This window comes from Bacillus sp. PAMC28571 (assembly GCF_014250435.1).
GTDB lineage: Bacteria > Bacillota > Bacilli > Bacillales > Bacillaceae > Bacillus > Bacillus safensis.
Window position 1 is genome coordinate 3104132 of record NZ_CP060191.1, and the last position, 57671, is coordinate 3161802.

60 protein-coding genes (1 of these 60 cut by a window edge) are annotated in these 57671 nt (G+C 42.7%); 9 read left to right on the plus strand and 51 right to left on the minus strand.

Annotated features, from left to right (window positions below):
• Nucleotides 1-28: 28 nt before the first annotated feature.
• From spoIIR to prfA, 4 genes are all read right to left on the minus strand, one after another.
• On the minus strand, nt 29-682 hold the full coding sequence (gene spoIIR / locus H7F25_RS15750) for a stage II sporulation protein R (protein ID WP_225315514.1): 654 nt from the start codon (nt 680-682) through the stop codon (nt 29-31).
• 122 nt (nt 683-804) lie between these two features.
• Entirely contained in the window at nt 805-1284 is a 480-nt protein-coding gene (locus H7F25_RS15755) for a hypothetical protein (RefSeq protein WP_024423739.1), read from the minus strand.
• A 141-nt stretch (nt 1285-1425) separates the two neighbouring features.
• Entirely contained in the window at nt 1426-2310 is an 885-nt protein-coding gene (prmC, locus tag H7F25_RS15760) for a peptide chain release factor N(5)-glutamine methyltransferase (RefSeq protein WP_185853907.1), read from the minus strand.
• A complete protein-coding gene (gene prfA, locus H7F25_RS15765) occupies nt 2300-3367 on the minus strand; it encodes a peptide chain release factor 1 (RefSeq protein ID WP_024423741.1) in 1068 nt (355 codons plus the stop codon). The genes prmC and prfA overlap by 11 nt, the downstream gene beginning before the upstream one ends.
• A gap of 210 nt (nt 3368-3577) precedes the next feature.
• Here prfA and racA point away from each other — a divergent pair, with 210 nt between their 5' ends.
• The gene (gene racA, locus H7F25_RS15770; protein WP_171464756.1) at nt 3578-4126 is read left to right on the plus strand and encodes a chromosome-anchoring protein RacA; all 549 of its coding nucleotides are present in this window, start codon (nt 3578-3580) and stop codon (nt 4124-4126) included.
• Between the two features lie 35 nt (nt 4127-4161).
• Here racA and H7F25_RS15775 read toward each other — a convergent pair whose 3' ends face one another.
• The 10 genes from H7F25_RS15775 to H7F25_RS15820 form a co-directional block, all read right to left on the minus strand.
• Nucleotides 4162-5118, minus strand: coding sequence for an AEC family transporter (locus H7F25_RS15775; protein ID WP_024423743.1), 957 nt, complete (start codon nt 5116-5118; stop codon nt 4162-4164).
• 90 nt (nt 5119-5208) lie between these two features.
• Nucleotides 5209-6909 carry an oxaloacetate-decarboxylating malate dehydrogenase gene (gene malS, locus H7F25_RS15780; RefSeq protein WP_024423744.1) on the minus strand — a complete coding sequence of 567 codons (1701 nt, stop codon included), beginning with the start codon at nt 6907-6909 and terminating at the stop codon, nt 5209-5211.
• 279 nt (nt 6910-7188) lie between these two features.
• Nucleotides 7189-7791, minus strand: a complete 603-nt coding sequence (locus tag H7F25_RS15785; RefSeq protein WP_024423745.1) for a thymidine kinase — start codon at nt 7789-7791, stop codon at nt 7189-7191.
• Between the two features lie 87 nt (nt 7792-7878).
• Entirely contained in the window at nt 7879-8079 is a 201-nt protein-coding gene (rpmE, locus tag H7F25_RS15790; RefSeq protein WP_003215407.1) for a 50S ribosomal protein L31, read from the minus strand.
• 132 nt (nt 8080-8211) lie between these two features.
• Complete coding sequence (rho, locus tag H7F25_RS15795) at nt 8212-9495, minus strand: transcription termination factor Rho (RefSeq protein ID WP_008354975.1); 1284 nt, start codon at nt 9493-9495, stop codon at nt 8212-8214.
• Nucleotides 9496-9860: 365 nt separating this feature from the next.
• Nucleotides 9861-10826: a class II fructose-bisphosphatase gene (gene glpX, locus H7F25_RS15800; protein ID WP_012011567.1), complete on the minus strand. Its 966-nt coding sequence runs from the start codon at nt 10824-10826 to the stop codon at nt 9861-9863.
• A gap of 32 nt (nt 10827-10858) precedes the next feature.
• A complete protein-coding gene (locus H7F25_RS15805; RefSeq protein ID WP_103131722.1) occupies nt 10859-12148 on the minus strand; it encodes a UDP-N-acetylglucosamine 1-carboxyvinyltransferase in 1290 nt (429 codons plus the stop codon).
• A 246-nt stretch (nt 12149-12394) separates the two neighbouring features.
• Nucleotides 12395-13033: a fructose-6-phosphate aldolase gene (gene fsa / locus H7F25_RS15810; RefSeq protein ID WP_024426351.1), complete on the minus strand. Its 639-nt coding sequence runs from the start codon at nt 13031-13033 to the stop codon at nt 12395-12397.
• A 111-nt stretch (nt 13034-13144) separates the two neighbouring features.
• Nucleotides 13145-14002 carry a class II fructose-bisphosphate aldolase gene (locus H7F25_RS15815; protein ID WP_024423748.1) on the minus strand — a complete coding sequence of 286 codons (858 nt, stop codon included), beginning with the start codon at nt 14000-14002 and terminating at the stop codon, nt 13145-13147.
• A 178-nt stretch (nt 14003-14180) separates the two neighbouring features.
• Nucleotides 14181-14555 (minus strand): response regulator, encoded by a 375-nt coding sequence (locus tag H7F25_RS15820; protein WP_003214681.1) that lies wholly within the window; start codon nt 14553-14555, stop codon nt 14181-14183.
• 180 nt (nt 14556-14735) lie between these two features.
• On the opposite strand from H7F25_RS15820, the gene H7F25_RS15825 reads away from it, so the two are divergent.
• Nucleotides 14736-15266 (plus strand): DUF2529 domain-containing protein, encoded by a 531-nt coding sequence (locus H7F25_RS15825; RefSeq protein WP_024423749.1) that lies wholly within the window; start codon nt 14736-14738, stop codon nt 15264-15266.
• Between the two features lie 40 nt (nt 15267-15306).
• On the opposite strand, the gene pyrG is transcribed toward H7F25_RS15825, so the two are convergent.
• The 8 genes from pyrG to H7F25_RS15865 form a co-directional block, all read right to left on the minus strand.
• Nucleotides 15307-16914 (minus strand): glutamine hydrolyzing CTP synthase, encoded by a 1608-nt coding sequence (gene pyrG, locus H7F25_RS15830; RefSeq protein ID WP_024423750.1) that lies wholly within the window; start codon nt 16912-16914, stop codon nt 15307-15309.
• A gap of 239 nt (nt 16915-17153) precedes the next feature.
• Nucleotides 17154-17693 (minus strand): DNA-directed RNA polymerase subunit delta, encoded by a 540-nt coding sequence (rpoE, locus tag H7F25_RS15835; protein ID WP_044330927.1) that lies wholly within the window; start codon nt 17691-17693, stop codon nt 17154-17156.
• Between the two features lie 216 nt (nt 17694-17909).
• Nucleotides 17910-18107 (minus strand): hypothetical protein, encoded by a 198-nt coding sequence (locus H7F25_RS15840; RefSeq protein WP_103131723.1) that lies wholly within the window; start codon nt 18105-18107, stop codon nt 17910-17912.
• Between the two features lie 139 nt (nt 18108-18246).
• On the minus strand, nt 18247-19389 hold the full coding sequence (locus H7F25_RS15845; RefSeq protein ID WP_185853908.1) for an acyl-CoA dehydrogenase: 1143 nt from the start codon (nt 19387-19389) through the stop codon (nt 18247-18249).
• A 16-nt stretch (nt 19390-19405) separates the two neighbouring features.
• A complete protein-coding gene (locus H7F25_RS15850) occupies nt 19406-20518 on the minus strand; it encodes an acyl-CoA dehydrogenase family protein (protein ID WP_185853909.1) in 1113 nt (370 codons plus the stop codon).
• Nucleotides 20519-20529: 11 nt separating this feature from the next.
• Nucleotides 20530-21393, minus strand: coding sequence for a 3-hydroxybutyryl-CoA dehydrogenase (locus H7F25_RS15855; protein ID WP_024423755.1), 864 nt, complete (start codon nt 21391-21393; stop codon nt 20530-20532).
• Nucleotides 21393-22586 (minus strand): acetyl-CoA C-acetyltransferase, encoded by a 1194-nt coding sequence (locus tag H7F25_RS15860; RefSeq protein ID WP_122631631.1) that lies wholly within the window; start codon nt 22584-22586, stop codon nt 21393-21395. The genes H7F25_RS15855 and H7F25_RS15860 overlap by 1 nt, the downstream gene beginning before the upstream one ends.
• A gap of 103 nt (nt 22587-22689) precedes the next feature.
• Nucleotides 22690-24801, minus strand: coding sequence for a heterodisulfide reductase-related iron-sulfur binding cluster (locus H7F25_RS15865; protein WP_185853910.1), 2112 nt, complete (start codon nt 24799-24801; stop codon nt 22690-22692).
• Nucleotides 24802-24943: 142 nt separating this feature from the next.
• Between H7F25_RS15865 and cls (H7F25_RS15870) the strand changes: the two genes are divergently transcribed.
• The 3 genes from cls (H7F25_RS15870) (at nt 24944) to H7F25_RS15880 (ending at nt 27443) form a co-directional block, all read left to right on the plus strand.
• Entirely contained in the window at nt 24944-26140 is a 1197-nt protein-coding gene (gene cls, locus H7F25_RS15870; RefSeq protein WP_044330945.1) for a cardiolipin synthase, read from the plus strand.
• Between the two features lie 12 nt (nt 26141-26152).
• On the plus strand, nt 26153-27115 hold the full coding sequence (gene uvsE / locus H7F25_RS15875; protein ID WP_044330948.1) for a UV DNA damage repair endonuclease UvsE: 963 nt from the start codon (nt 26153-26155) through the stop codon (nt 27113-27115).
• 73 nt (nt 27116-27188) lie between these two features.
• Nucleotides 27189-27443: a hypothetical protein gene (locus H7F25_RS15880; protein ID WP_024423759.1), complete on the plus strand. Its 255-nt coding sequence runs from the start codon at nt 27189-27191 to the stop codon at nt 27441-27443.
• Nucleotides 27444-27672: 229 nt separating this feature from the next.
• On the opposite strand, the gene H7F25_RS15885 is transcribed toward H7F25_RS15880, so the two are convergent.
• The 3 genes from H7F25_RS15885 to cls (H7F25_RS15895) all read right to left on the minus strand — a co-directional run bounded on the left by H7F25_RS15885 (nt 27673) and on the right by cls (H7F25_RS15895) (nt 32211).
• Complete coding sequence (locus H7F25_RS15885; protein WP_044330951.1) at nt 27673-28671, minus strand: S66 family peptidase; 999 nt, start codon at nt 28669-28671, stop codon at nt 27673-27675.
• A 201-nt stretch (nt 28672-28872) separates the two neighbouring features.
• On the minus strand, nt 28873-30588 hold the full coding sequence (locus tag H7F25_RS15890) for an ABC transporter ATP-binding protein (RefSeq protein WP_185853911.1): 1716 nt from the start codon (nt 30586-30588) through the stop codon (nt 28873-28875).
• 105 nt (nt 30589-30693) lie between these two features.
• Entirely contained in the window at nt 30694-32211 is a 1518-nt protein-coding gene (gene cls / locus H7F25_RS15895) for a cardiolipin synthase (protein ID WP_373393823.1), read from the minus strand.
• A 137-nt stretch (nt 32212-32348) separates the two neighbouring features.
• Here cls (H7F25_RS15895) and H7F25_RS15900 point away from each other — a divergent pair, with 137 nt between their 5' ends.
• Nucleotides 32349-33320, plus strand: coding sequence for a S66 family peptidase (locus H7F25_RS15900; protein ID WP_185853912.1), 972 nt, complete (start codon nt 32349-32351; stop codon nt 33318-33320).
• Between the two features lie 295 nt (nt 33321-33615).
• Here the strand turns inward: H7F25_RS15900 and argS are convergent, their stop codons facing one another.
• The 5 genes from argS to speE form a co-directional block, all read right to left on the minus strand.
• Nucleotides 33616-35289, minus strand: a complete 1674-nt coding sequence (gene argS / locus H7F25_RS15905; protein ID WP_024423765.1) for an arginine--tRNA ligase — start codon at nt 35287-35289, stop codon at nt 33616-33618.
• Nucleotides 35286-35708 (minus strand): YwiB family protein, encoded by a 423-nt coding sequence (locus tag H7F25_RS15910; protein WP_003215400.1) that lies wholly within the window; start codon nt 35706-35708, stop codon nt 35286-35288. The genes argS and H7F25_RS15910 overlap by 4 nt, the downstream gene beginning before the upstream one ends.
• A gap of 124 nt (nt 35709-35832) precedes the next feature.
• Complete coding sequence (locus tag H7F25_RS15915) at nt 35833-36177, minus strand: hypothetical protein (RefSeq protein ID WP_025093864.1); 345 nt, start codon at nt 36175-36177, stop codon at nt 35833-35835.
• A 79-nt stretch (nt 36178-36256) separates the two neighbouring features.
• Nucleotides 36257-37129, minus strand: coding sequence for an agmatinase (speB, locus tag H7F25_RS15920; protein ID WP_024423766.1), 873 nt, complete (start codon nt 37127-37129; stop codon nt 36257-36259).
• A gap of 69 nt (nt 37130-37198) precedes the next feature.
• Nucleotides 37199-38029, minus strand: coding sequence for a spermidine synthase (gene speE, locus H7F25_RS15925; protein WP_024423767.1), 831 nt, complete (start codon nt 38027-38029; stop codon nt 37199-37201).
• Nucleotides 38030-38253: 224 nt separating this feature from the next.
• On the opposite strand from speE, the gene H7F25_RS15930 reads away from it, so the two are divergent.
• A complete protein-coding gene (locus H7F25_RS15930) occupies nt 38254-40323 on the plus strand; it encodes a transglycosylase domain-containing protein (protein WP_024423768.1) in 2070 nt (689 codons plus the stop codon).
• Nucleotides 40324-40447: 124 nt separating this feature from the next.
• On the opposite strand, the gene H7F25_RS15935 is transcribed toward H7F25_RS15930, so the two are convergent.
• The gene (locus H7F25_RS15935) at nt 40448-40966 is read right to left on the minus strand and encodes a YwhD family protein (RefSeq protein WP_024423769.1); all 519 of its coding nucleotides are present in this window, start codon (nt 40964-40966) and stop codon (nt 40448-40450) included.
• A gap of 12 nt (nt 40967-40978) precedes the next feature.
• Nucleotides 40979-41635: a site-2 protease family protein gene (locus tag H7F25_RS15940; RefSeq protein WP_024423770.1), complete on the minus strand. Its 657-nt coding sequence runs from the start codon at nt 41633-41635 to the stop codon at nt 40979-40981.
• Between the two features lie 113 nt (nt 41636-41748).
• On the opposite strand from H7F25_RS15940, the gene H7F25_RS15945 reads away from it, so the two are divergent.
• Nucleotides 41749-41934 (plus strand): 2-hydroxymuconate tautomerase, encoded by a 186-nt coding sequence (locus H7F25_RS15945; protein ID WP_012011601.1) that lies wholly within the window; start codon nt 41749-41751, stop codon nt 41932-41934.
• Nucleotides 41935-41987: 53 nt separating this feature from the next.
• On the opposite strand, the gene H7F25_RS15950 is transcribed toward H7F25_RS15945, so the two are convergent.
• The 4 genes from H7F25_RS15950 to H7F25_RS15965 all read right to left on the minus strand — a co-directional run bounded on the left by H7F25_RS15950 (nt 41988) and on the right by H7F25_RS15965 (nt 45249).
• Entirely contained in the window at nt 41988-42800 is an 813-nt protein-coding gene (locus H7F25_RS15950) for a zinc-dependent metalloprotease (RefSeq protein ID WP_044330968.1), read from the minus strand.
• A 224-nt stretch (nt 42801-43024) separates the two neighbouring features.
• Nucleotides 43025-43525, minus strand: a complete 501-nt coding sequence (locus H7F25_RS15955) for a YwgA family protein (RefSeq protein WP_024426378.1) — start codon at nt 43523-43525, stop codon at nt 43025-43027.
• 30 nt (nt 43526-43555) lie between these two features.
• A complete protein-coding gene (locus H7F25_RS15960) occupies nt 43556-44857 on the minus strand; it encodes an HD domain-containing protein (RefSeq protein WP_007497716.1) in 1302 nt (433 codons plus the stop codon).
• A gap of 170 nt (nt 44858-45027) precedes the next feature.
• Nucleotides 45028-45249: a YuzB family protein gene (locus H7F25_RS15965; protein ID WP_003215259.1), complete on the minus strand. Its 222-nt coding sequence runs from the start codon at nt 45247-45249 to the stop codon at nt 45028-45030.
• A gap of 242 nt (nt 45250-45491) precedes the next feature.
• Between H7F25_RS15965 and H7F25_RS15970 the strand changes: the two genes are divergently transcribed.
• The gene (locus H7F25_RS15970; RefSeq protein ID WP_025093853.1) at nt 45492-46301 is read left to right on the plus strand and encodes an RsfA family transcriptional regulator; all 810 of its coding nucleotides are present in this window, start codon (nt 45492-45494) and stop codon (nt 46299-46301) included.
• 33 nt (nt 46302-46334) lie between these two features.
• Here H7F25_RS15970 and H7F25_RS15975 read toward each other — a convergent pair whose 3' ends face one another.
• The 15 genes from H7F25_RS15975 to H7F25_RS16045 form a co-directional block, all read right to left on the minus strand.
• Complete coding sequence (locus H7F25_RS15975; RefSeq protein ID WP_024426379.1) at nt 46335-46568, minus strand: DUF5970 family protein; 234 nt, start codon at nt 46566-46568, stop codon at nt 46335-46337.
• Nucleotides 46565-48841, minus strand: a complete 2277-nt coding sequence (locus H7F25_RS15980; RefSeq protein WP_172881233.1) for a glycosyltransferase — start codon at nt 48839-48841, stop codon at nt 46565-46567. The genes H7F25_RS15975 and H7F25_RS15980 overlap by 4 nt, the downstream gene beginning before the upstream one ends.
• A gap of 118 nt (nt 48842-48959) precedes the next feature.
• Nucleotides 48960-49445, minus strand: coding sequence for a tetratricopeptide repeat protein (locus tag H7F25_RS15985; RefSeq protein ID WP_185853913.1), 486 nt, complete (start codon nt 49443-49445; stop codon nt 48960-48962).
• Nucleotides 49446-49485: 40 nt separating this feature from the next.
• A complete protein-coding gene (locus H7F25_RS15990) occupies nt 49486-50331 on the minus strand; it encodes an octanoyl-[GcvH]:protein N-octanoyltransferase (RefSeq protein WP_185853914.1) in 846 nt (281 codons plus the stop codon).
• A 239-nt stretch (nt 50332-50570) separates the two neighbouring features.
• Nucleotides 50571-50966, minus strand: coding sequence for an SMI1/KNR4 family protein (locus H7F25_RS15995; RefSeq protein WP_185853915.1), 396 nt, complete (start codon nt 50964-50966; stop codon nt 50571-50573).
• A gap of 19 nt (nt 50967-50985) precedes the next feature.
• Entirely contained in the window at nt 50986-51249 is a 264-nt protein-coding gene (locus H7F25_RS16000; protein WP_185853916.1) for a hypothetical protein, read from the minus strand.
• A gap of 69 nt (nt 51250-51318) precedes the next feature.
• Entirely contained in the window at nt 51319-51591 is a 273-nt protein-coding gene (locus tag H7F25_RS16005; protein WP_185853917.1) for a hypothetical protein, read from the minus strand.
• 221 nt (nt 51592-51812) lie between these two features.
• Entirely contained in the window at nt 51813-52145 is a 333-nt protein-coding gene (locus H7F25_RS16010) for a hypothetical protein (RefSeq protein WP_185853918.1), read from the minus strand.
• Between the two features lie 22 nt (nt 52146-52167).
• Entirely contained in the window at nt 52168-53862 is a 1695-nt protein-coding gene (locus tag H7F25_RS16015) for a T7SS effector LXG polymorphic toxin (protein WP_185853919.1), read from the minus strand.
• Nucleotides 53863-53873: 11 nt separating this feature from the next.
• On the minus strand, nt 53874-54152 hold the full coding sequence (locus H7F25_RS16020; RefSeq protein WP_024423785.1) for a YwqI/YxiC family protein: 279 nt from the start codon (nt 54150-54152) through the stop codon (nt 53874-53876).
• A 4-nt stretch (nt 54153-54156) separates the two neighbouring features.
• A complete protein-coding gene (locus H7F25_RS16025) occupies nt 54157-54555 on the minus strand; it encodes a YwqH-like family protein (protein ID WP_172881240.1) in 399 nt (132 codons plus the stop codon).
• A 175-nt stretch (nt 54556-54730) separates the two neighbouring features.
• The gene (locus H7F25_RS16030; protein WP_024423787.1) at nt 54731-54997 is read right to left on the minus strand and encodes a hypothetical protein; all 267 of its coding nucleotides are present in this window, start codon (nt 54995-54997) and stop codon (nt 54731-54733) included.
• Between the two features lie 13 nt (nt 54998-55010).
• Nucleotides 55011-56345, minus strand: a complete 1335-nt coding sequence (locus tag H7F25_RS16035) for a TRAP transporter large permease subunit (protein WP_185853920.1) — start codon at nt 56343-56345, stop codon at nt 55011-55013.
• A 43-nt stretch (nt 56346-56388) separates the two neighbouring features.
• Nucleotides 56389-57267 carry a prephenate dehydrogenase/arogenate dehydrogenase family protein gene (locus tag H7F25_RS16040; protein WP_185853921.1) on the minus strand — a complete coding sequence of 293 codons (879 nt, stop codon included), beginning with the start codon at nt 57265-57267 and terminating at the stop codon, nt 56389-56391.
• Between the two features lie 13 nt (nt 57268-57280).
• A protein-coding gene (locus H7F25_RS16045; RefSeq protein ID WP_185853922.1) for an RraA family protein crosses the window boundary here: on the minus strand, nt 57281-57671 show its 3' portion. Its footprint extends 281 nt past the window's final position; only the last 391 of its 672 coding nucleotides appear in the window; its start codon lies beyond the right edge, outside the window; its stop codon occupies nt 57281-57283.

The window sequence follows — 57671 nt, forward strand, 5'->3', positions numbered from 1 at the left end:
ATGAGGCAAAAACCGATTTATACCTTTTTTAAGAGAAAAGACTAGAGACCCATTCGAACAAAAAGAACTTTACTTCACCTGTCTCTTCTTCCTCTTCTTTCACCACTTCATTAACAGACTCTTTCGTTTGCTTCGCTGTCACTTGTTTATCATCATCCCCTTCTGGTGAGGCGATGGCTTCTCCGTTTGAAAAATCGATAAAGCAGAGCGGTGGAAATAACACACACCACCAGTTGGCACCGTCTCCTTCTCCAAGCGTAATTAAAATGGCTTCATATTTCCCAGCAGGGTAGACGAAATTTCCATAGAGCTTTGTTGGAAATGAAGCTTTTTGAAAACTGACCGATACGGATTGATCAATGTGCTGTTCCTTCAATTTCGCTTTAGCAATACGATTGATTTCTGGCAGCTTTGATCGAATGACACGTCTTGCTTCTTCAATGGATGTGAGGTCTTTCACCCACTCCGTCATATTCGCATTGACCTCGTCACGAATACTTCTTTTCACATCCTGATCCGCTGAACGATCACTATTTGCTAAAATGCGTAATCGAATCGCCTCATCTGGTATGACAACAGGCTGATTTGCAGAAGCAGCGGCTGTCTCCTCCTTGCCAAGGTTTGCAAAAGCACCGCATAATAATAGAAACATATAAAGACAAATCATCGTTTTATTTTTCAACATTGTGTGTTCCCCCCACTTTTTCTCTTCGCTACAAACATTGTGTCCAGGAAACTCATTTCATAAACAGTCAATATGAATTTTTTAATAGATTATGAGTCAAAACAAAAAAGCCGTTCTCATTAAGAACGACTTTTGAGTGAGGATTGGTAGTCAGAAGGATATAGTCTCCCATCCCAATCTCGACTGATTTTTAAACCAGATTCTGTTTTGATGACAGTCATGGCTCCTTTTTTCTCGATTTCTTTTTTGACTTTTCCTTTTTGATCGATAAATTGGATCACCATTTCATAGTTAAATTCAATTCTGTCATCGCTTTCATCTGAAGGCGTAAACATAATTTTCTTCAGCTTAATTTGACAATCTTGATCCTTCGCCGCTTCTAATATGCTCGGGAACATGCTGTCTTGTGTATATTCTTGATATTCATGTTCGGTTAAATAAACCTTCAGCTTCTCTTTCATGTCAGATAGGTCATCCGTTCGATTCACTGTGTATTGTGCTTTTTTATAGCTTTCTCCAAATGCTGCTGCCTCTTTTTTAAAGCTCGGTTTACCACAAGCACTCACAATCAATAGTACACTGACGATGACCAACACCATCGCATACCTTTTGTTCACACCATTCGCTCCTTCAAAACAAATTTATGTAAAAAATCATGATCAGAATGTTCATTCTTCTATATATACGTTTCTCTTTTACCATAAGTTTCATCTTTACATAATAAAATAGTCCGGCTTTCTTCAGCCGGACTTTCCGTTTTGAATGTGTGCGCAAACAGCTCGATCTTTTCCGTTAATATCTTTGACGATACAGACATCCGCTTTAGGAAATGCCTGCTCAAGTAGCGCTGTGACATCTTGACCTTGCGTATGTCCAATTTCAAAGACAACAACTGCTTGATCACTCAGCACGCTGGGAAGATCATGAACGAGACGCTGATAAAACCACAAGCCATCGCGTCCGTCCGTCAGCGCATTCACCGGCTCATGCTTCGTCACAACCTCAGACAGACTGTCCATTTCTTCCGCCGCAATATAAGGTGGATTGGAAATAAATACATCTACTTTAATGCCTTGAGCTATAACCGGTTCAAGCAAATCTCCATGTAAAAAATGAACGTCTGCACCGAGCGCTTGTTGATTGCGTTTTGCTACCGCAAGCGCTTCTTGTGAGATATCAGTTGCTGTGACAGATAGTGATTTTTTTTCAAGAGCCAGCGTAATCGCAATGGCTCCGCTTCCTGTGCCAACGTCAACTGCTTTGAGCGGCTGATCGGGCGGGAAAACGTCACCTACCAAATTGAGCGCCGCCAGAACAACTTCTTCCGTTTCAGGACGAGGAATAAGAACATGCTTGTTCACCTCGAAAGGACGTCCGTAAAAGAATTCAATACCCGTTAAATGCTGAACAGGAACACCCGACTTATGCTGTGTCACAAATTTGCTGAACAGTTGATCTTGCTCCTCAGGCAGCGCATCATGAAATCGTGCAAGAAGCTCACTTCTGCTCCAGCCGAGCACATGCATCAAAAGAAGCTCTGCTGCATTTTGGTCTCTGCCAGCTTTCGTTAACAAAGAAGAAGCCCATTTAAGGGCTTCGAAGATTGTTCGCTCTTTATTTTGCATCTTGAAGCTTTCTTGCTTGGTCTTCCATAATTAGTGCATCAATGACCTCGTCAAGTTTTCCTTCTAAAATTTGATCAAGCTTTTGAATCGTCAATCCGATGCGGTGGTCTGTTACACGGTTTTGCGGGAAGTTGTACGTACGGATACGCTCTGAACGATCCCCTGTTCCAACCGCAGATTTACGTGTTTGATCATATTCAGCCTGTGCTTCACGCTGGAATTTATCATAAATTCTCGCACGCAGTACTTTCATGGCTTTTTCTTTGTTTTTAATTTGTGATTTCTCATCCTGACAGGACACAACAACACCTGTTGGAAGGTGAGTTAATCGAACAGCAGACATGGTCGTATTGACACTTTGTCCGCCAGGTCCGCTTGATGCAAATGTATCCACACGGATATCTTTTTCATGGATATCAATTTCAACTTCCTCAGCCTCAGGTAATACAGCGACTGTCGCAGTAGATGTATGGATCCGTCCGCCTGATTCTGTTTCTGGAACACGCTGCACGCGGTGTGCACCATTTTCAAACTTTAGTTTGGAGTATGCGCCTTTCCCGCTGATCATAAAGATGATTTCTTTATAACCGCCTGTGCCAGTGACACTCGCTTCCATCACTTCCGTTTTCCAGCCTTGCATTTCAGCATAACGGCTGTACATACGGTAAAGGTTTCCTGCAAAAAGAGCAGCTTCTTCTCCACCCGCTGCACCACGAACCTCCACAATAACGTTCTTATCGTCATTCGGATCTTTCGGGATCAGCAAGATTTTCAGCTCGTCTTCTAAACGTTCCGTTTCTTCTGTGAGCTCTGAAATTTCTTCTTTGACCATGTCGCGCATCTCGGCATCCAGCTTCTCTTCGAGCATTGCTTTTGCATCATTCAGCTGATCGTATGCCGCACGATATTGTCTATATACCTCAACAGTTTCTTGAATATCGGATTGTTCTTTCGAATATTCACGAAGCTTCTTAGGGTCGTTCACCACTTCAGGGTCACTTAAATATTCATTTAGCTTTTCATAGCGTTCTTCAATTGATTTTAAACGGTCTAACATGGTCTTCACCTCTGTTTTGTGCGTAACAGTCTAATTATAGTATAGCGGGGTATGACAGTCAAAAAAATTTCCAAAACAATTGATTTTCTGCAATTTTTCGCTAGAAAACACGATCTTTGGCGATTGGTTACTTGTTTTGTCTAACGTGAAGGAACAGGAACTCTTAAAAGAGAATGGTACTTGTAATTGAAAAAAGGGAGGGCATTTGGTTTGAATACAAATGAGGTTGCAAAGGAAATTGGTGTTTCTTCAAAGACGATTCAGCGTTGGGTCAAACAGCTCAACATCCCTGTCGCCCGGAATGAACTTGGACATTATGAATTTCATGAAGATATTGTACAGCTGCTCAAAGAGGTCAAACACCAAATGAGTGAAGGTGTGATTCTCCAAGATATTCAACTGCCAATCCATAAGGAAACCGTTCGTCAATCAGCACCTGCCGCCGAAGCTGATATCTCTATACAGCGGATTGAAACATTAGAAAAACAAGTAAAAGCGCTCATTCAGCAGCAATTACACGTCACTGATGTAGAAGACCGCCTGCAAGAGCTTGAACGGAAATTGGCTAAAAAGGCAGATGAAGGTGTATCGTATCAGCTGCTTCAGCACCGCAGAGAAATTGAAGAATTATCCACAAAATTTGACCGCCTCGCCGCAGCCTTGAAACAACCGTCACAAGTAGAAGAAAAAAAGGAAATCGCACACCCCAACATCAAAAAAAAGCGTGTACTCTTCCCTCTGTTTCATTCATTTCGCTAAGAAAGGCTGCCTCGTTTGGCAGCCTTTCTACTATATTATACGGTAAGTGCAATAATGATCGGTAATGTGATGAGTGACATGATGGCACTGATCACAAATGCGGATGCAGTTTCCGCCTCTTGTTTTTCAAATCGTGTTGCGATCATTGCTGCAACAGCTGAACCTGGGAAGGCTACAAGTAATACAGCTTTTGTAATTTCATCAGCCGAAAGACCCATAAGAACAGCAATAAAATACATAAGTAATGGTTGTACAGCTACTTTTAGCAATGCAATACTGAAGGCTGGCAAGCTTAATTTAATTTTGCGGATACCAACAGTGACACCGACTGCGAATAACGCAACCCCTGATGTGACGCTGCCAATTTCCTCTAACATTTCATGTCCGATTGCAGGAAGTTTAAATCCTAAAAGTACAAGAATGATACTGGCTAACGGTGCAAGTGCAAGCGGCTCTGATAAACCGTGCAAAATTGCTTTTGTCGTCATTTTTAGGAAGCTTTCGCCTTCTTTGGCTTTTCCTTTTGTTTTTTCACCGACAGTTGACACAATAATAGCAATTGGATCAAGCAATGCATTTACAACTATTCCGGTAATCGCAATCGGAATTGCAACCTCTTGAGCCCCAAATAAACTGCCCAAGACCGGAATCCCCATAAATGCAAAGGTCGGTTGTGCTGAGTTTAACGAGAAAACAGAAGAATCTGTTAAATCATATTTAAAAGCAAATTTCGTAACTAAAAGGATAATGATATAAAAACCAACGATTCCGAAAATCAATGCAACGAAAAATGGAATTTGACTATAGAATTTATCTTTTGGTGTTGACAGAATACTGGCGATAAAGTGCGCTGGTAAAGCATACTTTGTAACAAGTGTACTTACACCTTTTGCAGATTTAGCGTCATAGCTGCCGAAGTTCCCTGCGAACCAACCCAGCGCGATAACGAAAAAAATCGGTGCTAGGAGGATCAAAATATTTAAAAAGTCCATCTTACTCTTCCTCCTTAAATCCTTTACATGTTTCTTATTTATTGCGGCATTGCTTAGATTACCCGAAGCAATGCCGCGTTACACATTTTATTATGCTCTTACAATTTTTTTATATTCAGGAATCCACATTGCGTCTTTCACAGCTTGTTCGATGTTGTCAGGCGTTTTTCTTGCGACACCATCTTCAATTGCTGCTTTCGCTACTTCAACAGCTACATGAATTGACACTTCTTGCAATTTATCAATACTTGGAAGAAGACCAGCACCTGGTTTCTCATGATCAACCATTTCAGCAATTGCATTCGCAGAAGCAACGAACATGCCTTTTGTGATGATTTTTGATTCTGTTACGATTGAACCAAGACCAAGTCCAGGGAAAACGAACGCATTGTTTGATTGTCCGATTTCATGTTCAATTCCGTTATACTCAACGTTTTCGAACGGGCTTCCTGTTGCAACAAGCGCACGGCCGTCAGTCCATTTGAATAGATCCTCTGGCACAGCTTCAGCAAGCGGTGTTGGGTTAGACATTGGCATGATCACTGGACGTTCTGTATGAGCTGCCATTTCTTTAATGATTTCTTCAGTGAATGCGCCGCCTTGACCTGATGTACCGATAAGGATGGTCGGCTTCACCCTGCGAACAGTTTCAGCAAATGAGATTTGCCCTTTTTCATCGCGTGCCCAACCTTCTACTTCATCAGAAGTACGCAGGTATGGTTTTTGGAAATCAAGCACTTCATCTTCAAATTGATCTGTGAGCAATCCTCTGTAGTCTAATGTCCAGAATGCATTGTTTGCTTCTTCTTCTGTTAGACCTTCAAGAACCATTGTGTCACGCATTTGGTCTGCGATTCCAATACCAGCTGATCCAGCTCCGAAGATGACAACACGGTGATCTTTCAATTGAGTACCAGTTTTCTTGACAGCTGCAAGAACACCCGCTAAAGTAATGGCACCAGTACCTTGAATATCATCGTTGAACGTTAAGATGTTATCGTTGTATTTTTTCATGATGTTACGCGCATTTTTGTTTCCAAGGTCTTCCCAGTGAAGCAATGCTTTCGGGAAGAATTTAAGTGCTGCTTTCACATAAGCATCAATGAATTCTTCGTATTTTTCACCTTGTACACGTTTATGATGGTTCCCAATGTATAATGGATCATTCAATAATTTTTCATTGTTTGTTCCAACATCTAATACAACTGGAATCACGCGGCTAGGATCAATACCTGCTGCAGCCGTGTAAACAGCTAATTTACCGATTGCGATGTTGATACCACCAACACCCCAGTCACCAATTCCAAGAATACTCTCAGAGTCAGTTGCAACGATGAGGTCAATATCTCCAGCAGTTGCGTGCAAGTTTTCAAATGCTTTCTCGATTCCGTCAATGTCGTCGATTGAAAGATAGACACCATGAGGTCTTCTGTATTCATGGCTGTATTCTTGAATCGCTTCACCAACAGTTGGTGTGTACACAACTGGAAGCATTTCACGAAGCTTTTCTGTTAGAAGCTTGTAGAACAATACTTCGTTACGGTTTTGCAAATCACTTAAGTATACGTTTTGACGAAGACGATCCGGCTGAGCTAGAAACTGCTTGTACGCTCTTTCCGCTTGCTGTTCTAAAGTTAGAACCGTTGGAGGAAGTAAGCCTTCTAGTCCAAGCTCTTGTCTTTCTTCTTCAGAGAAAGCAACGCCTTTGTTCAACGTTGGAATCGATAATACATCTTTACCTGTCAAAGTGGTTTCGAGGTACCCTTCTTTTGTTTTCTTCACGTTGTTCATCAAAAACTACCCTCTTTCTAAAATATAAATAAAGTGAACTATTAATCCAAAGAACGATTAAGGAGAAAAATCCTTAATCAAAAAAATTATGACAAGAAATCGAACTTTTCGTTTAAATGCTTTACACTACAGTTAGTCATTTTATGCCTGCTTATGACAAAACGCAAGCGTTGAAAATTAGATAATTTAATCGTAGTGTTATTTAATTTATTTAAGTACAAATGATGGGTGTTCAGCCAAAATCTCGAAAAACGAAACACAGCGGCATTTGCTATTTTTTTATTTGTCAAGTGTTGTACCAACATCAAGTCTTGGTACTTCATGGTGATGTCTGCATCGTGCTTCGTATGATTCCTGCGCACCTACTAAAATAATAGGATCATCATAGGATGCGGGTTTACCGTCGATCAAGCGTTGTGTTCTACTCGCTGGGGAGCCGCATACCGAACAAACTGCTTGAAGTTTTGTTACAAGCTCTGCACATGCCATTAAATGCGGAACAACACCAAATGGCTCTCCTCTGAAGTCTTGATCCAGGCCTGCAACAATGACTCGATAGCCTTGGTCAGCCAATTGAGTGACAATGTCAATGATTGTCTCATCAAAAAATTGCACCTCATCAATGCCAATGACATCGGTTCTTTCTGATATGTGCGTTATTATGTCTTTTGGTGAGGCTACTGCAATCCCATCTAATGATGAACCGTTATGTGACACAACTGAGCTTGTACTATATCGGTTATCAATCGCTGGTTTGAATATTTTTACTTCTTGTTTGGCAAAGGTGGCCCTTTTGGCTCTCCGAATCAATTCTTCCGACTTTCCAGAAAACATACTGCCGCAGATGACTTCAAGCCAACCGCTTTGTTTCATCACATACATAAGGTCTTCTCCCCCGTTTTAAAGTTCCATCAATCCACGTAAAAAAACAGGCAAGAACGGATTCCTGCCTGTTTATTGTATCTATTATTACTTAAGACCGTATTTTTTGTTAAAGCGGTCAACACGTCCATCAGCAGAAGCGAATTTTTGACGGCCTGTATAGAAAGGATGGCACTCAGAGCAAATCTCGATGCGTACCTCTTCTTTTACTGATCCAGTTTCAAACTCATTTCCACAAGCGCATTTGACTGTAGCTTTTTTGTAGTTAGGATGAATTCCTGTTTTCATCTACTGTCATCTCCTTCCGCCCTGAATCCAATTCGGAAACAGAGTTAATATCTCAGAAATAAATTCTGAAACGCACATGATAAAATTATAACAGTGTGAGTCTATGATTGCAAATGTATTTTTTCAGAGAAGCTATCTTCTTGATGCAGACATATTGGCTTGTTTCCATTCTTGCGTTAAAATATCGAAAAATTCTTGGTTTGTCTTTGTTTTTCTCATTTTGCGCATGAACTTCTCAGCGAAGTCAGGTGTATCTGACATCGATTTTCTCATCGCCCATAAACGATCAAGATGCTCTTTTGGCACAAGCAGTTCTTCTTTTCTCGTACCAGAACGGCGAATGTCGATCGCAGGGAAAATTCTTCTTTCGGCCAAAGAACGGTCCAAATGAAGCTCCATGTTCCCAGTTCCTTTAAACTCTTCATAAATTACGTCATCCATACGTGATCCTGTATCAACAAGTGCAGTGGCTAAAATCGTCAAGCTTCCGCCTTCTTCAATGTTACGCGCAGCACCAAAGAAGCGTTTTGGGCGATGGAAAGCCGCAGGATCAATACCGCCTGAAAGCGTTCGGCCGCTTGGCGGAATCACAAGGTTGTATGCACGAGCAAGCCTTGTGATGCTGTCCATTAAGATGATGACATCCTTTTTATGTTCAACAAGACGCATCGCACGCTCTAAGACAAGCTCTGCTACTTTAATGTGGTTTTCCGGTACTTCGTCAAAGGTTGAACTAACAACATCCCCTGCAACAGAACGTTCGATATCTGTTACTTCTTCTGGGCGTTCGTCAATCAAAAGGACAATCAGCTCTGCCTCTGGGTGATTTTCAGAAATGCTGTTGGCAATTTCTTTAAGCAAAATGGTTTTCCCAGCCTTAGGCGGTGCAACGATTAAACCACGCTGTCCAAATCCAACTGGCGCCATCATGTCCATAATTCTAGTAGACAGGTGATTAGGCTGTGTTTCAAGAATCATCTGACGGTCAGGAAATAGCGGTGTGAGTGCAGGAAAGTGAACACGTTCCTTTGCTGATTCTGGGTCGTCCCCATTTACCGCTTCTACATGAAGGAGGCCATAGTAGCGTTCATTCTCTTTTGGAGGTCGTACCTTTCCAGACACTTTATCTCCATTTCGTAAATCAAAGCGTCTGATTTGTGAAGCTGAAATATAAATGTCTTCAGAACTTGGGGAGTAGTTAATCGGTCTTAAGAAACCAAATCCCTCAGACTGAATAATTTCAAGAACCCCTTCCATAAATAAGAGATCCTCTTGCTCAGCGTTCGCCTTTAAGATGGCAAAAATTAATTCTTTTTTTGTTAGTTTGCTGTAATAAGAGATTTTGTATCGTTTTGCTAACTCATACAGCTCTTTTAATTTCATATTTTCCAAAGATGAAATCGATACATCTTTCAATATGGACACCACACTTTTCTAGTCAATGTATTTCTTTACAAATGCATGACCATTGTATTTGATTAGCTTTTAATTCCGTTGTTGTTGGAATGACCTCGCTCTGATGGTAACGCTCCCACTCGTTTTATCGTGAAAGATAGGAACAATGTGAAATAGAGCTTTGTCAACATAGAGAAGGATAATGAGTATATCGTCATGATGCGGCAGTATTTAAACTTGTTGAAGCTTAAAAGAAGTAAATTCGCAGAAAATTTCGCAGCACTCTTTAGTTTTACCTCATTTGCAGAGAATATTCAACTTTTAAAAGAAAATGATATACATTTGACACCTATATGAAAAGCGGGTAATGAATACCCGCTTTCAGATTACGGACGAATGACAAGATTCGGTTTTTTCTTTAAGCTGTGTCTGCCGTCTACGAAACGAACCGTACCTGATTTCGCCCGCATGACAACACTATGTGTTGTTCCAACAGAGCCTTTGAATTGAACACCTTTAAGTAATTCTCCGTCCGTTACACCTGTCGCTGCAAAAATGGCGTCATCTCCTTTTACGAGATCTTCCATTCTGAGGACTTTCCCAACATCCAGCCCCATTTTCTCACAGCGTCTTAGTTCTTCCTCACTTTGAGGAAGAAGCTTACCATGAATTTCACCACCAAGTGCCTTTAACGCTACAGCAGAAAGGACACCCTCAGGCGCTCCGCCTGAACCAAATAGAATATCAACACCTGTGTGATCAAATGCTGTATTAATGGCTCCTGCAACGTCACCATCGTCGATCAGTTTAATTCTTGCTCCTGCTTCTCTCAGTTCAGCAATAATTTTCTCATGTCGATCTCTGTTTAAAATCGTTGCAACCACATCTTCAATATCTTTGTTTTTTGCTTTTGCAACAGCGCGAAGATTATCAATGACAGGCGCTTCAATGTCGATGCAGCCTACCGCTTCTGGACCTACTGCGATCTTATCCATGTACATATCAGGTGCATTCAGCAGGTTGCCATGATCTGCAACTGCAATGACAGCTAAGGCATTCCAGCCGCCGCTTGCCACAATGTTTGTTCCTTCTAATGGATCAACAGCGACATCCACGCGAGGTCCATATCCGTTCCCAAGCTTTTCCCCAATATAAAGCATTGGTGCTTCGTCCATTTCTCCTTCGCCAATGACCACTGTTCCCTTCATCGGAATGGTGTCAAATACATCACGCATTGCACTTGTTGCAGCATCATCCGCTTCGTCTTTTAATCCTCTTCCCATCCAACGGGCAGATTTTAATGCAGCTGCTTCTGTCACCCGTACTAGTTCCATCGATAAACTTCTTTCCATTTTTGTCCAAATCTCCTCTCACAGTCAAAGCCTTATGAATTTTGAAGTTCTTCTATTTCTTGGTCATTCAGCTTTTCACGCCAGATGGTTGCACCCAAGCCTTCAAGCTTCTTCTCAAGCAAACTATATCCTCTGTCTATATGTTCAAGCCCTGTGATTTCGGTCACACCGTCTGCCATTAACCCTGCGACAACAAGACAAGCGCCTGCACGCAGATCACTTGCTTTGACCTTTGCTCCTTGGAGCCGTGTTTGTCCGGTAATAATAGCAGATCTTCCTTCAACCTTCATGTTTGCACCCATTCGACGCAATTCGTCAATGTGCTTAAAGCGGGCTGAGTAGATCGTATCTGTGACCACACTCGTGCCTTTTGCTTTTGTTAACAGCGCCGTCATCGGCTGCTGAAGGTCAGTCGGAAAGCCCGGATACACAAGGGTTTTGATATCGACAGGCTTGAGTCCTTCGTTTCTGCCAACGATCAGCATCTGATCGTTGCTCGTTTCAATGGTGAACCCCATTTCTCTAAGTTTCGCCGTAATTGATTCTAAATGAGTTGGGATCACATTATCAAGTACAACTTCATCACCCATCGCTGCACCAGCTATTAAAAATGTTCCTGCTTCGATGCGGTCAGGGATGATTGAATGCTTACAGCCATGAAGAGATTCTACACCTTCGATTCGAATGACATCGGTACCCGCACCTTTGATTTTGGCTCCCATGCTTGCAAGCAGTGTCGCTACATCAATAATTTCGGGTTCCTTTGCAGCATTTTCAATCACGGTTTTTCCTTCAGCCAGTACGGCTGCCAGCATGATGTTGATCGTCGCACCTACACTGACAACATCAAGATAAATCCGGGCTCCGACTAATTTTTCAGCACGCAAATAGATCGCACCCTGCTCGTTTGTCACCTCGGCTCCAAGTGCTTCAAAGCCTTTGATATGCTGATCGATCGGCCTAGGTCCTAAGTGGCATCCTCCTGGCAGTCCGATGACAGCCTGCTTAAATCTGCCCAGCATGGCGCCCATTAAATAATAGGATGCACGCAGTTTCTTCACTTTTCCATTAGGAAGCGGCATACTGATCATGGAAACAGGATTCACAACCATTTCACCTTTTTCAAAAGTGACCTTTCCGCCAATTTCTTCTAACAGATCCCGTAATGTGTCGATATCTGATATATGCGGAAGGCCTTCAATGGTTACTGGAGAATCAGCAAGAATCGTGGCAGGAATCAGTGCCACAGCACTATTTTTCGCACCACTAATATGTACGGTCCCGCGCAAGGGATCACCGCCGGCAATGTTTAACTTTTCCATATTTGTCTCCCTTCTTAAAGAAGATCACTGTTGGAGTTATACTGTTTGTGGATGTCGCGCTTTAAAAGGTCTTGTCCAAAATTTAGCCAATATCAAGAGAAAGAATACAGGTTAAACGAAATTTGTCGGAAGAAAAATAATCGAAGCTTTGCGAGGCTGTGATGTTCTCTTCTTTGCACAAAACATTTCTTAGCGTTTATAAGGAAAACTGCGGCAAACGAGAGACGTCCCGCCTGCCACAATCATTTATTTATTCCAGTCTGCTAAAAATTGCTCAATGCCTGCATCCGTTAATGGGTGTTTCGTCAGTTGCTTGATGACTTTCAGCGGCATTGTGCCGATATGAGCACCTCTAAGCGCAGCTTCTGTCACATGCTGCGGATGACGAATAGATGCAGCAATGATTTGTGTATCTAATCCATGAACATCAAAAATAGTTTTCACTTCGCTGATGAGATCAAGACCATTTTGGCCAATGTCATCTAAGCGGCCAAGGAATGGAGAAACATACGTCGCACCAGCTCTAGCTGCAAGAAGTGCCTGGTTTGCACTAAAAATCAATGTGACGTTTGTTTTAATTCCAAGGTCTGTTAATGCTTTGACAGCTTTAAGGCCATCTGTAGTCATTGGAATTTTGACCGTGATATTCGGTGCGATGGCAGCTAGCTCTTTTCCTTCTTCAATCATTTCCTCTGCTTTTAAGGAAATCACTTCTGCACTGACAGAACCTGATACCACATCAGTGATTTCGCGAAGGCGGTCGTGGAATGAGACGTCCTTTTCTTTCGCTACTAAACTAGGGTTTGTTGTGACGCCTGCTAAAATGCCAAGCTCGTGCGCCTCTTTGATATCTTCAATATTCGCTGTATCTACGAAAAATAACATAACTGTGCCACTCTCCTATCAATAAATTGTCTGAAATGTAAATTTGATTGCGCTTTCTCAAGATATGGAGAAAACCGCCTGTGACTCAGGCGGCTTTCGGTTCTCATCAAATTATGCTTGGTTAGAAGAACCAAATTCGCGCATTTTGCCGATAACAGTCGCTTTAATTGCGTCACGAGCTGGTCCAAGATATTTACGTGGATCATACTCTTCTGTTTTTGCAGCAAGTGTTTCGCGTACTGCTTTCGCAGAAGCAATTTGGTTTTCAGTGTTTACATTGATTTTTGCTGTACCAAGTGAAATTGCACGCTTGATGTCAGCAGTTGGGATACCTGTTCCGCCGTGAAGAACAAGTGGAAGACCAGTTGTTTTACCAATTTCTTCCATTTCAGCGAAACCAAGGTTTGGTTCACCTTTGTATGGACCATGTACTGAACCTAATGCAGGTGCAAGGCAGTCAATACCAGTGCGTTCTACAAGCTCTTGGCACTCTTTTGGATCAGCATAAATAACGCCCTCAGCGATGACGTCATCTTCTTGCCCACCAACAGTTCCAAGTTCAGCTTCTACAGACACACCATGGAAATGTGCAAGTTCAACGACTTTCGCAGTTGTTTCCACATTCTCATCGAATGGATGGTGAGAAGCATCGATCATGACAGAAGTAAATCCTGCATGAATCGCTTTTGCACAAGATTCAAAGCTTGAACCGTGATCTAAATGAATCGCAACAGGAACTGTTACATTATATTCTTCGATTAACGCTTTAACCATTGCGACAACTGTTTTGAAGCCGCCCATGTAGCGTCCTGCTCCTTCAGATACTCCTAAGATAACAGGAGATTTCTCTTCTTCAGCAGCTTGTAAAATCGCTTGCGTGAATTCTAAGTTATTTAAGTTAAACTGTCCAACAGCGTAACCTTTTTCCTTTGCGTCTTTCAACATTTCTGTCATTGAAACTAAAGGCATGATGAAAAATCCTCCCTATGTAGCTAATTTGCTTGCTAAAAAAAGCTCTCCACCCTAGCATGACCAGAATTTCTCGCCATATGTAAACTTTCAAAGTCAGATCGCTTTCTTCTTCTTTTCTAGAATACCAATTATTCGACAAATCGGCAACAGAATGACTCGATTCAATCATTTCCATCTAGCCATTTGTTTCAAGCGGCAGGTATTCTTTAACAGCATCTCGGATTTCATCAATATCAAAAGGCTTAGCGAAGTGCGTCAATGCACCGAGTTCTTTGGATTCTTGGATCATATCTAATTCTCCATAGGCTGTCATAATGATGACACGAATGTCTTCATCAATTAATTTCATTCGTTTTAAAATTTCGATACCATCCATTCCGGGAATTTTCATATCAAGCAGGACAAGGTTCGGTCTATGGTTTTTCACAATATCTAATGCCTGAAGTCCATTGGCAGCTTGAAAGGTTTGATAGCCTTCTTTATGAAACACTTCATTCAATAATATTCTAATACCGTACTGATCATCGACAATTAAAATTTTCTCATTCATCTGTTACACCCCATTACTTTCATTTTTCGCCATAAAAAGAGCTGTTGTTAAATAATTCTGTTTGATTTTCACATTTCCTTTAATTATAATAGTTTACTTTACGACATTTTCTGAGCATTTTTCCTAATATTCTCTTTATATTCTATTATAAAATGATCTGACCGAAGGAGGAAATGAGTCTTGTTAAAAATTTTTACGACCCAGTTATCAGGTATTTTTTCACGTATTGGAGAAAAACAGGCTGAAGCGATTGAGGACGGTGCACGCCTTCTTGCACAGGCTGTGGTCAGTGGACATGCCGTTTATTTTCACGGAAAGAATGAACTGGCTGCTGTCGCCCTAGAGGCATCTGAAAGCAAGGAGCCATTTCCCGGTGCGAAGGTACTGCCGCTCGATCAAAAGGAGCGCAGCTTACTTCATCCAAGTGACAGGGTGCTGCTATTTTATTCAGACCCAGAAGATCCAGAAATTCAATCTCTTGTCAAAGAACTGCACGAACAAGGTACGCCCGTTGTTGGTGTAGGACCGGCACAAAAGGAGCCGTCCACGATTGAAGAGCATTGTGATGTCCACATTGATTTCCAGCTCAAGAAACCGCTTGTGCCCGCTGAAGATGGGACAAGGTTTGGTTATCCTGCTTTAATGACCTGCTTATACGTCTACCACGCTCTATCGTTTACTGTGAAGGAAATCGTCGAGGAATATGAATAAAAAAACTGCCGAGAAGTGATATTCTCGGCAGTTTTTTGTTTTATTTTGATTCAGATGCTTGAAGTGAAGCACCAACGAAATCTCTAAATAATGGCTGTGGTCTTGTCGGTCTTGAAACAAATTCTGGGTGGAACTGAGAAGCAAGGAACCAAGGGTGATCCTTCAGCTCAATAATTTCAACAAGACGTCCGTCTGGACTTGTACCTGAGAAGACAAAGCCTGCTGCTTCCATTTGCTGTCTGTATTCGTTATTAAACTCGTAGCGATGACGGTGGCGTTCGTAGACCACTTCGTCATTGTATGCAGCAAATGCTTTTGAGTCTTCATTTAATTTACAAGGGTATAGACCGAGACGAAGTGTTCCGCCTAGATCATCTACATCCTTCTGTTCTGGAAGAAGGTCAATGATTGGGAATGCTGTTTCAGGATCAATTTCCGCTGAATGAGCTCCCTCAAGGCCTAATACGTTTCTCGCGTATTCGATAGATGCCACTTGCATTCCTAAGCAGATTCCGAAGAATGGCACTTTGTTTTCACGGGCATATTGTGTAGCAATGATTTTCCCTTCTACTCCGCGGTCTCCGAAGCCTCCAGGAACAATAATACCGTCAACATCTTGTACGAAATCAGCGATATTCTCTGCTGTCACTTCTTCTGCATTGATCCATTTAATTTGAACATCTGCATCAAACGCATAACCAGCATGACGAAGTGATTCAACGACTGAAATATAAGCATCTTGCAGCTCAACATACTTCCCTACAAGACCAATTGTGACTTGTTTCGAAAGGTTTTGCACTTTATCAACAAGCGCTGTCCACTCCGTCATGTCCGCATCTTGGCAGTCAAGTTTCATATGTTCACATACTAGCTTGTCCAGCCCTTGTTTTTGTAAATCAAGCGGAATGGAGTATAGCGTGTCCGCATCCTGACATTCGATAACAGCTTTTGTATCAATATCACAAAACAGCGCAATTTTGTCCTTCATATCTTGCGTCATTGGCATTTCCGTTCTGACCACGATGACGTTTGGCTGAATACCAAGACTGCGAAGTTCTTTTACACTATGCTGTGTTGGTTTTGTTTTCAATTCACCCGCTGCACGGATGTAAGGAACAAGGGTACAATGAATGTACATCACGTTTTCACGGCCGATGTCACTCTTCATTTGACGAATGGCTTCAAGGAATGGAAGGGATTCGATATCTCCTACTGTTCCGCCGATTTCTGTAATGACCACATCTGCACCCGTTTCTTTTCCGGCACGGTACACGCGGTCTTTGATTTCATTTGTAATGTGGGGAATGACCTGTACTGTTCCACCTAAGTAATCACCGCGGCGCTCTTTCTTCAGAACAGTAGAATAGATTTTACCAGTTGTGACGTTGCTGTACTTATTTAAGTTAATATCAATGAAACGCTCGTAGTGACCTAAGTCAAGGTCTGTTTCCGCACCATCATCTGTGACAAAAACCTCACCGTGCTGGTATGGACTCATTGTCCCTGGGTCTACGTTGATGTATGGATCGAATTTTTGAATGGTAACATCCATCCCTCTATTTTTCAGAAGGCGGCCTAACGATGCAGCCGTGATTCCTTTTCCAAGTGAGGAAACAACTCCTCCTGTTACAAAAATATACTTTGTCATTTCGTATGCTCCTCTCTTTTTTACCCTTGCATGTCTACACATGCACAGCTTCATCCTTTTTAGAGTGTATCCCTAAATCTCTTGAAAAATAAGAAAGCTCCCTTTCAAATAAATGAAAGGGAGCGTAAATGAACGTATCTTTACGTACTCTTTTTTAGAGAGCCCAAAATACATACTACATAGTTCGCTCAGGAAAGTCAAGACGGTTTTGTCCTGTTTTGAGGACCGGTTTGAGAGGGTTATTTCTCTTCCTCATCATCGTCTAAATCGTCTTCATCAATCTCCGTTAAGCCGTCATCATCTTCATCATCATCTTCGTCGAAGTCTTCAAGATCTTCTTCGATTTCTTCATCATCGTCTAGGTCGAGATCATCGTCGTCTTCTACAAGATCAAGGTCTTCTTCAAGCTCGTCGATTTCTTCTTCCTCTTCGATTTCATCGAAGTCGTCTTCAACGACAGCTGCTTTTGATTTTTTCTTTTTCGCTTTTGTTTTCACAGCTGGCTGAACTTCTTCTTCGATTTGATCAACTGGATACCAGCTGCGAAGTCCCCATCTCTGATCACCTAACGAAATAAAGCGGCCATCTATATTTAAGTCTGTATAAAATTGAGCAAGTCGATCATCAAGATCGGATTTTTGTATTCCTTGCAAACGGACAATTTCATCTATTAACTCGGAAAACGTAATTGGTGTTTTGCTGTCTCTGAAAATTTCATAAGCAAGTTCAACTAAAGACATTTGTTTGAGCTGTTCCTGTGAGTATTCTTTCAAACTCAAGGTCAGACACTCCCTTTCTATTACATGTATGTATCCATTTATCAGTGAAATAATAAGTATTTATACCTTATTCTTACGACAAACCATACCTCTCATTATAAACAAATTAGGGGAGTTTATGCCACCTTTATTGATGTTAATTTTTGATTTTTCTCACGGGGAGCACCTAGAGTGTGTACGGCATGCTTTTTGTCGTTTAGTTTTTTCTCGTCTGTTTTAAAATGGGATGTTCTGAATGAATGAGACAACGATAGGAATCGTGAATAACATTCCAGCAGACATGAGTACGATTAGTTTTCTGTGGCTGTTTTCTTTTTCTTCCTGCTTTTTTGGAGATTTCGAAAGCTCCGCGGACACCATAATCCAGATCACCATCGTGACGATTGCCAAAATGCCCATAAATGTTGAGTTCATAACCTCCATATTGATATTTTCCCTAATTTTAACATAACACGATGATGATATGGATGAACATTGACAATGCGCTTACATTTGAAAACTGATGACGAACGAAAACAGACCACCTCACGTTCAGGCGGTCTTTGCTTGTTTTCTACATATCTAGCAGTTTCCTTGAGATGACCAGACGCTGGATTTCCTGTGTTCCTTCATAAATTTGAGTGATTTTCGCATCACGCATGTATCGTTCGACTGGATAATCCTTTGTGTAGCCGTACCCGCCGAAGATTTGAACCGCTTCTGTCGTCACCTTCATCGCTGTATCACCGGCAAAGAGCTTGGACATGGCTGATTCCTTTCCATACGGGAGGCCTTTCGTTTCAAGCCATGCCGCCTGATAAGTAAGCAGCCTTGATGCTTCAATCGCTGTTGCCATATCAGCCAGCTTAAAGGCGATCCCTTGCTGCTGAATGATTGGTTTGCCAAATTGTTTACGCTCCTTGGCATAATCAATCGCCGCATCAAGAGCGCCTTGAGCAATCCCAACCGCCTGTGCAGCAATGCCGTTTCTGCCGCCATCGAGTGTCATCATGGCTATTTTGAACCCTTCTCCTTCTTGACCGAGCCGGTTCCTTTCATGAATTCGGCAATCTTCAAATCGAATTTCAGTTGTTGGCGAAGAACGTATGCCCAGTTTACTTTCCTTTTTGCCAACGGAAAAACCAGGTGTCTCTTTTTCTACAATAAAAGCAGTTGTATTTCGAGACGAAGCTTCTTGGTCTGTTACGGCAAACACAATATAATAATCTGCAATGCCCCCATTTGTAATAAAAATTTTCGCCCCGTTCAAGACATATTCACTGCCTGCTTTTACGGCCATTGTCTTCATTCCGCCAGCATCTGAACCAGAACCGCTCTCAGTAAGCGCGTATGCTCCTATCTTCTGTCCTTCTGCAAGCGGCTTTAAGTAGTTCTCTTTTTGTTCCTTTGTTCCGAAAGTATAGATTGGCCATGAAGCAAGAGATGTATGAGCGGACAGAGTGACACCTGTAGAGGCACACACTCTTGAAAGCTCCTCAACTGCTATGACGTAGGCTAAATAGTCACTGCCAATTCCGCCCACGTCTTCCGGCCAAGGGATACCCGTCAAACCGAGCTCCGCCATTTTGCGAAAAATAGATGGATCATATGTCTCTGTTTCGTCTCGTTCTGCTGCTGTTGGCTCCACTTCATTTTTCGCAAAGTCTCTCACCATTTTTTGAATCATTTCATGTTCATCACTTAATTGGAACTGCATCGTGAGCCACCTCGTTTCATATTAGCTGTTTACAGATGACCAGCCTTTGAATTTCACTTGTTCCTTCATAGATTTCACAAATTTTCGCATCACGAAAGTAACGTTCTGCTTGATAGCGATTCGTATAACCATCCATGCCTAGCAAATGGATCGCTTCTGTACTGATCTCTACCGCCGTTTTTGACGCAAATAGCTTTGCCATTGATGCTTCCTTTGTGACCGGTCGATTTGCCTCTTTGAAAGAAGCCGCTTGATAGACGAGCAGTTTGGCCGCCTCAAGCTTCGCCGCCAAATCGCCCAGCCGAATGGTCGTTTCAAGACCTGCTGGATGCTTCTTTAAATAGGTCACTGCCTCGGTTAAAGCGGCTTCTGCAATGCCAAGGCTTTGAGCCGCAATTCCGATTCTCCCTGCATTTAGGCTGGACATGGCAATTTGAAAGCCCTCTCCTTCTGCACCGAGCAGCTGATCTTTTGGAATCCGCACGCCATCAAAATGAAGCGTGACTGTTTTTGAACCGTGCAGTCCCATCTTTTTCTCATCTTTTCCAATCGTAAATCCCGGTGTATCTTTCTCGACAATGAACGCCGATATATTTTTTCTCGCAGAAGCCGGATCAGTCACCGCAAAGACAAGATATAGCTCTGCTTCTCCGCCGCTTGTGATAAAGATTTTCGTCCCATTTAATACATAATCGTCGCCCACACGCTCTGCTCTTAACTGAATACTGGAGGCATCTGATCCAGCCTTTGGTTCAGTCAGACAAAAGGCGCCCAGCTTCTTCCCGGATGCAAGCGGCGGCACATAAGTTTCTTTTTGTTCCTTCGTTCCAAAAGTCAAAATAGGCATCGTCACAACAGATGTATGAACGGACACAATGACACCGATGGTCGCACTCACTTTCGATAATTCATGGATTGCGATGATATACGTTGTAAAATCTGCTCCTAAGCCTTGATACGAAGCTGGTATTGGAATTCCTAGATAGCCTTGCCGTCCCATTTCACTTAAAAGGTTTTTTGGAAACCGGCCTTGTTCCATGGCTTCTACTTCAGGGAATATACGCTGGCGTGCAAATTCTGCTGTCTGTTCTCTCCAGAGACGCTGTTTATCCGTAAGCAAAACATCCATCTTGACTCCCCCTATGAGTGGTCGTGGTATGTGTAAAAACCTCTCTTTGTCTTTTTGCCCAGCCAGCCTGCATTCACGTATTTTTTCAAAAGAGGACAAGGCCGATATTTGCTGTCTCCAAGTCCCTCGTGAAGGGTATTCATAATAAATAAACATGTATCAAGTCCGATGAAATCAGCTAGACGAAGCGGCCCCATTGGATGATTCATCCCAAGTGTCATCACGTCATCAATGCTTTCTGCATCTGCTACGCCTTCATACAGGGTGTAAATGGCTTCATTGATCATTGGCATCAATATGCGATTTGATACAAACCCCGGGAAGTCTTCCACTTCAATTGGGGTTTTGTTTAATGTCTTCGCTGTTTCATAAACAACTTGATATGTGTCATCACTCGTTTGCAGTGCTCGAATGACTTCAACCAGTTTCATGACAGGAACCGGATTCATAAAATGCATGCCAATCACTTTCTCCGGTCTGCTCGTCACAGCTGCTAATTCTGTGATCGACAAGGAAGACGTGTTTGTCGCAAATATGGCCTCAGCCTCTGCAAATTGATCAAGTGTTTCAAAGATTTGTTTTTTCACACTCATTTGTTCTGATGCGGCTTCTATGACTAAATGAGCCTGCTGCATGTCTTTTAAATCTGTGGAAACGGCAAGCCGCTGCGTAATATCTCGGACTGCCTGATGTGCCAGCTTTCCTTTTTCTGCCCGCTTCGTCAGTTGTTTGGTCATGGAGGAAATCGCTCGATGAATCTGCTTTTCTGATACATCATGGAGCAAGACTGTATAGCCTGACTGAGCAAACACTTGGGCAATGCCTGATCCCATTTGACCAGCCCCAACGACCATAACGGTCTCTTCTATACTCATCAATAAACGCCTCCCTTTTCATCTACCTTTATCATGATGGCGTCTCCTTGACCACCTCCGCTGCAAATCGCCGCAATGCCAATGCCTCCGCCTCTTTGTCTTAATGCATGAATCAATGTCAATATCACGCGTGTTCCGCTTGCCCCAATCGGATGACCGAGTGCGACAGCCCCCCCGTTGATATTCATTTTCCGCCGGTCGATCCCGGTTATTTTTTCACATGCCAAAGCCACAGCTGAAAAGGCCTCATTGATTTCAAACAAATCAATATCCTCTAGGCGCTTTCCTGTTTTCTTTAAAAGCTTCTCGATAGCAAAGGCTGGTGTTTTCGGAAAATCCTTCGCCTCTACAGCAACCTGAGCATGACCGAGAACAACTGCCATTGGCTTTACGTCATGCCGTGCAGCATACGTGTCTTTCATTAAAAGGAGCGCACTTGCACCATCATTGACACCTGGTGCATTTCCAGCGGTGATGGTCCCCTTCTGATCAAATACAGGCATGAGCTTAGACAGCCGTTCATATGACGTATCACGCCGCGGAGACTCATCTTCTGTGATCAGCCGTTCTCCCGTTTTTATTTTGACGGTGACGGGGGTGATTTCATGTTGAAAAAAGCCGTTTTTTTGCGCTTCGATGGCCCGTTCATGACTTCTGAGCGCCCACAGATCCTGCTCTTCGCGCGTAATGCCGAGCTCCTTTGCAGCCGTACTTCCATACTCACCCATATGAACGCCTGTAAACGAACAGGTTAACCCATCTAAAATCATCGCATCTTGTACTGCACCATCTCCCATTTTGTAGCCCCATCGCGCTTTTTTTAGCAGATAAGGAGCGTGAGACATCGATTCCATACCGCCCGCTGCGATGACCTCAGCATCTCCGGCTCGAATGATTTGATCTGCCGTGCTCACACTGCGCATTCCGGATGCACAGACTTTATTGATGGTTTGTGTTGGAACAGACCAAGGAAGATCAGCATATCTTGCTGCTTGCCTTGAAGGAATCTGCCCTTGCCCTCCTTGTAAAACACATCCCATGATGACCTCATCTATTTCATGAGAACCCGAAACTCTTTCCAGTGCAGCCTTGATCGCTATACCGCCTAGTTCTGCGGCAGTCAAACCACTGAGAGCACCGCCTAGTTTTCCAAATGGTGTTCTTGCTCCAGATACAATGACCGTCGTACTCATATATGCCCCTCCCCGTTTGTTACCGCTTACATATCATTTAGGCAGCTGATGAAACAGCGCCATGGATAAGCCGATGAACATCCTATTCATCGGCCTGTCATGTTTACGACACTTGCTTTCCAGACTCACCAAACACTGATTTTTCAAGAAGTTCGGCGACATCAAATGTGCCTACCTGCTCCTCTACTTCCTTCGCCTTCGTCCCATCTCCCAGCATCGTTAAGCAATAAGGACACCCTGAGCTGATGATGGACGGCTGGACCTGTAACGCCTGCTCCGTTCGTGCAGTGTTAATCCGGGTACCCGTCTCTTCTTCCATCCACATTAAGCCCCCGCCTGCTCCGCAGCACATACCAGTTTCACGATTGCGCTCCATTTCTTTCAGCGTCACACCAGGAATGGCTTTTAAAATGTCTCTTGGCGGGTCGTACACTTCGTTATATCTGCCTAGGTAGCAAGAGTCGTGGAAGGTAATCACTTCGTTTACTTCATGTTCAGGTGTTATTTTCCCTTCTTTCACTAACTCTGCCAGTAATTCTGTATGATGATACACTTCTGCCTCAAGTCCGAAGTCTGGATATTCATTTTTAAATAAGTTATAGGCGTGTGGATCAATCGTGACGATCTTTGTAACGCCGTTTTTCTGGAATTCTTCAATGTTTTTTGCAGCAAGCTCTTGGAATAAAAATTCGTTTCCGAGTCTTCTTGGTGTATCACCTGAGTTCTTCTCTTTATTGCCTAGGATCGCAAAGGAGACCCCCGCTTCATTGAGTAGCTTCGCAAAGGCAAGCGCAATCTTTTGGCTTCGATTGTCATATGCCCCCATTGACCCAACCCAGAATAAATAATCAAAGGTTTGCTCTGCTTTTTTCAGCTCTTTCACTGTCGGCACATGCACATCTTCTCTCAGTTCACGCCAATTTTCTCTTTCTTTCCGGTTCAGCCCCCACGGGTTCCCTTGGCGCTCAATGCTTGTCATGGCACGCTGTGCATCCGCGTCCATTTTCCCTTCGGTCAGCACAAGATATCTGCGCATATCAATAATCTTATCAACGTGTTCATTCATGACAGGGCATTGGTCTTCACAGTTTCGGCACGTCGTACATGCCCAGATTTCTTCTTCTGTAATGACCTCTCCAATAAGAGAAGGATGATATATCGAGCTGGCAGCCGACTCTTCCGCACCTGCTCCTCTCGCCTGCAGTGCCAGCTGGTTTCCTGTTGTCTGCTTGAAGGCTAGCTGCGGGACCCAAGGTGTCTTTGATGTAATAGCGGCCCCTTTATTGGTTAAATGATCTCTTAACCTTAATATCAAATCCATCGGAGACAGCATCTTCCCTGTCCCTGTTGCCGGGCACATATTCGTGCAGCGCCCACATTCCACACAAGCGTAAAGATCGATGAGCTGAGACTGACGGAAGTCTTCAATTTTCCCCACACCGAAGGTCTCTTGTGTCTCATCTTCAAAATCGATTTTTTGCAGCTTGCCTGGCGGGTCTAATCTGCTGACAAATACGTTCACAGGCCCTGCAATCAGATGGGCGTGCTTTGACTGCGGAACATATACTAAGAATGTCAGCAAAATAAGAAGATGCACCCACCATGCGGCATAAAAAACAATGGCAGCCGCCAGAGGTGAAATTCCGCCCAGCAAGAAAGCAATACTAGAAGCGATTGGCTCAGTTGGTGATAGAGAGTGTCCATGCCAGATGATGTTCATGCCGTTCCCAAGTAACACTGTCAGCATTAAGCCGCCAATAAATAAAAGCACTAGACCCGATTTGAAGCCTCGTTTTAAACGAACAAGCTTCTCCACGTATCTTCTATGGAACGCCCATACAACGGCCACTAAAATGAGAAGTGTGACAATCTCTTGGAAAAACGTAAAGACGCCGTACACCGGACCTAAAGGAAGCCCGCTGTCTGGAATAAGCCCCTTCAGAATAAAATCAAGGGCTCCGAACTGTACAAGGATAAATCCGTAGAAAAACAGCACATGAATGATGCCGCTCTTCTTGTCCTTTAACAGCTTCTTTTGCCCAAATACATTGACCCAAACACGCTCTAAGCGTTTCTTCATGTCTTGTTGAAACTCTTCTTTTTTACCAAGACGAATATACGCCGCTCGTGTTCGAATGAGATAAACAAACAAATACACTGCGTAAGCGGTCACCGCCGCAAATGCGATCAAGTTGATAATTAAAAGGCTATTCATCTTGCTCCCCCTTTCATTCCCAAAACCCACTTTGTTCCGTTTCCATGTTGTACCTCTATCATAAATAATGAATGAGTATTCAGTCAATATTTTTTACGCGTTTGGGTACACTATTGAAATATGCAAAAAAGGAGGAAGTTTCATGATCGCATTGATCATCCTACTCGTACTCATTGCCATCGTTTTGCTCGTGATGTTAGACCTTTATATGGGGAGGAAATATTTTTCTACTCACGCATTTGAACGGTCTTTTAACCAAACAAGCGGCGATGCCGCCTTTTATCATGATGGCGAACCATTTTTCGATCAGCTGCTTACCGATATACAGCAGGCCTCTTCTTCTATTCATATGATGTTCTTTATTGTAAAGAACGACAAGATTGGTCAAAGGGTCTTACAAGCCTTGAAAGCCAAAGCAGAGCAAGGAGTTTCCGTCTTTTTGCTGACCGACCGATTAGGCTCCTATCCGTTTGATCAAAAGGCGATTGACATGCTAGAAAGAAGCGGGATTCAATTCTACTTTTTAAATAAGCCTCGTTTTCCTTTTTTGATTTACCGTCTAAACATGAGAAATCACCGTAAAATTACGGTGATTGATGGGAAAATTGGCTATATTGGCGGATTTAATATAGGCGATGAATATGTTGGGAAGAAAGGCCGGTTTGGCATTTGGAAGGATTATCATTTGCGGATGACCGGACAGGTTGTCGCAGATCTCCAGCATGTGTTTCTGAATGATTTGTACCGTTCGTCTGGCATTCATCAGCTGCAATATGAGGTTTTCCCTGCATTGGAACCGGGAACATTACAATGCACAACACGCGCGACTGCCGGCTTTTCTTTAGAAGCTTTATTTCTCCAAGATATTCAGCAGGCGAGGAAACAGATCATCATCTGTACGCCTTATTTTATTCCATCAGCCCCTCTTCTAAAGGCGCTGCTTGATGCACGAAAGCGGGGCGTCACAGTTGAAATCATCATTCCAATGAAAGCGGATCATCCACTTGTCAAAGAGGCTGGCTTTCATTATTTGAAGGACCTCATTGCCTCTGGATGTCTTGTTTATCGTTTTTATAAAGGGTTTTATCATTCGAAAGCCATTTTGATTGATCACAGCCGCTGTATGATCAGTACCGCGAATTTTGATAAACGCAGCTTGTTTTTAAACGAAGAAGTAGATGTAGCCATTGATGATCCCGCTTTTACTGCACACGTAGAAGAAAAGATTCGGGAGCATATGGAGGTTTCTGAGATCTTGACAGAAGAAACATTGTCAAAGCGCCCGCTTTTCACTCGGCCGCTTGAGTGGGTTGCCGCCATGTTCTCGTATTTTTTATAAAGGAGATGACCTATGCGTTATCGATTTGGTTATGTATCAAATGCCGTCACCTTGTGGGAGGCTTCTCCTGCCAAGTCACTGACCTTTGCTAGATACAGCAAGCTCGCTAAGGAAGAAAGAAAAGAGGCTTTATTGCGAACAACGAAGGCCAATCTCGTGAATACATTAAGAACGCTTTATTTCGCCATTGCTCATGATATCCCGCTTTACCGTTTTTCAAGCTCGATCGTCCCGCTCGCGACCCATCCAGAGGTGCTCTGGGACTTTGTGACACCTTTTCACAAAGAATTTCTTGAGATCGGCAAGCTGGTGAAACGGCACGGCTTACGGGTCAGCTTTCACCCCAATCAATTCACCTTGTTTACTAGCCCCAAACCTTCCATTACAGAAAATGCCGTCATCGATATGACGTATCATTATCAGATGCTTGAGGCGATGAAGCTCGATAAGGAAGCCTACATGAACATTCATGTAGGCGGGGCGTACGGCGATAAAGAATCGGCTCTTCAACGCTTTGATGAAAATATCAAACAGCTTCCAGCTCATATCAAAGCGAGAATGACACTTGAGAACGATGACAAAACATATACGTCGCTCGAAACGCTTGGTGTATGTGAAAAGCATGACATTCCGTTTGTTTTTGATTACCATCATCACGTGGCAAATAAAGATGACGATGCCGCACTCGATGACATCCTGTCAAGAATGTTCGACACGTGGACAAACACTGGCATTCCGCCCAAAATCCATTTGTCTTCACCAAAATCAGAAAAAGCTATACGCAGTCATGCAGATGGAGTAGATATGAATTTTGTCTTACCGCTTTTTCAAGCATTAAAACCGTATGGCCGGGATGTAGATTTCATGATTGAAGCAAAATTAAAGGATCAGGCTCTGCTCCGTCTAGTCGAAGAGCTGTCTGCGATAAGGGGCAATAAACGAACGGGCGGAGGAACCATTGAGTGGAAATCATAGAGAAAGGTTTACCTTTGTGCAAATGGGGGTAACAAAGCTATTGTGAGAAAGTAATTAACAGGAGGATATGAAGATGTCTCAAATCTATTCAATCCGAATCGCTGCGAAAGCGTTGAATTTACATAAGCTTATTTCTCTTTATGAAAAGTGCCAGCAGGCTCAGCATCGTATATATGTGTATTCTAAAAAAACAATGTGTAGCATTAAGAACATCGTAGAGCTTGAAACCTTCAGGCTCACTCATTTAGAGTCTGACTACTTAATTGTCGTAGAGGGGAAAAAAGCGCAAGACCTCCTTCAGCCGTTTGAAAAAGAGACGGTTTCATAAAGAAGAGCAGCAGCGGGCTGCTCTTTCAGATTGGTTGACAAAGGGCTAAAATGATGTTGATTTTAGCTCTTTGTCTTCTTTTCAGCGTGATAGAAAACCTTTGCAGCCTAGGAAGGACGAGTACCGGCGCGGAGCGAATTTGACATTCGTGAGTACCGGCACGCAGACCTGACACCGAATGCGCGGGTTTGTCTACATGCTGGGAGAGCAGCCTCGGGCTGCTCTTTTGCTATATCCACTCTTTTGTTAACCAAACTTGTTTGGAGGATGCATCCATTTTCACTTGTGCCCCGATTGGCATCGTAAGCATCGGGTGCGTATGGGCACAGTCAAAGTCAGCGATGAGCGGTCTTTTTGTCTCCCCGAGCACCTCAAGTAAAATCTCGTAAGGTTCTTTGCCCGTCCCTTCGTCATCAAACAGCTCATGTTTTCCTAAGAGAATCCCAGATACCCGTTCAAACACTCCATTTACTTTCAATAAAGAGAAGTTCTTTTCTACAACTGACGCGGTTTTCATACAATCTTCAATGAGAAGGATGTCTCCGTTTTGGATGGCTGGCATGAACTCACTTCCCCATATGCCGTACATCGCATTCAAGTTCCCGCCGATCAATCTGCCTTCTGCCTGTCCTTCTATGACGCACAGCCAATCATTCGGACGCTGCTTTTTGTCACGCGTCTTTTCTTCCCAATTGATTCGTTCATCTGTCCAAAAAGGCGGTTTTTCAATCTGATAAGGAATGGTTTGATGGGACATCAGGATGTCCTCAAACGACTGATATGTATAAGTGACAAACGGTTCAAACTCGCCAAAAGAAGGAACAAGCGCCGGCCCATAGAAAACAGGCAGTCCCGTTTTTTCGTACGCCGCTAAAAGAATCGCTGTCGCATCTGAATAACCGATCATGATTTTCGGATGTTGTTTCAGCAGGTCAAAATCAAGATAAGGCAGCAAACTATTTGAATTCGTCCCGCCAATCATTGACATGATGCACGACAAGTCCCTTTTAGCCATCAGCTCATTCAGCTCATCTGCTCGTTCTTGAATTGTACCTGAACGGTAGTGATCCTTTTTCCCTGTTAATGATCCTGGTACCACAATGAATCCTTTTTGCTCAAGCCACTTCTTCGCCCGCTCATACCTAAGAGGCGAGGTCGCTGATGCAGGACTAGAAGGTGAAAAAATACCGATCTTATCGCCCTTTTGTAATCGCCGAAGCCCCTTCATTCCATCAGATCCTTCCTACAAACGTTTTTTCTATCCTAACAAAAAAAGCCCTTTATCAAAAGGGCTCAGATTGTTTTTCATTCAGCGTGATAGAAAACCTTTGCAGCCCTAGGAAGGACGAGTACCGGAGCGGAGCGAATTGACATTCGTGAGCACCGGCACGCAGAACTGCGGGCGAATGCGAGGCTGTCTACGCGCTGATCAATGACCAAACTGCGCTTCATGCAGTCTGCTGTATACGCCGCCCATTTGAATGAGATCTTGGTGGCGGCCTTGTTCTTGGATGCCTTCCTCTGTCACGACGATGATACGGTCGGCGTGTTTAATTGTTGCCAAGCGGTGGGCAATGACGAGTGTTGTCCTGCCGACAGCCAGTTCGCTTAGTGCATCTTGTATGGCTTTTTCTGTTTCTGTATCAAGTGCTGATGTGGCTTCATCTAAAATAAGAATCGAAGGATTTTTTAGGAACATCCGCGCAATTGACAAGCGCTGCTTTTGACCGCCTGACAATTTGACGCCGCGCTCGCCTATCACCGTATTTAATCCTTCTGGGAAACGCTGAACGAGTTCCTCTAAATGCGCACGACGTACAGCCTCCCAAATCTCTGCATCGCTGGCTTCTAGGTTGCCGTACGCGATGTTTTCTCGAATGGTGCCTGAGAATAAAAAGACATCCTGCTGCACAATGCCGATCTGCTGTCTTAAAGAAGACAGGGTCATCGATTTTGTACTCACACCATCAATCGTAATCTCCCCTTTATCCACATCATAAAAACGTGGCAGCAAACTGCAAATCGTCGATTTCCCGGCTCCTGAGGGACCGACAAACGCAACAGTTTCTCCTTGTTTGATCTTCAAATCGATATCCTTTAACACATGGCTGTGCTCATTGTAGCCAAATGTCACGTTTCGATATTCAATTTCACCTTTTAGTCCGAATACATCACGAGCTCCCTCTGTATCCTTCACATCTGGCTCTGTTTCAAGTAAATCGACATAGCTTTTAAAGCCCGCAATTCCTTTCGGATACATTTCAATCACTGTGTTGATCTTATCAATCGGTCGGAATAAGACGTTTGTAATGAGAACAAACGCGATAAATCCACCTGCCGTTAATTGACCCTGCAGAACAAACCATGTCCCTGCCAGAAGGACAAACAGTGTCACAAGACGGGTGAGAATGTAACTGATTGAGCCGTTGACCGACATGATTTTATATGAAAGAAGCTTCGCTTTCCGAAAGCGGTTGTTGTTTTCAGCAAAACGCTTTTTCTCGAAATGTTCGTTGGCAAAGGCTTGCACAAGACGAATGCCGCCAATATTGTTTTCAACCCTTGCATGAAAGTCTCCAATGTCATTGTTCAGCTGTGTAATCGCCTGCGTCATCTTCTTATTAAAATGAAGAGCGAGCCAGATGATGACTGGCATGATCAAGAAGGTTAAAATAGCCAGCTGCCAGTTAATCATCAGCATGACAGCAAAGGCGCCAAGAATCGTCATAATTGCAATAAACAAATCCTCAGGTCCGTGATGAGCCACCTCACCAATGTACATGAGGTCATTTGTCATTCGAGACATAAGCTTACCCGTTTTGTTGTTGTCAAAGAACTTAAATGAGAGACGCTGAAAATGATCAAACAGCTTCTTCCTCATATCTGTTTCAATATTGATACCTAACATGTGCCCCCAGTACGACACAATAAACTGCATAACCGAGCTGAGTGCATAAATGATAAACAGAGCAAGTGCGGTCCATGCAATGACCTTCCAATTCCCTGTTGGTAATAATGTATCAATGAAGTAGTTCACAATCAGCGGGAAACCAAGTTCCATCAATCCAACTGCGACAGCGCAAAAGAAATCTAAAAAGAACAGACCGCGATAGGGCCTGTAATAGGCGAAAAAGCGTTTTAGCATATGTAAAAGAACCTCATTTCCTCTATAATTGATAATCATTTTCAATTATAGAGGAATCCTCTTCAAAATACTAGATCAGGAAATGATTTCTTTGACTGGAAATCCTCATAATACGCCAGAAAACAACCGGGCAAATGATTCCTTCAACCGCTCTTTTAAGCCTCTTTTATAAAAATGTACAGGACCCATTTGCTCACATTCCTTCATATCTTCCTCATAGTGGGCCATCAATTGCTCAATTGGCTTTTTCGCAGCTGTAAAGACATTGACCTCAAAATTGAGCTGAAAGCTTCTCATATCGACATTCGCGGTGCCGACAGATGCGAGTTCTCCATCTGAGATCATCACCTTTTGATGCATAAACCCTTTTTGATAGTGATACACCTTGATGCCCTCTTTTAGAAGCTCAGAAAAATAGGATCGTGTGGCATATTGCGTGAGAAAGCCGTCATTGATCTCCGGTACCATCACCCGGACATCCACCCCTCTTGTGGCAGCGATTTTGAGCGCAGTGCGAATCGATTCGTTTGGTACAAAGTAAGGTGTGGCAATCCAGACAAATTGTTTCGCATTAGAAATGAGGGCATCATATAAATCACTCATACTTTCTTTCATATCAGGTCCAGTTGGTACAACCTGAATGACATCCTCGCCTGTCACAGAATGCGGCGTATGATACTTCGGATCATCAATTAACACTTCATCTGATACATACTCCCAGTCCAGCATAAAAACGGAGTGAAGGGTCTGAACAGCCTCACCCTTTAACATGGCATGTGTATCACGCCAAAAGCCGATCTTTTCATCCCGTCCTACGTATTCCTTGCCGACATTTAACCCGCCGACAAACCCTGTCTCTCCATCAATAATGACGATTTTTCGGTGATTTCGAAAATTGAATTTTTGATTAAAGAATCCATATTTTAAAGGTAGAAAAGGAGCGACCTTAACCCCTGCCTGCTTCAAGCGTTTAATATCTTTTCGCGAGAAGCGGATGCTGCCAGCCGCATCATATATGAAACGGACCTCTACCCCTTCTTTCACTTTTTCAATCAAAATCTCCATCATCCGGTGGCCGAGGAAATCGGATTTGAACATGTAATATTCAATATGAATGAACGATTTTGCCTTTTTTAACTCTTCAAAAATTCTGGGGAACGTCTCCTCCCCATTCTTTAAAATCTCCATATCACTATTTGTGTTCACATGCATACCTGTTGCTTTTTCTGTGTAATGAAAAAAAGCACGCTGATTATCGGTTAAACTTGACTCATTCGGCTTACTCTCAAGCTCAGAGATTCTGCGTAATTTCTCGCGGTTATACATTCTCTTTGATTTGAATAAATGACCCTTTACATAGAGCTGCCCTGAGAACAGATAGAACATATAGCCAATGATCGGGAAAAAAATGAGCACATATATCCATAACAACGTGTGCTGTGATGTACGGTTCTCCAGCATGAGTGAGATGATACTAAATAAAATAATGGCGATATAAATCGCTGCGTACAGCTGAACGCTCCACGCCGGCACAGTCCACCAATACACCACATATGCCCCGAATATCATAAAATATAAAAATAAAAATTCCAGTCTTCTCTTTTTCACATTCTCCGCCCTCATTCTGTCTTTTTCTCTTCCATACCCTTTGCACAGCTTGTATGAAACGCACGACCCAATCCTTTCTCCTAGCCTTTACAGACTTTCGCTATTTGATCCGATATAATAAAGAAATATGTGATGGAAAGGAAGATCTGTTTATGCATACCCCCTCACCTCTTAAAAAAGGGAGCCATATACGTGTCATTGCCCCAAGCCGAAGTGCAAGCATTTTATCAAAAGAAGGAATTGCTCAAGCGAAAAAACGTTTAGAGTCTTTAGGCTTCACTGTCTCTTTTGGACAGCACGTGTTTGAATGTGACCTTCATTCCTCATCATCTATTGAACACCGCTTGTCTGATCTCCATGAGGCGTTCAAAGATGATGAGGTTGATGGTATTTTGACAGCCATCGGAGGCTTTAACTGCAATGAACTTTTGCCTTATATTGACTACGACCTGATCCGTCAGCATCCTAAAGTCCTTTGCGGCTATAGTGATATCACTGCACTTGCAAACGCCATTACAGCGAAATGTGATATGGTGACATATTCTGGCCCCCATTTCTCAAGCTTTCAAATGGAACAGGGACAGGAGGAGCAGACCGCTATGTTTCAAGCTTGCTTGATGAACGGCGGCGAACCGTTTGATGTGATTCCTTCTACAAAATGGAGTGATGACGCGTGGTATTTAGATCAAGCGAACAGGCAGTTTCATCCGACGAAATGGAACATATATCAGGAAGGAACAGCTGAAGGCACCTTGTTTGGCGGAAACCTTTGTACACTGAACTTACTACAAGGGACATCGTTTATGCCGAATGTAAAGGATGCGATCTTATTTGTGGAGGATGATGAGTTGGTGTTCCCTGAAATGTTCGCCAGAGACCTTATTTCGCTCTTGCAGCATGCACAATCAATCAAAGGGTTGATCATCGGGCGCTTTCAGAAGAAATCCAACATGACAGAGGAGCACTTAAGATTCATCCTAGATAAGCACCCAATGCTCAAACACATCCCAGTGATTTACGACGTCGATATCGGACATACACAGCCAGTCTTCACCTTCCCGATTGGTGGAAACGTTCAGCTAGCGTGTACAAATGGAGACGTGAAGCTGCGCATTCATTCATAACTTAAGGCCAAAAAGCACCCGAATAGGCGGTGCTTTTTTCTATGCCATTATCTTTTTTAAAATTTTTTTAGAAAAAGTGATCCAACCCTTCATTCCCTTCGTTAAGTAGATGTAAAAAGAAAAGAGAGGAGGCAAAAATATGTTCTCTGATGTACTTAGCCAATTATTTGATTCTATTTCTAACATAATTAATACGCTTGGATAATTTTCAAAACCCCGCTATCTCTTGAGGATAGCGGGGTTTTATACGAAAAAGCCCCACTCATTCAATAGAGTGGGGCTTTCTTTCATTTCATTACATCTTCTCCGGTGCCGATACACCAATTAGTTTTAATGCATTCGCAAGCGTGATTTGTGTTGCTTTCATGAGTGAAAGACGTGCTGTTGTTTTTGTTTCGTTTTCTGCGTCAATGACCTTCTCGGCATTGTAGAAGCTGTGAAGGGCTGATGCAAGGTCATAAATATAGTTCGTCACGCGGTGCGGAATACGCTTTTCAGCTGCTTCTGCTACAACTTCTGGGAAGCTGCCAATGATTTTCAGAAGATCGTATTCTTTTTCCGATTGAATGTGAGAGAAATCGGCTTTTTCAAGGTTCGGTTCATAGCCTTTTTCTTCACCTTGACGCAGCATGCTGCAAATTCTCGCATGTGCATATTGTGCATAGTACACAGGGTTTTCGTTAGACGTAGAAATCGCTAAATCTAGGTCAAAGTCCATATGTGTCGCCGCACTTCTCATCGCAAAGAAATAACGAGTCGCATCTAAGCCGACTTCTTCAATCAGATCACGCATTGTGACGGCTTTTCCTGTACGCTTACTCATCTTCATCTTTTCGCCGTTTTTGTAAAGATGCACAAGCTGAATGATTTCTACTTCAAGCTTGTCAGCTGGATATCCAAGTGCTTGGATCGCCGCTTTCATCCGAGGAATATAGCCGTGATGATCCGCTCCCCAAATGTTAATGAGCTGGTCAAAGCCTCTGTCCAATTTGTCTTTATGATATGCGATGTCTGGAAGCAGGTAAGTGAAGCTGCCGTCTTTTTTAATCAGTACACGGTCCTTATCATCGCCAAAATCAGTTGAACGGAGCCATGTTGCGCCGTCTTCTTCAAAGACATAGCCTTTTTCACGAAGTGTTTCCAGCGCTGGTTCGATTTTTCCGTTTTCATATAAAGAAGTTTCTGAATACCATACATCAAATGGCACACGGAAATTCTCAAGGTCTACACGTAATTTTTCTAATTCGTATTTCAAGCCGTATTCACGGAAGAACTTCATCCGCTCTTCTTCCGGCTCATGCACGAAACGGTCACCAAATTCATCCGCAAGCTTTTGTCCGATGCCTTTGATGTCTTCTCCTCTGTAGCCGTCTTCAGGCATTTCTTTTTCAAGACCGAGTGCCTCAAAATAACGTACTTCTACAGATAAAGCGAGGTTATTGATTTGATTTCCTGCATCGTTGATATAGTATTCACGGCTCACATCGAACCCTGCTTTATCAAGGATGTTGCAAAGGGAATCTCCTACAGCTGCACCGCGGGCATGTCCAAGGTGAAGGTCACCTGTTGGGTTGGCTGAGACGAATTCGACTTGCACCTTTTGACCGCCGCCTGTATTCGTTTCGCCATAAGCTTCTTTTGCCTCAAGAACAGCTGGAATGAGCTTTGTTAAATACTGATTGTTCATATAAAAGTTAATGAATCCTGGACCTGCGATATCCAGTTTTTCAATGGAAGCTTTCCCTTTATCAAACGCATTGACGATGTCCTCTGCGATTTGACGAGGTGCTTTTTTCGCAATGCGGGCAAGCTGCATCGCCATGTTGGTAGAGTAATCTCCGTGAGTTTTGTCTTTCGGCACTTCTAAAAAGACATCTGGCACCTGGCTTTCATCGGCAAGTCCTGCTTTGACGACTGCCGCTATGATTTCTTCTTTTAACGCATCTTTGACCTGTTCTGCGATATTCATGAACGTAAATCCTCCTTATACGAAATCGATAATGTATGTAAATGCTTTTGATCTTCTCCTGTCAGCATATCGTACGTAATGTGCAGCAACCCCTTGTCCACATCGAGATCAATACCATGTGTGTGCACATCTAGCTGAAGTGTACCGAATGGCATCGTGTAATGTGTGACGGTCGTTTCTCCAATAAGAAAGCGCTGCTTCATTTGAATAGCCCCTGATCTCATCACAAAAATTTCTTTTTCACTCATTTTCACAACGGTTTTTACTTGACCCATTTCATGTTCTTCATGGTAAGTGAGATACGTTTTGTCATTCTTCTCTTGGTACGTTCCAGTCGTGCGGAATTCGATCGTTTCAGCCGGCTCCGTCTCTGGTTTCATCACTGACTTTACATGAATTGAAATTTGGTTTTGTGTCATTTTGCACTTCCTTTGCTAAGACCCGTTTAACTAAAATAGTATACCATAATCATGATCGCCTATCATACCATCATTTCTCTTCTTCACGACGATTAAACTTCGTTTTTCATCTTCAGCCATCCCTTTAGAAAAAAAGAAAAATACAACTGACCACTACGACAAGTCCAGCCTTTACACCTAAGTCTTTTCTTTTCATTAAGTAAAAAAGAGCCTGTATGCCTGAACTTGCCAAAAATGCCTGAAAAAAATCAAATGGTGCGATTTGATCCTTTTTAAATAACTGCATGAATAACGCAATGGCTGTCAGATAGAAAAAGCCTCGATCGTGAAACAGCCCCAGCATCTCTTCCTTTGCTTCCTTCTTTGAAGCAAAAACAGGCGGATCAGCTGCGAGCTCTCGTTTCAATGTGAGAAAGCCTGCCCCTAACACACATAAAGCGAGGAACACCATCAATATTGACGAAAACATGAGCTCCCTCCTTTATTTTTTGACCAATGTAAAAAAAAGAGCTTGTCCACATGAGATGACAAGCTCCTCTATCAACTGATTATTTCACAAATCCAAGCAGCATTTCGCGTAAAAGCTTACTCGCTGTATTCGCTGTTTGGTCAGAGTGATCATATACAGGTGCTACCTCGACTAGGTCTGCCCCAACGACTTGGACGTCAGATCCTGCAATCGCATGAATGGATGCAAGCAGCTCTTTTGATGTAATACCGCCAGCATCTACCGTTCCTGTACCAGGTGCATGAGCTGGGTCAAGTACATCAATATCGATCGTCACATATACTGGACGCCCTTTTAGCTTTGGCAATACTTGCTTCAATGGCTCCAGCACTTCAAATTTAGAAATGTGCATACCCGCTTCTTTTGCCCATTCAAATTCTTCTTTCATCCCAGAACGGATGCCGAAAGAGAATACATTTTCAGGTCCAATCAGTCCTGCAACTTTACGAATCGGTGTTGAATGTGAAAGCGGCTCACCCTCATATTCCTCACGAAGATCCGTATGTGCGTCCATATGGATGATGGCCAAATCAGGGTATTTCTTATACATCGCACGGAAAACCGGCCAAGACACAAGATGCTCGCCGCCCATTCCTAATGGAAACTTCCCTTTTTCTAAAATGCTGTCGACATACTCTTCAATTAAATCTAAGCTTTTTTGTGCATTCCCAAAAGGAAGTGGGATGTCACCCGCATCGAAGAATGGCACCTCATGCAGTTCACGATCTAAATAAGGGCTGTATTCCTCTAAACCGATCGATACTTCACGAATGCGGTTCGGACCGAAACGTGAACCTGGGCGGTAGCTGACTGTCCAGTCCATCGGCATGCCGTATAAAATGACCTTTGCATCTTCCCATGTCGGATGACTTCCAATAAACACTTTTCCTGAATAAGCCTCGTCGAATCTCATGCAAGATTCCTCCTTTTACGCTTCAAAAAATGCGCAAACCGTCATTTGCGCATGTCCATTTCGCTTGATTTATTTGATTAAGTCGCTCACAAATTTCGGCAGAACGAATGCCGCTTTGTGCAATTCTTTTGTGTAATATTTCGTCTCAATATCAAAGAAACGGCTGTCTTCTACAGCAAGTGGATCATATTTTTTTGAACCGATGGTGAATGTCCAAAGACCGCTTGGATACGTTGGAATATTCGCTGTGTAAAGCTTCGTAATAGGGAAAATTTCTTTTACATCACGCTGTACATTTGTAATCAGCTCAGGTGTGAACCAAGGGTTGTCCGTTTGTGCAACGAAAATACCGTCTTCTTTGAGTGCTTTTGCGATTCCTGCGTAAAATCCTTTAGAGAACAGGTTCACAGCTGGTCCAACTGGCTCAGTAGAGTCAACCATGATCACATCATACTCGTTGTCAGCTTCAGCAATGTGCATAAAACCGTCTCCTACTTTCACATCTACACGAGGATCGTCTAGTTTCCCAGCAATAGAAGGAAGGAATTTCTTCGAGTATTCGATGACCTTTCCGTCAATATCAACAAGTGTCGCTTTTTTCACACTTGGGTGTTTGAGGATCTCACGAATGACACCGCCATCTCCTCCACCTACGACAAGAACATTTTCCGGTTTTGGATGAGTGAAAAGAGGAACATGTGCCACCATTTCGTGGTATACAAACTCATCTTTCTCAGATGTCATCACCATGCCGTCTAAAAACAGCATATTGCCAAACTCTTCTGTTTCCACCATTTCTAAATGCTGAAAGTCTGTTTGTTCTGTGTGAAGGGTTTTGTTCACCTTCAATGTAATACCAAAATTCTTCGTTTGCTTCTCTGTATACCAAAGTTCGCTCATTGTTCATCTTCCTCTCATCCAATAATAAACAAACATCTATTGTTAGCGCCTTTTATCGGCTTTGACTATATCGATTGTCCAAGAAAAAAGTATAGTGGATTCATATCAAATTGTAAAGAACCGCATGAGTTCTCTTCATTTTTTAAAGCGCTCCTGCAATCGCTTGTTTAAAACGGTTTTCTTTGTTCCATACTGATAAAAAACCGTCAAAATGGGGGCTTTGCATGGACACAATCATGAGTAATAAAAAAATCCGCATGACCGTGAAAACGATTCGAGCCTGTTTTTTTATCGGCTTGCTCGCTTTTCTATTTGCAGGTACCGTCTTTTTGACGATTCTATTGATAGCTAAATGGCAAGGTGCCCCTTCTGTTCAAGTTCCCCAATCCACGACCATTTATGCAGCCGATGGCTCAAAGCTTGGAGAATCCAGCTTTGGAGAAAAGAGATATTGGGTGCCATTAAAGGAGATGTCTCCTCATATCAGACAGGCAGTTGTCGCTGTTGAAGATAAAACCTTTTATGAGCATCATGGCTTTGATGTGAAACGGATGGCAGGTGCTGCGGTGGCCGATATTCGTGCCATGGCTAAGGTGCAAGGTGCCAGCACGATCACCCAGCAATATGCACGAAATCTGTATTTAGATCATGATAAAACGTGGAAGCGGAAGTGGAATGAAGCCTTTTACACGATTCGTTTAGAACAAAACTATACAAAAAATGAGATTTTAGAAGGATACTTGAACACCATTTATTATGGTCACGGAGCGTACGGTGTGGAAGCAGCGTCCCGTCTGTATTTCGGGAAAAAAGCAAAGAACTTAACCCTCGCTGAATCTGCCCTGCTTGCCGGTATCCCAAAGGGGCCTTCTCTCTATTCCCCTTATGTGAATGAGGAGAAAGCCGGCGCAAGAAAGAATATGATTTTGAGACAAATGCACGAGGATGGCATGATTACGAAAAAAGCAGCCGATGACGCTGCGAAAGAAAAGCTGTCCTATCGCCCTTTGCAAAAGAAGCAGCTGCAAGCAAAGCAAGCCCCGTATTTTTATGACGATGTGATTCGAGAGTTGAAACAAAGTTTGGGGTTAACTGAGGAACAGATTGAAACCTATGGGCTTCATATCCAAACGACTCTCAATCCAGAATTACAGAAAATCGCAGAAAAGACGTTAAAAAATACGATGAATTCCAAATCAGAAATCCAAATCGGCTTTGCCGCCATCCATCCTCAAACAGGGCATGTACTTGCCCTCATAGGCGGGAGGGATTATGAGAAAAGTCCATTCAATCGGGTGACACAAGCAAAAAGGCAGCCCGGTTCAACCATGAAACCCCTTCTTTATTACATTGCCTTGCAAAACGGGTTTACACCCGCAACCGTCATGCGCAGTGAGGAAACGGTGTTTGAATTAGATGATCAAGGCAGCGATGCCGCTTATTCACCAAGCAATTATCACGGCTATTACGCCAATGACGGCATTACAATGCTTCAAGCTTTAGCACTGTCTGATAATATTTACGCTGTAAAGACCCATCTATTTTTAGGAATGGAACAGCTTGTACGTGCTGGCAAGACATTTGGAATCAAGGAGAAACTAGATCAAGTACCCTCTCTTGCCCTGGGCACGTCTCCTGTGAAACCCATTGAAATGACCAATGCTTACGCCATGCTGGTCAATGGCGGAAAACGCGTCAAACCAACCTTTATTACGAAAGTAACCGACGCAAAAGGTAATGTGCTTTTTGAAGAGAAACAAAAACGAGAACAAATCCTCGATGAAAAAGCAGCATTTGTCACCACCGACATGATGTCAGGCATGTTCAATGATCAATTAAACGGCTATACAAGTGTCACTGGCCGCACCATTATAAAGGACCTTACAAGAACATACGGAGGAAAGTCTGGGACTACAGGCGCCGACAGCTGGATGATCGGCTTCTCTCCCCAGCTCGTCACAGGTGTATGGACAGGCTATGATAAAGGCCGCACCATTGACTCAGTCGAAGAAACGGCCTATGCGAAAAAAATATGGGCTTCCTTTATGGAATCAGCTCTCTCGAAGCAGCCAGCCTCTTCCTTCATGCCGCCAGACGGTGTCAAAGGGGTATATATCAATCCAAAAACCGGCGACCTCGCAGGTCCAGGATGTGAATCAAAGGTATTCACCTATTTTATAGAAGGAACGGAGCCGACAGGTGTCTGCTATGGTGCTGAGGACAAAGCCTCTGAGCAGGAACCAGTTCAAGATCAAAAGCCAAAGAAATGGTGGGAAAAGTGGCTGAAACGTTAAAAAAGACATGAAAAACCCCGAGATCTGCATCTCGGGATTCTCCATGTCCTAGCTTTAACACCAGTTTACTCAAAAACCGGAGAGAATTGGTAGCCATCCGCCAATCTTCACAAAAATTTCACAATTATTCAGGGACAGCCAATCCTTCTTTTAATTCATCTGTTGATGCGTCCCATAGCGCTTGATTATGACCTTTTAAGAAATCAGCCAGCACCTTTTTGGAAACGTCATCCATATGACTAACGACAATTTTTCGCTTCATCGATTTATCCATTAAATTCACATGCTCTGGAAGTGACTTATACCCGCGGCGGATCGAACGGTCAACGGTCATTTCACAAGCCGTCACACCTGCATAATAAGGCCCTTCTTCTCTGCGGTCAATCGTCACCCATACAAGCCAATACGGTTTTCCGTTCGGCACCTCTTCTTTTGTTTTCAAAAATTTAATTCCTTTTTCGACGGCACTTCTTGCATGCATGGCACCAATATCAATGACAGCTTCCTTTTCCTCTACATCAATGATGACTGGCGAGATATTATCAAGGCTGAGTGCACCTGCCCCAAAGCCTCCATGTCCGTCGGTTGCATCTGTTTTTTTAATGATGTTAAAACCAATTGGTTTCTTCTTTTTACCTTCCATTTATTAAACCTCCTAAAGCAGCGGCTTCAAAATAAGATTAAACCAGTGTATGATTTGATCCCGCATTCCGATCAATGGACCAAACACAAACTGTCCCAGCGGTGTGATCACGAATATGAGAAAAATAATGATCCCATATTGTTCAAATTGCGTCATTTTCGCCCGGATACGGGGGCTGACGACGTCCTCAATAATCCGATACCCATCCAGCGGCGGAAGTGGTAATAAGTTAAATAGGAACAAGATGACGTTTAAGTTAATAAAGATTAAAAAGAAATTATCGACTCCCGGCTCAAAGCGCATGATCCACTCCCCGCCAAATTTCTGAAGAAGCACATACACAAAAAAGCCCAAAAACGCCAGCACTAAGTTACTTAATGGCCCAGCAATGGAGACACAAATCCCTGCTAAGCGCGGTTTTTTAAAATGGTAACGATTCACCGGTACAGGTCTCGCCCAGCCAAACCCGGCCACAAAGATCAAAATCGTTCCGAATACATCGAGATGCTTCAGTGGATTTAACGTCAGTCTCCCTTGATTCTTAGCCGTCGGGTCTCCGAATCGGTACGCAACATATGCATGCGCCAGCTCGTGCATCGTAAATGCAACAACAAGCGTAATGGCGACATATGGAATAAGTTCTAATGGATAAACAAGAAATTGGTTCAAAGGCATGAATCCCTCTTTCTTTCTATACAATGATTTACTTCATTCAGTATACTATAAGAAGTCCCTTAAACTAAAGGGAAGCGTAGCATTAAAGGAAAAAGGAGGTTTTCGCCATGCCGATTGTCACCGTTCAAATGCTTGAAGGAAGAACAGACGAGCAGAAAAGAGCTCTTGTGGAGAAAGTCACTGATGCCGTTGTAGAAACAACAGGCGCAGGGGCAGAAAAAGTCTCTGTTATTATTGAAGAAATGAAAAAAGAACACTATGCCGTAGCAGGAAAACGCATCAGCGACCTGTAAGCATAAAAAAAGGACAAGCACATGGGTGTTTGTCCTTTTGTCTCTTATTTTATTTATCTGTACCAAGCTTTATTACGATTCACTTGATTTTTATGAGCCGCATCAAAGAAATCGACTGTGTAGGAATAATCATAATTCATTAAGCAGACAATGCCGCTTCCTTGAGGGTCGTGCGGTAAGCCAAAGTTATGACCGTATTCATGCGTAGCCGCTTTTGCAGTGTTCGCTGTTCCTTGATCAAGGTTAACGGCGAATGCACTTCCGCTTGGTGCACTATTGTAGACATAAGCGATTCCGCCAGCATCAAAGTTTGGATTTGCTGTAAATCCAGTGACAAAGTCATATCCTCTGCCATCAAAGCTGCGCGCAAGGTTAGACAAAATTTGCTCTGCATTTGAACCCGAAGACGTCCATGATCCTACGGCTTGTACGACAAAGTCCACATCATGATCACGGTTAAACGTGACATCTGCTTGCTCGATGATGCTGACAATCCGTGTTTGCCAGTCACTATATTTCGCACGATACTGCGCATCAGCGACCGCATAGACAGTGACCTTCTGACTGCCTGTGCTTGCTTTTGTTGAAATTGAATCTCCTGTATTGGCCTTAAAGGTTCTTGAGCCTACCTGCTTACCAGACTCATCTAATACCTTTGTTGTCACATCTCGTTCAATTGGAGGTGCTGTCTTCAAATCTTTAAAATCTTTTGCTTTTGGCAACCCATCACTAATATGGGTTTCGAACGGCGCATGACCATGATCATGCCCATGACCTGCACTCGCTACTGGTGCTGAAGCTGAACTTACCCCCGGTAACAAACTACCTACCAATAAAAATGACAAAAAGACTGAACGCTTTTTCATTCCTATCCCTCCTTTGTTTTTCACAAGGTTATATATTCACTGAAAATTCACCATTTTCCTTCTATTCAGTCAAAAACAGGGAATTAGATGCACAGGAAGAAAGTCGAATTACGTCATTTTCACTAATTTTTCGGATATTTTGACACACATTTCATCGAAAAATAGCGCTTTTGGTCTGGGTCTTACAAAACAAAAAAAGCCCTAAAAGTCGGGCTTTTGTTCAACTAGTTCAATTCCTTCAACTGATCAATATAAGCAAGGGCCGCCTCAAATTCTTCGTCCGTATAGCGCTGCTTGCTTTTAATGGTGAAGACCTTTTCCTTCACCTCATCTTCTGGCAGGTTATCAAAATATAAAATCGTTGAGACAAGCTCTAGGAAACGGGATGATTGCTCGTTCATCTGCTGCGTCAGCGCTTTGAGGTCAGGCATGTCCACTTCACACTGATCGAGAAACTCTTTCCCATTGTCCGTCAGCGAATAGCGATATTGATAGTATCCGCCCTTTTTTTCCTTCATTTCGTCCAAGAATCCAAGGTTGCACAGCTCTTCAATTCTGAGCGTCAACTCCTCTGAATAGGGGCCATAAAAATGAAAATCGTATTTCTCGTAAAAAGGCAAATCTAGCTTCTTTGCTATGTAAATCATCTTTTGCAGCTTCTTCCGTCCAACGATTTCCCCTGATTCAGAGAATACCTTCATCAACTTTGCATGCTCTTTCAACAAATTCCCGACATCTCCTTTTTCAGTACTTCCTTATCCCAAACCAAGCAGCTTCATGATCGCCTTTTTTTCTTCAGCTTTTTCCGACATATCTACAATTAAGTCCATCGGGAAATAAAGTTTATGATCGGTTCTTCGTTTACCGGAAATGGCGTCAACAATATCTGACTGTCTCGACAGTTCTTTAATATGACCGCTTTGCGTCAAAAGGTGGATTGGCAGCCTCTCTTCTTCCTCCCCTGGTCTGTAGAAGTCATAGGGCAAGTCAGAAGAAGAGTCGACCACTAAATAGTAGTCAGGATCAATTCCTGCCTCCTTGAACAAGGCGGTCAGCTTGAAATATTTCGTCATTTCTTCATTTGGATTAAACTCTGTATATTGGAACAATCGGCGGTTCATAAAACGGCGGCACAAATCAGCCAGCACGTGATCTTCTTCATCTTCCCACGCCTGAAAATAAAATAAGACAATGGATTCATCCAGCTTAATATAGTCCTCTGTGGTGACATTCCCCTCAAAGATTGAATAAAAGTGAACGGGGGCATGTGTGAAAATATAACCCGTTTCATGCAGCTCTTTTGCACGGTGAAGAATTTTCGTTAAAATGACTTCCGCACTGCGTGTCACTGGGTGGAAATAGACTTGCCAGTACATTTGATAGCGGCTCATAATATAATCCTCAACCGCATGCATCCCGCTCTGCTTCATCACAATCTGATCTTCTCTCGGGCGCATCACACGTAAAATACGTTCCATATCAAAGTGGCCGTAGCTGACGCCTGTATAGTAGGCATCACGCTGCAAATAGTCCATTCGGTCGGCATCAATTTGACTTGAGATCAAACTGACCACCTGTTTGTTTTGATACGTTTTGGCAATGACTTCAGCCACATGCTTCGGGAAATCATCACTCACCCGGCGGAGCACTTCATTGACTTCCGTCTGCCCTAAAATAATATCTCTTGTAAACGATTCATGGTCTAAGTGGAAGACCTTTTCAAAGGAATGAGAAAATGGACCATGTCCGAGGTCATGAAGCAAGGCTGCACTAAGTACAAGCTCGCGCTCCCCTTCATCCCATTCAGGCCGCCCTTTAAACACATCATCCACAATTCGTCTCACAATCTCGTATACACCGAGTGAATGATTGAATCGGCTGTGTTCTGCACCATGAAACGTCAAATAAGTAGTTCCTAGCTGTTTAATTCGTCTCAGGCGCTGAAACTCTCTTGTTCCTATTAAATCCCATATTAATGCATCCCTTACGTGAACATAACGGTGCACAGGATCTTTAAATACCTTTTCCTCAGATAATTTCCCTTTTGGATACGCCATCGTTTCGTCCCTCTTTTTTTAAGACGTGTTTCTATTATATCGGGTAACTTTTCCCGAAAACATCCTTGAATTTGCTGGTGAATGTGTTCTCAAAGTTTGCACGGACGTAAAAAGCCCGACCTGACAGGGACGGACCTCTTTTTAGGTCGACTGAACACATTCAGTGACATTTATTTGACTTTTTTTTGAACCTTTTCAAGTAATTCATCTTCTGTTGGTGCGGATAATGGGCGATTGTTCACAAACGCAAAAGCCTTTTTTCGTCCTGGACCACAATAGGATTGACAGCCGATCTCAATTTTTGCATCAGGGTCAACCGATTTGAGTCGAGGCAATAACGTCTTTAGGTTCGTCGCATCACAATCGTCACATACGCGAAACTCATTAGCCATGGTCTTACGCTTCCTTTCAATGATGATACTTCATTCTATATGAAACAGTTGGACAGCCAATCGTGAATAATATACCACCCAACATTGTACATCGAAGCGGCTGGACTTGCAAGACGCTTTACCGCCCCAATCATCCGCTTACATAAAAGCTAGTATTTTCCACTATCCTTTTAGCAAACTTGTATAAACCTTCTTGAACTTGGCTAATCTAATACCATCAAATCTTATGGGGGTTTAAACACATGTCAAAACAAAGACAAGATGCTTGGTCAGAGGAAAATGATCTCCTCCTGGCAGAAACCGTCTTACGTCACGTCAGAGAGGGCAGCACGCAGCTAAATGCGTTTGAAGAAGTAGGAGACAAGCTGAACCGCACCTCAGCGGCATGCGGATTTAGATGGAACGCTGTCGTCAGACATCAATATGAAAAAGCGTTGGCACTTGCCAAAAAACAGCGAAAACAACGGATGCGCGCACTTGGCAATGGCCAGCCAGCGAAAAAACGATTACTTTATCAGCCGCAAGTAGAAGAAACGGTTACTCAAGAGGAATTCTCACAGGAACTGGAGCCAGCAAAGGAAGAAACATTTGCACCAGCAGCTGAAACGGCCGAACAGCTTCAGTTTGTGGATCAAAGCTACAATGAAGAGTTAGCTAGTTTATCACATTTATTGTCACAGGCTGCTCCTGCCCCAAATACGGCAGAGAAAAAGCCGGAAGCAAATCCATTTAGGCAGCATCAAGAATTAACCATGGACGATATCATTGATTTCTTACGCCGTTATGAAGGCGATGGTCAGCAATCCACTGCCTTACGTATGGAAAACAGCCGCTTAAAACGAGAAAACAATGAACTTTCTCATAAAGTCTCGCAGCTAGAAGCTGAAGTGAAGAAGCTTGAAAAGGATCAGCTCACCATTCAAGAAGATTATGAAACACTCGTGAAAATCATGAACCGTGCAAGAAAACTAGTTTTGTTTGAAGAGGACGATAGTGCCGCACCAACCTTTAAAATGGACCGGAACGGCAACCTCGAAAAAATGGCAGAATAACAAAAAGTGCTCCCCGCCTCGGGAAGCACTTTTTTAAATGCCCAAAAATAGCATCACACTAAAAAGGACATTGATCAAAAACACGAACATAAAAATATATCTGACCTGCCTTACCTGAAAATCACCAAACATAAAAATATAAAGACCTGCGATGCCAAGTGTCAGGACAGGCTGAAGAAATGGCACTAAAAGCGAAATGCCGTAGCCGGCTCCCATGATGACAGGAAGCCATAGTAAATAGAGGTAACCGCCGTTTTTGGATTTCAAGAAACCACTCCCTCTCTTTCTTCTATCTGCTTGATTTCAGGCTGAACAAACTTGAGTCCGGCCATTGTGCGGCCGCGTTTTTGTGATGTCCAGACTGCAATCGCCTGCTGATCTGTGAGAGATTCTGTGTCAATGGTGATCAGCACTTTCTCATGTAATTCAATTGAAGCTTCAGACTCGATTTTGCACCCAGATAAACTAATATCATGTATGTTCACCGGCACCTTCTCTTCTAACCGGCCCTCATAGGACAGCGTGCCTGTCACGCTTTGCAACGGTCTTCTCACCCATTTGCGCCTTATAGCCCTTGGTACTTTCTCCGTTTCTCTTACAAAGCGGAGAAATGTCCGAACAGCATAGGATTTTTTCTCACGATCCGTTATCGATACATGCTCTCGTGTGAATAAGAAGCGGATCAGTGATAGATACTCTGATTTTTCTGTATCAGTAAAAGCAACACCAACCATCAGCTTGTCTCCATCTGGATGGCTCCAAACCACATCACACGCCACACTTTGATCCTCTGAAAAGAACAATTGCATTTGTCCTTGATTTAAAGAAGAAGCTTGATCCAATGGAATGGATAGACGCGCACCTGAATCACTCATATCTAGTAGAAAACAAGCAATCGACTCATCTTGATGATCAGAACAGAGCTGCCCCTCTTTTTCTATGACAAACCGCTCTGATTTTCGATAACGCGGACGATCAAACGCCACAATCAGTGCCATGAATAGACCTGCACCGTTATAAAGCACCCAAAAAATATTAATCAACGTGAGATCAGCATTCATCGTCCCATTTACCTTCATATCGTATCCTATTTTCACAAGGACAAGCAATGAGAGCAGCAAGAAGATCAAATGAGGAATCATCGTTTTCAAATGAAAATGTCTCTTGTCCGTTTGAATTCCCTTCGGCGTGACAAGGAATTCAACCCTCTTCTTCAAAAACAGCTCACTTAAAGCTACACCAGCCAGATGGAATGCCATAGAGCTTTCGTAAATATGACTCCAAAACATACTTCTTTTTTGATTCGACACCAGTTTAAACGCTAAATACGAACTAAAGAACGCCGGCAGCCAAAACATAAAAATGGACTGGAAATCTGCCCAGAAACTTTGAATACCAAATAATAAAAACAATATTGGTGTAAGAATGTAAATCATTTTAAACAAACCGTTAAACCAATACACAATGCCATCTAAATAAAGAACTCGCTGCATAAGCGTTAAGCCGCGAACCTTCAATGGATTAAACTTACGGGCGCACTGAATGTTCCCTCTCGACCACCGGTCTCTCTGCTTTAACAGATCAAGCCAGCTTTCAGGTGCCAGACCGACGGCTAATACTTCTCCGACAGACACAGATTTGAACTTCCCTTGGAGAAGCATTCCGGTCGCCATGTCTTCTGTAATCACTCCAGTAGCAAATCCGCCAATTTCCTCTAAGGCCGTTCTTCTAAATACAGTATTACTCCCGACATACATCACCGCATTGAACCGATCCTTACCAGCCTGGAGGGTTTGCATAAAGAAGTCCTGTTCATTTGGAATTCGATCCTTCGAGAACATATTATATTGGAAAGGATCTTCGTTATAAAACGCCTGTGGAACTTGAACAAACGCAGTCGCTCCATCATGAAAGTAAGGCACTGTCTTTTCTAAAAAGGCAGGAAGGGGGACCATATCAGCATCAAGTGTGAGAATCAGCTCCCCATTCGTTTGAGACATCGCATGGTTTAAATTACCCGCCTTAGCAAACTTGTTATCTGTTCTTGTCAGATAATGAACGCCAAACTCAGATGCAAGCTGCTCCACAGACTCCCTCTTGCCATCATCACATAAATAAATGTGGACGCTGCCTTTTGGATAAGAGAGATTCAAACAGCCTGCCACCGTGCGTTTCAGCACTTCAATTGGTTCATTATATGTAGCTATGAAAATATCAACTGTTGGCAGCCTGTCCAAATCACTGATCATGACTTGTTTTCGATTTGAAGGCTTCCAAACAAGTGTATAAAACACAAGCAGCTGTAAAAATCCAATACATTCACAGGCTACAAGCAAGATGCCCATTATCATATTAAATGTACCTTCATGCGGCAGTGTAAAGAAGAGACGCCAGCAAATATAGGCAGCATTTGTTAACACACAGAGCACAATGATGATTTTTTTAACAGTAGAGGCCAGCGGCTGAATACGATACATCACATACAACACAGACAAAACACAAAGCATCAACAGCGGGTAATACGTGGTGAATAATGACAACAAATTTACCTTCTTTCTTACGCCATAAATGACTATCACATATAAAATTCCATAACAAAGGAGGGGATTTTTTCATCACATTGCCCCTCCAAATCTGTTCAAGCAGCCAAATCAACTATTATTTCCATATCCTATCTAACTGATTTGAATAAAAATCAATCGCTTTTCGATAACTTAAAATAGCAGGATCTTTTGTCGTTTCAGTTAAACAGTTCAGTAATATTTCCATCGCTTTGCTATGTTCCTTTAAATTATACAAAGTCATGGCATAGAACGTTTGAATGGCTTTGTTGCCCGGATAAGTTTCCATCCCTTTTAGGAATATCTGTTTTGACTTTTCATATTCTCCTAAAGTTCTGTATGTACTTCCTAACCCTAGTAAAGCGTCTTCTAGTTCTTCTGAAGACAATCCTAACTCAATGGCCCTTTCATAAAAAAAGACAGCTTGCCTTTCCTCTCCTAACAGGTCATAACTCCAGGCACATTGATAATGAATAGAGGCATCGTCTGGATACTCCTCTGCAAGATGAGACAGCATTTCATTTGATTCTTGAAGATGTCCACTTTTTCGAAGTTCAATGGCTTTTTCAAGCTTTGTTTCCATCACTTCACCTCTACTCGTTTCAAGATAAAAAGACTGATATTTACGAAAACACCTTTTCATTCCGCTCAATCATCCGCGTCATGTTTTTCTCAAATTCCAGCTGTTCTTCTGCATTCAGGCTCGAGGCTGTCAGCTGATCACTAAGCTTTTGAAGCTCCTCTAGTAATAAACGCATAAGAAGCGTACAATCAATCGGTTCACCGATTAATTCTGATAAGGATGCCATCGTATCCGGCTGTATATCAGGAAATACTGCCTTCACTTCTTGCTGTTTATCCTTTAAGGCGGCGTCATAAAAACGGCGGATCAAGTCGGCTCGTTCACGCCCGCTTCCATCTGCACACAAATAAATTTGCACAGCGACCCCACCGCGTAATCTACGCTGAGAAATGCCTGCAAATTTCTTTCCATTGATACTTAAATCGTAGCTGCCTGGACAATATGAGCCGACTATTTCATAGGCTTCAATGTCCACCTCGTACATCGACAGCATCCGTCGGATCAATTCCACCATCGCATCATATCCGCGGTCAATATCAATGCCCTTCTTTTGTTCCGCAAAGATTAAAGACACATTCAGTACACCTTCATCCAGCACCACAGCAAGACCGCCTGAGTTGCGCACAATCACTCGATATCCCTCTTCCTCAAGCAGCTTTACGCCATCTTGGAGAAATGGAAGTCTTGTATCCTGAATCCCAAGCACAATCGTATTGTGATGCACCCAAGAACGGGCTGTCGCTGGTGAAAGGCCCTTCCCCACCGAGGCGCAAAGCGTATCATCCATCGCAAAGGATTGCTTCGGGTCCACATAAAGACCGAGACTCGACTGATCGATGATACGCCATTTTGGCTGTGTCAGTAACTCAATAGGTTCATTTTTCATCTCCTGCATATCCTCTCGTTCATAAACTGTGTTTATTATAACATGTGATGAATGGAGGGAGAATGCAAAAAGCTCTATGACATTTGGCGTCACAGAGCGTTTCAGTTGGATGATTTGGTTTTCTTGTTCTTGCTTTTCGAGATGAAATAAACAGCTGCAATTAAAACGACAGGAACCCCAACCACGAGGCATGCAGCGATCAATGTATTCCACGGCAAATCGATCATCTCCTTAATAGACTAAACTTCTTTGAAACAGCCCTCATTTACCCAGCTCAACAAGTCTTCAGCGACCAATTCCGCATGCTGAGGGTCCATCACACCAGCATCCACGATCCATACCTTTTTCTCCTCTTCAGCCAGCCGCATGAGAAGTACTCGCCCGCCACCATCGTCGCCAATTGCTACATAGCCGCTTGCATATTGCTGAACCTCCCATGTTGCATTGCGTTCCGCAATGTCCTCAGTGCCGTATAGAAGCACCTCACCGCCAATGGAACATCCATTTGTATGTTTCAGCAGTTCCTTATAAACATGGGGCAGCACCATGTTTAGCTGGGATTCTGCCTCTTTGATATGTATGTCACTTGCTGGTTTGTTCACGTGCAGATGTGGGATTTGGGGTAAATTGATCATTTTTAAGGCCTCCTCTATTTTAAGTTGCTGATTTTTTCATCACCCTTTTATACAAACGAAGAAGCATTTTTAAAAGAAAATAGAAAATGACCACGTCAAGTATAAAACCCCACACTAGAAATTCAAAAGTATGATGTCCGTGCAGAACTAGCCAATCAATAGGGAAACCGCGATAATCAGCATCTGAGTAAGAAACTCCTCTCAGCAAAGCTGTTGCTATAACAATCAGAACACTGATACTTAATAGCCAGTTGGATGTTTTTTTGTTTTGTTTATGTTCCATAGTCATTCCTTTCTCTGTTTTGCTGCCCGATACAAGACTTGATTCCAGTACTACAGACAACCGTCCTATCTATGACAGCATTTCTTTAAGCAAACTCTCTGCTTTATGTAATTCATCTAGTAAGGGGTTTAGATAGTCATTATAACTATCCAAATAAGCTCTCACCCCGCCAATGATCAAAATCTTTTGGAGATCTTCATTGTTCTGAATGATCCTTTCAGCAATTTTATATCTTTTGTATATTAGTTGGAGAACACCTTGATTGATTTCTTGTGGATATTCTTTTTCTAGGATGTTGATGACTGTTTGGATTTGTTTCGTTAGTTGTTGTTTTTTGTTCATTGAACGCTCCTATTTTCAAGGTTTTATTTAAATCATTCAATGGTACTTCACTGTTAATAATATTTATTGATCTTTGATGATACACATGCGCTATCATATTTCAGCCCAAACTGCCCCAGTTATGAACCTACAGAAACCGGTTTTGCCAACGATCAACTTGAAGCATATTTCGTTAACTCATAAATAATAAAAAGGCCCTCTTACCGAGGGCTTGTCAATTGTTACTCATCTGCCAATTCCCATACTATTTGACCATCTACCAAAATCTTATTTGGTGGATCATCATAAAGAGATATCTCAACTAAAGAGCTTTTCTCTTGAATTAACCAATCGTATACACTGCCACTGTTTTCATTAGGATGAGATAGAATATCATTTACTTGGAAAGCAGCAGCAATATATTCTGTAAAATGAATATCATCTTCATCTAACATATTATTTGTTTCAAAAACTGTATCTAGTTTTCCTAAGAGTTTCAATCCACTTTTCCATTCCAATATCATATCTTTTTTCTCATACTTTATTAATGTTCCAATCAAAGAATCATAACTCATTTTTTACCTCCAATTCATCATTTTAAGGCCTCGCTGGTACGATGTGAGCACCATCTTTCCCATAATGTATCATTCCCTTATTAGTCTCTTCATACTTTCCAGTATCAATATTATAGTATTTTCCTATCGCTTGGCCAAAGTCTATCCTTTCTTTATTCTTACCCAATTCTTTGCCTGTCCCTGCATATTTATCCAGCAATTCCTGTGCCTTTTTATTATCTCCGTAAAAAATGCTTTTCTTTTTTCCATTTGCTATTTCTTGCTTATAATTTGGTGTTTCTGGAATATGTTTTTCTTGAGCTCCTAATTTTACTTTTGCAGGGAAACCATTTACTTCACGGTACGGTCCTTTTGGTACGGATTGTTTACCGTAAGTAGGTGTTTTAACCCTCTTCACATTCTTCCCTTGATCCAACCTAAAAACATATTTCCCAACCTTCACTATTTTCGTTATTGGGATGATAGAGGCGGCGGATAGAGCTTGGTCTGTGCTGCTGATATTTTGGCTGGTTTCTGGGTCTTTGCCAGTAACGGCTCGGTAGCCGTCGTAGATGCCGCTGTATTCTAAGATGATGTTTTCAGTGGTTGAGACGACTTCACCGTCTAATATGCGTTTAGCGTTGCCACGGCTGCGGCTTTCTGGAATTTTGTCGACTTCTTCTATTCTTATTTCGCCGTTTGCGATATACGTTCGGATGATTTGTTTATTGGCGTAAACGGTGTATCTTCCACCAATAAAATCAATATCCGACGGATCCGTGACGACTTCATCTGCGATGTCGAATTCTTTTAACTTTTTAATGTCTTTTACGTTGTATAGTCTACCATTTATGACTCTGATGTCTCTATGAATCTTGTTTTTCCCGTTCACAGTTTCCTTTTGTAATGTCGTAAGCGATGGATCGTTTGCTGTGACTTGTTTACGGATGTTTTTATGGTTGTCATTCCGAACAACCGTCTCCACATTCGCCTGTTGTTTCTCTTTCAATTTCTTCAGCATGATCATCAATGGATTGTCTTTTGGGTTGTCTATTTTATCTTTCAATCCACTGATGGTGCTGCTTACTTTTTCTTCTTTTCCATCTTTGAAAATAGAACCCTTTTGATAGCTCGTGATGTCGATTTTTGGGCCGGTGAACATGGTACTTAAGGTATCTATGTATTGCTTCATTGTTTGAAGGGAGCTTTTGGTTTCATGTAAAGCACTTGTCTGCTCCCTGTCAAATGCATGAAGCAGACCAATAGTTCTTGATGTCTCAAGCCATGCTTTTTGATAGTTCTGCTGAAACAATGATTCGTCTACATTTGGCAAATGAACAATATGACCAACTCTGCCGATGGCATGGTTTACCTCTGATACAATTTCAGAAATCGTTCGTTCAGCTTTTTTTAAGCCTTGATCAAGATCATGTTCAATAAATGCTTGTGATATATAGCCGTGCTCATTTGATTCTAGCGCGCTAAGAGCCTGCTTTGTGTTTTTCAATGCGGCGCTATATTCCTCAATGACGACCTGGAAGAATTGCAGGAAAGGAATATGGCATTCTGTATAAAAGGCGCGGATGGCTTGTCCCGCCTCTCCCTTTAGTGCGCCATCGAGTGAGATGATGTGATTGATTTGTTTTTCGAGGGAGCTGATTTGCTGTGACTGCTGCTTTAACGCATTCAGCGTTTGATCTATTCCGTTTATTAGCGCAAAGGCGTCAAGGGTTTTCATTGCGTTCTCCTTTATTTTCTTTTACTGCTGGAAGCAAGCGCCTTGTCCGTTTCAATCATGGTGTTCACTGCTTGTTCTGTTTGTACAAGCTGTTTCTGAAGAATGCCTATATAGGATGTACTTAATTCGTTCAGCTGCTGATTGATCTTTTCTAATGTGTCTGCCGTCAGGAGATGATTTCTCCCTTTGATGGTGGTTGGAAGGGCTGCATTCATTTGAGCGCCTGATTGCTTTGCATGCTGTAATACTTGTTTGACCTGACTGGCATCTATTTTAATTTCTCTCGTCATGTGACTACCCTCTTTTTTCTTCCAGTTGTTTCTGCTTTTCTTTCTCTATTTTTCTTTCAACCGAATGAATTTCATGTTCTAACGAATGGATATCCGATGTTAAATCACTGATTTTCTCATTGATTCGATTTAATAAATTGGTTAGCTGTACACCTTTTATTTCCTGACTGGCGGAAGCCATTTCGTTTCGAATGTCATCAAACGTGTCTGCCAAATGGCCAAACCATGTATGTGATGTCAGGTCTGGATGTGTGATTTTTTTGCTGGCATCTGACAGGGCCCATTTTGCCTCTTTGATTTCTTTTCGGCACATATTGAGTTCGATGATTTGTTCTTTTTTGATAGATATATCTGCCTTTAATGAATACAAGGCTGCTTTATATCCGATGATTGCTCCAGATATGGTCAAACACCTCTATTCCTTAAATAGTCCTCCGTTATGTTACCATTTACTAGCACAAGAGGCATATGATTGAAAGTGAATTTACCAAAAAATGAATCGTACGTATTGGGTTTTAATACCTATTTCTCGCGCGCAAAAAAGCTGGATTCATTTACTGAACCCAGCTTTTTATTGCTTATTTGAGCGATTCACCTGCTGATGCAGATGGATGATCGCTAAATGAGGTGTCTTTCTTTTCAGGAATATAATTTAGAGAGAAACCGACAAGACTGAAAAAGGCACTTAACACCAATGTTGGGTTTTTGAATAGGTTTGTACTTGCAATGATCATATCTCCCTTTTGCAAAAGAATCCCTAGTATTTGACCGAATACCAACAGGGCTCCTGACGTTAAGAACAGGACAAGCAGCACTTTAAATAAAAATTCCATCAATGCTCTCATGTGTTTCTCCTTTCTATACTGGAAGTATTCCCATTCCGATGAGCCAGCCAATTCCTACGATCGGCAGCATATAGTAGAGAATCAGCGGTATAAACGTTTTCTCCGGTCTGGCTCCTGCAAGACCAGAAGCAATGAAAATTGATCCTGATGCCGGCGGGGAAGCGCCTTCTGTTGATGAAAAAGCAAGAATGGCGACAACAGCCACAACTGGATCCACTCCGACTGAGACTAAAGCTGAAAATGAGACAAGTCCAACAGCTGTTAATGTGGCTGTAGAAGATAATGGTCCAGCCACCAGCGTGACAAGAATACCCACAATGAGCACCATGAGCCATTTTGGAATGGTAAGTACTGATGTGATTTGCGTCAAGTCTTCTGCCAATCCTAATTCAGCAAGCACCTGACTAGCAGCAACAGCAAACAGCATCAAGGCACCGATCGTTGTAAACTTAGGTATAGCCGACTTGAAAAACTGAGACCAATCTAGTGCAGACGCCTTTTTTCTCCCAATTGTTAAACTAATCAACATCATGAGAATCGGAATCCACGTAATTAAAGAAATTTGATCCATAGCCTCTGGTCCAATGTTTGAATTACTTTTCAAGTAGTTTGCCAGTGGACCTATCGTGACAATGATAGGAATCAAGGCACCGAAAAAAATAAAGATCGACTTCCACCCTTGTTTCACAGCTTCCCTAAAAGGAAGAATATCATCTGGCGGCATGGCCTGAATTTTATTCTTTTTCACCAGAATATACACAAGAATAAATCGGTATACAACTTGATACAGTCCTCCTATTAACAGGGCAATATATAAATCTCCCTCAGATACAAGGGCTGCAATTGGTGCAAACCCCAGCATGATAAACATTGAAGAGTTCGGAGGCAGTGCCGCCCCAAGTCCGCCATTCCCTGCTAAAATGGTCGCTGTATGCGTTCGGCTCCAGCCTGATTTAATCATCCAAGAGGCTGTGATAGAGCCAGTGGCCGCTGTGTTTGCAGAATTTGAACCTGAAAGTGCACCTAAGACTGCTGAACCTAACGTACTCATATAAGCCGCTCCACCGGGAAGTTTTCCTACAACCGAATTTAAGATTCGCAAGAGTGCATGAATTAATTCCAGCTTTTCGATTAAATAAGCCATGAATACAAATGCGACAGCTGCATAGAGCACCTCATATGTGGATGCAAATTTTAATCCATCCCAGAAAAGTCTTAATGCATCCAATCCGCCAAATAATGTGGTTGCAATAAAGCCTAATAGCATGGCTTCTCCCATATTCCGCTTCACGACGACATTCCATATAATGATGACAGCTATGAATACAATCAACGCAATAAAACCCATATCGTTTTTTCGCCTCCCCTTCGTTAAATAAAACGCTTACAATTTATTGCCCCTGCTGCATCACGTCAATGACTTCTTCCCAGCTGGCCGGCTTTTTCCCGTCAAACCGTTCAACGAATTGAAACTCTGCTAATCTCTCTAGCTTCTGTTGTGCTGCCCGAGACATACTGGCATCAACCTCTGCTTCATCCAGCATTTCAATCGAGCCAAGAAGCTCGATCGCTCGTCTTTTCGCATGAAGTGCACTCCCTGTCACAAGACGGTTCATGGTCTCTTCAAAACTTTTGCTATCCATTGTATCGCTAAGTGAAGAAATCACTTGATGTTCCACGTTGTACTTTTTTGAAATTTCCAAAAATTCAACCATGAGACCAACGATCCCCTTCATATAAACGCTTCTGATCAGCTTCAAGGCCGAAGCATCTCCTGGCTGGTCACTGATTTTTGTGATATTCATGCCATAAGCATTCATTACTTTCATGAATTGGTCAGTTCCACTTCCGCTTGCCGTGATCGGAACCTTGTGTTTGTTGACTGGAAGAGGCCCTAGCATGGCAGCATCTACGAATAGAGCTTTTTGCTTTTCAATTTCATTTGCCACTTGTTTTTTGATGTCTGGTGTTGATGCCGATACATCTACATATAATTGATTCTCTTTCAAACTTCCCGATACGGATTGGGTCACTTCTAAGGTTTTATTTGCTGGCACAGCAGCAATGACAATATCAGATTTCTCAATGACTTCACTAATACTGCTGGTTAATTGAACTCCTGTCTGCGATGCTTTTTCCTTCAACGCACCAGACAATTTCTCATTTTGTAAAAGTACATCATACGCATAAAACTGATCTAATCCTTCTGTTTTCAATCCCGTTGACAACTCATATGCAGCTTCTCCATATCCAATAAAGCCTATCTTCATCACCGATTCTCCCCTATCCCTGATATTTTTTCATTCTGCCTTCCAGCCATGCCGGTGCTAAAAGACTGATGTCTTGCTTTCCTTCGTCCACATACTGTTGAATCGTTTTTAATCTCTGATTTTCATACGCTTGTTTCTCTTCCGCTAGTGTCAGCAGATGTTCCGCCTTCTCCTTTGGAACGATGACGACTCCATCATCGTCTGCAATGACTAAGTCACCTGGTGCTACTTTGACACCGCCGCAAGAGATGATTTGATTTAATTCCCCAGGACCATCTTTAAAAGGTCCATTTGGCATAAACCCCTTACTGTATATCGGAAACGCCAGTTCCTCTAAAGCGAGTTTGTCGCGAACAAGCCCGTCAATCACGATTCCTTCTATTCCTGCAGCCTTTGCTACACCT

Bases quoted from the DNA above. Each gene is read 5' to 3' on its own strand.
- H7F25_RS15950 (WP_044330968.1), bottom strand. From the start codon at position 42,800: ATGAAAAAGCGTTCAGTCTTTTTGTCATTTTTATTGGTAGGTAGTTTG.
- H7F25_RS15985 (WP_185853913.1), bottom strand. From the start codon at position 49,445: ATGGAAACAAAGCTTGAAAAAGCCATTGAACTTCGAAAAAGTGGACAT.
- prfA (WP_024423741.1), bottom strand. From the start codon at position 3,367: ATGTTAGACCGTTTAAAATCAATTGAAGAACGCTATGAAAAGCTAAAT.
- argS (WP_024423765.1), bottom strand. From the start codon at position 35,289: ATGAATATCGCAGAACAGGTCAAAGATGCGTTAAAAGAAGAAATCATA.
- H7F25_RS16030 (WP_024423787.1), bottom strand. From the start codon at position 54,997: ATGAGAGCATTGATGGAATTTTTATTTAAAGTGCTGCTTGTCCTGTTC.
- H7F25_RS15910 (WP_003215400.1), bottom strand. From the start codon at position 35,708: ATGACACAAAACCAAATTTCAATTCATGTAAAGTCAGTGATGAAACCA.
- H7F25_RS16010 (WP_185853918.1), bottom strand. From the start codon at position 52,145: ATGAGTTATGATTCTTTGATTGGAACATTAATAAAGTATGAGAAAAAA.
- H7F25_RS15865 (WP_185853910.1), bottom strand. From the start codon at position 24,801: ATGAATAGCCTTTTAATTATCAACTTGATCGCATTTGCGGCGGTGACC.
- cls (WP_373393823.1), bottom strand. From the start codon at position 32,211: ATGAGGGCGGAGAATGTGAAAAAGAGAAGACTGGAATTTTTATTTTTA.
- H7F25_RS15755 (WP_024423739.1), bottom strand. From the start codon at position 1,284: ATGGTGTTGGTCATCGTCAGTGTACTATTGATTGTGAGTGCTTGTGGT.
- H7F25_RS15970 (WP_025093853.1), top strand. From the start codon at position 45,492: ATGTCAAAACAAAGACAAGATGCTTGGTCAGAGGAAAATGATCTCCTC.
- H7F25_RS15945 (WP_012011601.1), top strand. From the start codon at position 41,749: ATGCCGATTGTCACCGTTCAAATGCTTGAAGGAAGAACAGACGAGCAG.
- H7F25_RS15845 (WP_185853908.1), bottom strand. From the start codon at position 19,389: ATGCAGTTCCAATTAAGTGATGAACATGAAATGATTCAAAAAATGGTG.
- malS (WP_024423744.1), bottom strand. From the start codon at position 6,909: ATGAACAACGTGAAGAAAACAAAAGAAGGGTACCTCGAAACCACTTTG.
- H7F25_RS15930 (WP_024423768.1), top strand. From the start codon at position 38,254: ATGGACACAATCATGAGTAATAAAAAAATCCGCATGACCGTGAAAACG.
- H7F25_RS15850 (WP_185853909.1), bottom strand. From the start codon at position 20,518: ATGGATGTTTTGCTTACGGATAAACAGCGTCTCTGGAGAGAACAGACA.
- H7F25_RS15935 (WP_024423769.1), bottom strand. From the start codon at position 40,966: ATGGAAGGTAAAAAGAAGAAACCAATTGGTTTTAACATCATTAAAAAA.
- H7F25_RS16015 (WP_185853919.1), bottom strand. From the start codon at position 53,862: ATGAAAACCCTTGACGCCTTTGCGCTAATAAACGGAATAGATCAAACG.
- H7F25_RS15880 (WP_024423759.1), top strand. From the start codon at position 27,189: ATGTCTCAAATCTATTCAATCCGAATCGCTGCGAAAGCGTTGAATTTA.
- prmC (WP_185853907.1), bottom strand. From the start codon at position 2,310: ATGCAAAATAAAGAGCGAACAATCTTCGAAGCCCTTAAATGGGCTTCT.
- H7F25_RS15995 (WP_185853915.1), bottom strand. From the start codon at position 50,966: ATGATCAATTTACCCCAAATCCCACATCTGCACGTGAACAAACCAGCA.
- H7F25_RS15990 (WP_185853914.1), bottom strand. From the start codon at position 50,331: ATGAAAAATGAACCTATTGAGTTACTGACACAGCCAAAATGGCGTATC.
- H7F25_RS15960 (WP_007497716.1), bottom strand. From the start codon at position 44,857: ATGGCGTATCCAAAAGGGAAATTATCTGAGGAAAAGGTATTTAAAGAT.
- H7F25_RS15815 (WP_024423748.1), bottom strand. From the start codon at position 14,002: ATGCCTTTAGTTTCAATGACAGAAATGTTGAAAGACGCAAAGGAAAAA.
- H7F25_RS15775 (WP_024423743.1), bottom strand. From the start codon at position 5,118: ATGGACTTTTTAAATATTTTGATCCTCCTAGCACCGATTTTTTTCGTT.
- H7F25_RS15855 (WP_024423755.1), bottom strand. From the start codon at position 21,393: ATGAGTATAGAAGAGACCGTTATGGTCGTTGGGGCTGGTCAAATGGGA.
- H7F25_RS16005 (WP_185853917.1), bottom strand. From the start codon at position 51,591: ATGAACAAAAAACAACAACTAACGAAACAAATCCAAACAGTCATCAAC.
- rpmE (WP_003215407.1), bottom strand. From the start codon at position 8,079: ATGAAAACAGGAATTCATCCTAACTACAAAAAAGCTACAGTCAAATGC.
- H7F25_RS15885 (WP_044330951.1), bottom strand. From the start codon at position 28,671: ATGAAGGGGCTTCGGCGATTACAAAAGGGCGATAAGATCGGTATTTTT.
- fsa (WP_024426351.1), bottom strand. From the start codon at position 13,033: ATGTTATTTTTCGTAGATACAGCGAATATTGAAGATATCAAAGAGGCG.
- H7F25_RS15860 (WP_122631631.1), bottom strand. From the start codon at position 22,586: ATGAGTACGACGGTCATTGTATCTGGAGCAAGAACACCATTTGGAAAA.
- H7F25_RS15965 (WP_003215259.1), bottom strand. From the start codon at position 45,249: ATGGCTAATGAGTTTCGCGTATGTGACGATTGTGATGCGACGAACCTA.
- H7F25_RS15915 (WP_025093864.1), bottom strand. From the start codon at position 36,177: ATGTTTTCGTCAATATTGATGGTGTTCCTCGCTTTATGTGTGTTAGGG.
- H7F25_RS15900 (WP_185853912.1), top strand. From the start codon at position 32,349: ATGCATACCCCCTCACCTCTTAAAAAAGGGAGCCATATACGTGTCATT.
- H7F25_RS16040 (WP_185853921.1), bottom strand. From the start codon at position 57,267: ATGAAGATAGGCTTTATTGGATATGGAGAAGCTGCATATGAGTTGTCA.
- H7F25_RS16000 (WP_185853916.1), bottom strand. From the start codon at position 51,249: ATGGAACATAAACAAAACAAAAAAACATCCAACTGGCTATTAAGTATC.
- cls (WP_044330945.1), top strand. From the start codon at position 24,944: ATGATCGCATTGATCATCCTACTCGTACTCATTGCCATCGTTTTGCTC.
- H7F25_RS16020 (WP_024423785.1), bottom strand. From the start codon at position 54,152: ATGACGAGAGAAATTAAAATAGATGCCAGTCAGGTCAAACAAGTATTA.
- H7F25_RS16035 (WP_185853920.1), bottom strand. From the start codon at position 56,345: ATGGGTTTTATTGCGTTGATTGTATTCATAGCTGTCATCATTATATGG.
- H7F25_RS15840 (WP_103131723.1), bottom strand. From the start codon at position 18,107: ATGAACTCAACATTTATGGGCATTTTGGCAATCGTCACGATGGTGATC.
- glpX (WP_012011567.1), bottom strand. From the start codon at position 10,826: ATGGAAAGAAGTTTATCGATGGAACTAGTACGGGTGACAGAAGCAGCT.
- H7F25_RS15805 (WP_103131722.1), bottom strand. From the start codon at position 12,148: ATGGAAAAGTTAAACATTGCCGGCGGTGATCCCTTGCGCGGGACCGTA.
- uvsE (WP_044330948.1), top strand. From the start codon at position 26,153: ATGCGTTATCGATTTGGTTATGTATCAAATGCCGTCACCTTGTGGGAG.
- speB (WP_024423766.1), bottom strand. From the start codon at position 37,129: ATGAGATTCGACGAGGCTTATTCAGGAAAAGTGTTTATTGGAAGTCAT.
- H7F25_RS15785 (WP_024423745.1), bottom strand. From the start codon at position 7,791: ATGTATGTGATGAAACAAAGCGGTTGGCTTGAAGTCATCTGCGGCAGT.
- speE (WP_024423767.1), bottom strand. From the start codon at position 38,029: ATGAGCGAACTTTGGTATACAGAGAAGCAAACGAAGAATTTTGGTATT.
- H7F25_RS15820 (WP_003214681.1), bottom strand. From the start codon at position 14,555: ATGAATGAGAAAATTTTAATTGTCGATGATCAGTACGGTATTAGAATA.
- pyrG (WP_024423750.1), bottom strand. From the start codon at position 16,914: ATGACAAAGTATATTTTTGTAACAGGAGGAGTTGTTTCCTCACTTGGA.
- H7F25_RS15890 (WP_185853911.1), bottom strand. From the start codon at position 30,588: ATGCTAAAACGCTTTTTCGCCTATTACAGGCCCTATCGCGGTCTGTTC.